This is a genomic window from Nitrospirota bacterium (assembly GCA_030684575.1).
In the GTDB taxonomy this organism is placed as follows: domain Bacteria; phylum Nitrospirota; class Nitrospiria; order Nitrospirales; family Nitrospiraceae; genus Palsa-1315.
On sequence record JAUXVD010000021.1, the window covers coordinates 172131 to 228341 of the forward strand.

Consider the following 56211-nt stretch of genomic DNA (forward strand, 5'->3'; position numbering starts at 1 on the left):
GGACGAGAAGACCGTCGCGTATATCCAAGACCGTCCATTGGCTCCGAAGAGCATGCTGTTCGACCGGGCGGTACAAGCCTGGCAACACTTCAAGACCGATGCGGGCGCAGCATACGATGTGACCGTCACGATGAACGCCGAGGACATCGCGCCGCAAGTCAGCTGGGGCACCAGCCCCGGGATGGTCACCGGCATCGATCAACGGGTACCAGACCCACGGACGATCACCGATATCAACCAGCGTCAGTCGACTGAGCGGGCGTTGGAATACATGGGCCTCATCCCGAACATGCCCATTACCGACATCAAGATCGATACCGTCTTCATCGGGTCCTGCACCAACTCGCGCATCGAAGACCTCCGCCTTGCGGCCCAATTGGCCAGAGGCAAGAGCGTCGCCACGGGAGTCCGGGCAATGGTCGTGCCTGGCTCGGGCCTCGTGAAGCAGCAGGCCGAACAGGAAGGACTCGACCGCCTGTTCAAGGACGCAGGCTTCGAGTGGCGGGAAGCCGGCTGCAGTATGTGCCTGGCGATGAATGCCGACGTGCTTCAGCCGGGAGAGCGCTGCGCTTCGACCAGCAATCGAAATTTCGAAGGACGCCAGGGAGCTGGCGGTCGCACCCATCTCGTTTCTCCGGCCATGGCCGTCGCGGCCGCCGTCGAGGGACATTTCGTTGATATCAGAACCTGGAAATAGAGGACCTATGCAAGCCTTTACCACCCTGACCGGTCTGGTCGCACCGCTGGACCGCGTCAATGTCGATACCGATCAAATCATCCCGAAGCAGTTTCTGAAGACGATCAAGCGGACCGGGCTCCGCGAAGGCCTCTTCTACGATTGGCGGAAGCGGAAGGACGGGTCGCAGGATCCCGCATTCTTTTTGAATCAGCCGCGCTTCCAGGGCGCCACGATCCTCCTCACGCGCGATAATTTCGGCTGCGGGTCGTCGCGTGAACATGCCCCCTGGGCGCTCCTCGATCAGGGATTCCGTTGCGTCATCGCTTCGAGCTTTGCCGACATCTTCTACAATAACTGCTTCCAGAACGGCATTCTGCCCATCGAGTTGAAAGCCGACGAGGTCCTCGCCATGATGAAGGACGTCCTCTCGACGCCGGGGTACCAACTGACGGTGGACCTGGGAAATCAGACGGTCACGACCCCGAACGGCACCAGCTGCCGCTTCGACATCGATCCGTTCAGAAAAGATTGCCTGTATCGCGGCCTCGACGCCATCGGCTTGACCTTGCAGCATGAACCGGCTATCGCTGCCTACGAAGCTCGACGGAAGACCGAGGCGCCCTGGTTATTCGCCGACCTTCGTTCGTGAACTGAGAAGATTGCCACATGAATCTCTGGCGCCCGAAACTCATACTGATGATGTTCCTGTTTCTGGGGGCGGCCTATCTGCTCGCGGCCTTCAACTACAGCTATTCCGACGGGAACCGAGCCGGCTACATTCAGAAATTTTCCCACAAGGGCTGGGTCTGCAAGACCCATGAAGGGGAGTTGGCCATGACCACGGTGCCTGGCGTGGCCCCGATATTGTGGAACTTTTCAGTCTGGGATGAGAAGGTGGCGGCACAACTCGCGCAGATGATGGGAAAACGATTGATCCTGCACTACAAAGAATATCGCTACATCCCCACGACCTGCTTCGGCGAAACCGCCTATTTCGTCGATCGCGTGGAGCTGCAAGAGTAACGTTTGTTCGCACGCCTCATATCCATCGCTTCTTTCTGAAGGCCACCAGCATGCCCACCCCCACCAGAGCCATGACGCCCAATACGGCTGGATAGCCCCACTCCGACCTCAATTCCGGCATATGCTCGAAATTCATGCCGTAGATACTGGCGATAAAACTCAAGGGCATGAAGATGGTCGTGATGACCGTGAGCACACGCATCACGGCATTCAACCGATAGCTGACGCTGGAGAGATAGATGTCCAGACTCGCGGAGACCATTTCGCGAAGTGTTTCGATCGTATCGATAATCTGCACGACATGGTCATACACGTCCCGTATGAAGACCTTGGTGCCCTGCTCCAGAAACGGGCATTCCGACCGGGAGAGATTATTCATGACATCGCGGAGCGGCCATACGGCGCGGCGGAGAAAGAGCAGTTGCCGTTTCAACGCATGGATTTCCCGCAACGTTTCCGGTGTTGGGTCCGTCACGACGATGTGCTGTAAGGACTCGATCTTCTCACCGACCGCTTCCAGCACCGCAAAATACTGGTCGACGATGGCGTCGATGAGCGCGTAGAGCAAATAGTCCGCCCCCGCCTGCCGGAGCCGCCCCTTGCCGGCACGGAGCCGTTCCCTGACCGAGTGAAAGACATCGGGTCCGCTTTCCTGGAAGGACAGCACAAAATTTCGGCCCAGCACGAGACTCACTTGCTCGACCAGCACATCCTGACGATCATTGAGCGACAACATCTTCAGCACCACGAAAAAGTGCTGGTCGTAGTCATCGAATTTCGGCCGTTGATCGGTATTGGCAATATCTTCGAGAAGCAAGGAATGGAGCTGAAACTGTTTCCCGAACGATTCCAGGATCTCCATCTTGTGGACGCCCACGACATCCACCCAGGTGACGGACGCATCGGTCGGCGGCGCAAGCCCGTCGAGCGGCGGGTCTTGGCGTTCGTCACAGCGAGTACCGGCGTAATTGAAGGTCGCAATCGTGACCTTGCCTGTCTTGTTCTCGCCGATATGGACAAGGGTGCCAGGGGGAAGCCCCGTCTTTCTGGATCGTTTTGTCACTAACTTCATCGAGAGAGACCTCCCAAGACCCTCTGCTTGTACGATGGTTCGCTCTACGGGTCAAGGGGAGGGTCGGACGGGGCTCCGCGGACGGTCTTTCCCCTTTGCCGCTGCCGTGAGAACTGTTACTCTTTCCGCTCAACGTTACGAGGCCTGGAACATGGAACAAGAATTAGCCCTATTGGTCGAAGCGGTCCGGAAAGCCGGCGCGAAAGTCCGTGAATTGGTTAAGGATGGATTCGAGGTCCAAACGAAGCCGGACCGTTCGCCGGTTACGACGGTAGACCATGAGGTCAACCGCATCCTGCACGAAATGCAACGCCGTGAGTTTCCACAGGATGGATGGCTCTCGGAAGAATCCCCCGACGATCCGGCACGCCTCACGCATCAACGCGTCTGGATTGTGGACCCCATCGACGGCACCAAAGCGCTGATCAATCGGCTGCCGGAGTTTACCATTTCTGCCGCGCTGATCGAACGCGGCATCCCGATCGTCGGCGTGATCTTGAATCCCTCGACCGACGAGCTCTTCACCGCGGTGCGCGGGGGCGGTCTGTATCTGAACGGCTCACGCGTCACCCTCTCGCCTCCTCGTGATTTCAATGCGGTCATCATGATCAGCGGGAAAGATTTCGGGACCGACCGATGGTCGGCACTCGGCGACACGACTCGATGCCGTCCTATCTACTCCATCGCCAATGCCATGGCCTTAGTGGCGGCCGGTCGCGTGCGGGCCGCGTTTACGGTCGAGCCCATGAACGAATGGGACCTCGCGGCCGGAGTCCTGCTGATTGAAGAGAGCGGCGGCACCGTCAGCGATGCGGCAGGAAATCCTTTGATGTTCAATCAGCCAAAACCAACCCTTCGTGGCGTCATCGCTGTAACGGCTGCGGCCGATGAGGGTCTGCGCGCCATGCTCCAAACCCAGGCTGACCAGGCCCGGTCTCAACCTGAGAATAAGCGAACCGCTCCATGACCATCGCTCTGCTGGGAACCGGACTATTAGGTCGAGCCATCGCCGAACGACTCCAGTCCGTCGGCCATTCCGTCACGGTCTACAATCGAACCGAAAGCAAAGCGCGCCCTCTCCAGGACTGCGGCATCACCGTGGTCACGAGACCAGAACAGGCCGTCTCCCAAGCCGACTCTGTCATTCTCATGCTGGCCGATATGGCGGCAATCCGTGCCGTCCTCCTGACACCAGCCTCATTGGCAGCACTCCGCGGCAAAACCGTCATCCAGATGGGAACCATTGCGCAGGAAGAAAGCTTGATCGTGCAGGCCGAGGTCGAACAAGCCGGCGGATGGTATTGCGAAGCGCCGGTGCTGGGAAGTCTTACCGAGGCGAAATCCGGAACGCTCTTCGTGATGGTCGGCGGAACCGAAGATCAGTTTGCCCAATGGCTTCCGCTGTTTCGTGATCTGAGTCGAGAGCCTCGCTTGGTCGGCCCTGTCGGGCAGGCCGCAACCCTGAAGCTCGCGCTCAATCAGTTGATCGCGGCGGAAATAGCGGCCTTCGCCCTGAGCCTTGGACTCGTCCAACGGGCCGGTATTCCCGTGGACACCTTCATGGCGATCTTGCGGGAGAGCGCCCTGTTCGCTCCAACCTTCGAGAAGAAACTACCACGACTCCTGTCGCGGGACTATCAGCACCCAAACTTTTCCACGCGCCATCTCATGAAGGATGTGGAACTCTTCCTGAAGGAAGCCGCTGGTTACGGTTTAATCACGAGTGGTGCGGAAGGAATCAAGCCGGTGCTGGAGCAGACGATTGCGCTGGGACTAGGCGAAGCCGATTACGCATCGATCTATGAAACGGTCAACCCAAAAACATAGCAGGAGGCTGAAGCAGTCCGCCTACGGCCTTCCTCTTACTGGTGAGGTGAGGAGTCTCGATGTTTTCTTACGGTGCCGGTGGCGTATCGCTCAGGCTTGCCTGCGAGTCCTTTTTGGTGAGATGGAACGTCCCGCCCTTTTGAGTCGGCGCACGATCTGTGCCGATTCGGCTATACCACCAGTTGCCCTCGCCTTCTGAAAAATCAGGCGAAAACTCCACGGTAAATCCACCATCCCGGTCATTCTCCTTCTGAAACCACATGCCATGCCAGGTATGACCGACGAGCGTCAGGGTCTCGAATCGCCCATCCTTCCAGTCATAGCGACCATTGCCCTGCTCATCCAATATCAACCGGACAATCGCTCCGTCGACATATTCCCATTCACCGGCAAGGACCTGGCGGTCTTCGGACTGATCGGACGTCGATGGAGAAAGAAAATCCGACACAACAGCCCGATGCACCATCGGCTTGTCACATCCAGACGCGAGTAATGTGCAGGCGAGCAAGAGAGGGGCTGCGATGTATCGCGAAAGCATATGGTCCTTTCAATGAATGAGGCCTGTTCCTACTTACCACTTGAGGACGAGACAGACAAGCCGTCAGGCAAAATGGGTGCGCAGGAACAATCCTGAAGGCTGTTCCTATCCGAGTTGCGCGAGCCGCCTGCACGCGTCATCAATATCGGCATCGATTTTTGCATAGCTGAATCGAATAAACCGACTCCCTTCAGTTCCTGAAAAGAAGGCTTCTCCTGGCACACCAGCCAGGCCGATCCTGTCCAACAGATGCATCGCCCGGTCCTTACCGGTGTTACCTGGCAGACGAGACGCATCGGCCAACACATAGTACGCGCCCTGCGGAATTGAGGGCGTCAGACCGGCCTTGGCCAAGGCTTGGCAGAAACGATCTCGTTTTCGTTGATAGTCGCGTGCCTGATCGCGATAGAACGAGTCAGGAAGTTCCTGGATGCCGACCGCAACTCCCGCCTGCAACGGTGTCGGGGCGCAGACGTATAACAAATCGTTCATGGCTCCGATGGCCTGAGCCCATCGCGCTGCCGCGACGCTGTACCCAATGCGCCAGCCGGTGATGCTGAACGTTTTGGAGTATCCGCCAATGGTAATCGTCCGGTCGGCCATGCCCGGTAATGTGGCAAGGCTCACATGGGCACGATCGTCATACAAAAAGTACTCGTAGATTTCGTCGGTGAACACGAACAGGTCGTGCTGTTGAACAATCGCGGCAATGTTCTCCATTTCTTGCCGGCTGAACACTTTGCCGGAAGGATTGCCGGGCGAGTTCACGATGATCGCTTTGGTGCGGGGCGTGATCGCACGCTCGACCTCAGCTACGGAAAACGTCCAGTCGGGCGCTTGCATCTTGACCAGCACTGGAACGGCCTCAACCGCCAGCAACGCACTGATATGATACTGATAGTAGGGTTCGAACAGGACGACTTCGTCGCCTGGGTTGAGCAACGCCAAGCAGGCAGAATGAAACGCCCCTGTGGCTCCCGCGCTGACCGTAATGTCCGTTTCCGGATCGGCTACGATGCCGTTGTACTGCGCCAGCTTCCTGGCGAGCGCCTGTCGCAATTCGGGCAAACCGTCGAATCGCGAATACACATTCTTCCCTCGTTCCAGGGCCTGCGCTGCAGCTCGAATCACCACCGGTGGAGCCGGCGTGTCGCAGACTCCCTGTGCCATATTCAGACCTTTTGCCTGCACGCAGGCTTGGGTCATCGCTCGAATTTCTGAATGGGCTAATATTGCCATCCGCTGGTTGATCTGCCGTCTCATCATGGCATTGCTCCTCGTTCAAAGAATCTCACTTGTCGCAGAGCGGTTCCAGGCAGGTCAAGCGCCTTTTCTTTGCAGCAGGCAAAATAGCCGAGACGGGGATACGACCGAAAATCGAATGTATCGGGTACTCATGGCAGCAATGGGATATCCTACGTTCATGGTGCGGCCCCCCTTCCGAGTTACTCCACTTGAGGAATGCAGGTCGACAACGAATCCGGTAGAGTTGTTTCATCGTCGAAGCAACAAAGTTACCACTGATCGAAAGAAAGGAGGTGTTCCGTGGCCACGCAAGACCCCAGATCTGGACGAGCGGTACTCTCCGATCACGAAGCCGCAATGGCGGAACGCCGAGGCCGCCGTCTTAACCTGAGTTGCCGCCTGTTCTTTTTCGGAGAAGATGACTTTGAAGGGGAAGCGACGATCCTCGATCTCTCCACCGGAGGCTGCCAGGCGACCTCACTGACCGAAGTGCAGGTTGGCACGACGCTCCGCCTGTCCCTCTTCCTGCAAGATCAGGAATGGCCTGTGCGCATCGATGAAGCCCTGGTCCGGTGGGTAAAGGGGACGGCCTTCGGTCTCGAATTTACAGAAATCCGATCGGCCCAACGAGAGCGCATCCGTGCCTTGATCATGAAAGCCAAGCTCTAACAGGCCGCTAGCCCAGGGCATCTATCTGCAGTAACGACCCCCTCTTTCCTCGCCGTAATCAGGACGCCTCCCCCTTACCTTATCGCTCTTCGTCACAACCTCATCATTGCGCACAAGATCCGTGACTCCTGAATCGCCGGTCACGCAGAACGACCAATGAGAAAATGCACGTTCGACCGGGTTCGAGTTCTCCCTTATTTCTTTTCATTCTTGGGAGGAGGCGACGGGTGAGACCGGAACATCTCGTAGTAACGCAGCACCTTCCTCACATAGGTACGGGTTTCTCGAATGCGAGGAATTTTGCGTTCTTTCACGCGATGAACCCCGGCGTTATAGGCCGCCAAGGCCAGTGGAAGATCGCCCTGGTAGAGATTCAGCAGATGCCGCAATTGTTTCGCGCCTCCGCGGATGTTCTGCAACGAGTCATAACGATCGCTCACACGTAACGTGACTGCGGTGTCCGGAGTCAGCTGCATCAAACCGACCGCGCCTTTGCGAGACACGGCATGCTGATTAAAATCGGATTCGGTCTTGATCACCGCGCGCAGCAGAGCCGGATCGAGACGATATTTCTTGGCGTACCATGCGATAGCCCGGCTGATTTCTTGCTTTGAATATCGCTGGTGGGCGCTGTCGTAGTCCGGTCGCGTCGGGGCGGGAACCGCAACGATCAGCAGACACAGCAGCGTCAGCGTGCAGAAGGCACGTAGCAGGTGTGAACAGAGCCGTCCGCTCCTGGTTCGAGTGATCGCCATAGCGTGGAATGATATTCCTATGCACAAAATAGCCTTCATCACGGTCAGGAAGGTCTCAAGATCCATGCCTCAGCCGCCCTTCACTAACCTATGGATCGCACAGGGGAATCGATGGCTATGCCGCCATACGCACGATGCCGTGAAGTGCACAGAATGGACGTTTGAGAACTGTTGGCTCAGCCCCAAGTTGGCACAGTTCTTCAACAGAGAAGATTACTTGGGAAATTGTGTCGGGAGAATCAGAAAGAATTACGAGGGATGCTCAAAAAGTTCGTCTGGCAAGGCTGCAGCGAGTGAGCGACTGAACAATGCGCGGAGACGTGACTATCGCTTTTCGTTCACTGTTCATCACTCATCGTTTAGCGGTTCCTGCCCAGTGGCCTGTTTCAGCGCCCAGCTAGAGGAGCTCGCCGATCAGCCTTACCGCCTCTTCCGGCGAGGCAGCGGCATGAACGAGATCGGGCGAGAGACTCTTGAACAGGCTCACGCCAGCCTTATCTGCACCTAACAGAATCACTATCTTCTTAGCCTTCAGCGCCAATGCCACTTCCGAAACCGTACCAGTCCCACCGAGTCCGCAGGCCACAATGATGTCGCTGGACATCACATTCACGTTGTTGCGCGCCTGGCCCAGATCCGTGACAATGGCCACGTCCACATATCGGGACACCGACGCCTTGTCGTCCGGAAGAATTCCGATCGTCAAACTGCCGGGCACCGACTTGGCGCCCTCGCTCGCCGCGTCCATCACGCCGCTTGCGCGCCCCCCGGTCAGCACGACCCATCCTTGACGGGCAATCAGCTCACCCAAACTTTTCGCATCGGCTAGCGCTCTGGAACCGGCCTTGGCCGGACCCATCACACCGACCACTGGCTTTCTCGTCGATCGTCGAATCGGACGTTTCACGAACCGCACCTCACGGGTAATGGTACTGGCACAGGTTGCCGAAATGAAAAATATACACCGGTGGGGCAGGATTTGTCGCGCGACACTCGTGAAGGGTCAGGACGATACGATGAACCGGACGTGAAGCTCTGTACCTCGACTCACGTTATGGTTTCCCCCACAATTCCTCGAGCCGCTGGGCACGACCACAACTGTATTTATAGAATTTGTAGCGAACGGGGTTTTTCTTGTAGAAGTCCTGATGGTATTCCTCGGCGGCATAAAATGGAGCGGCAGGCACGATTTGCGTGACGATCGCTTCTTTGAACCGTTTCGATTGCTCGATGGCTTGTTTGGAGTTGTCTGCCACGCGCTTTTCTTCGTCGGTCTGATAGAAAATAATCGCACGATATTGTGAGCCATGGTCACAGAACTGCGCGTTCGCGGCGAAAGGGTCGACGTTGCGCCAGAATGCCTCCAGCAGCTTCTGATAGCTCACCTTCGCCGGGTCATAGAGCACCTCGACCGATTCCGCATGTCCCGTTCGTCCAGCGGACACGTCTTCATAACTCGGATTGGCGACGGTCCCTCCCATATATCCAGACGCCGCAGAGAGCACGCCATCAACCTTTTCAAAGGCTTCTTCCATGCACCAGAAACAGCCGCCGGCAAAGTAGGCCTTGCCAAGTGGCGCATCCGCTACGGCCTGGCCTGTCGGCTGCAGGGTCCAGGCTCCGATGAAAAGAATGACGACAGTCAGAAACGATACCGCAGTATGTTTGTTCATAAGACAGTCCTCCCTACAGAGTCAGTCGACTAGCTGTATGAATCCTTACACCCTCGTGCGAGTCTCGCGAGACAAGCGGGACAGATGACGGTTTGAGGTTTTCTGAACTTCGGATCGCGCCAATCGCTCACTTCTTGCTTGTCTCGCTGACCCTTCACATCCGAGATGCAGCCGGCATAAAGTCGGCATGGGCCCAAGCCTTCTTGAAGCGTTCTTCCGTCTCAGCCGCCTGATCGCCTTTATGTTGGGCCTTGAGGCTCTGGATCAATCCGATCAGCGCCCACCCGTTGTCCGGATGTCGCAGAAGATCTGCACGATACACCGCTTCGGCTTCGGCCGGGCGGGCGGCGCGCAACAATACCGTTCCAAGATAATGCCGCACGGGCAATGGCCAAATCGACGGCTCCGAGTAGGGAAGCGCCTCCTCCATTTTGATGGCATCTTCGAACAGCCGGATCGCGTCCCCATAATGTTGGCGGTGCGCCGCAAGCTCACCCGCTAGCACTCGTTCGGCAATCTTGAGCAGCGTCTGCTCGGTCCTGCCTTCTACCGTGCGATCCCGACGCATCTGCTTCGTGAGACCGGCGAGCGCAACATGTGTGCCCTCAGCCCCGGGGATCCTGCCGGTCGCGACATGGGCGAGCCCTCTTCCCAGCCGCCACATCCCTTCCATCAATCGTAATCCCTTGGGTGGCGGAGGTTCCCTGAGCAACTCCTCCCACCGGCCGAACCGGATCATCGAGAAGATCGGTGTGGGAAGGTAGAGCTCCTTCCACCGGTCTTTGCGCGCTTCCTCCGCTGTGATCGTAGCCGTCAATTCTCTGGCAATTTTCATGGCTTCGGCATTCCGCCCCTCCATGGCCAAGGAAGCCCAGAGAAAATGGAGATTGTGGGTGTAATACCCGTCCGCATAGTCGCCGCTCAGATGCTGGCTCGCCAAGTACTGTTGATCGATGTGGGCGGCCTGCCGATTCTGTTCCGCTGCTTCGTGATATTTCCCAACCCGCATGTAAATATGGGCGGGCATATGCACGAGATGGCCGGCTCCAGGCATCAGACCGGGCAGCCGCTCCGCACAAGGCAAGGCTCGTTCCGGTTGCAACGAGGCCTCAACCGCATGCAGGTAATAGTGACAGGCCCCCGGATGCTCGGGGTTCCGTGCAAGTACGGACTCGAGTGTCGAGACGATCTCGTCGGTGTCAGGCTGCGGTCGCCCATCCTGCTTCCACAAGTCCCAGGGCCGCAAATCCATCAAGGCTTCGGCGAACAACGTCGCCGCATCGGCATCTTCGGGGAATCGCAGCGACATCGATCGCATCGCCTTCGCATAGGCTTCGTCGAGGCCCTTGCGCTTGATCCCTTTTCGTCCGACATACCGCGTGACCAAGGCCTCGATGTAGGCCCGCTCCCCTGGAGTGGCGCGATCCGCCAGCCGTTGAGCCTTCTGGACCATCTCGATAGCCCAATGTTCGTCCTTCTTCTCCATCGCACCATTGATGTTGGGCCCGAGCGCCAGCGCGATGCCCCAATAGGCCATGGCCGCCTGCGGATCGAGCCGGGCCGCGGCTTCAAACGACCGGATCGCCTCTTCATGGTTGAAGGCATAGACGAGCCGGAGCCCCTGATCGAAATACCGCTGGGCCTGTTCCGAGGTGGTGGTGATGGGATGGTGGAGGGAACCCAGATTGTCGAAGAGCGGCACCGCGGCGGTCTGACCGGCAAGAACCGATTCCACTGGCACACAGAGCGCCAACCACAACGTCATTCCGACCATCACGCGTGTCGCCACCATCCGACCTCCCCATAAACACCTGATCGCCCGTTGCTCAATCCACATCCCCTATCGACTTGGTCTCCTGTCATCGTTCATCGTGATCTCTATTTCGAATGAGGACCGCACGTCCTCCTTCATCCACGAAGGCTTCGACTCGATCCCCGACATGGGCCGGTCGATCGATGCGCGTATTCTCGTCATGCGCGAGACGGAGTTCAGTCCCGCCGACCTCCTGAAGCACATAGGCCCCACCCTCGATCTTCGTCACCTGCCCTTTGAGAGAAGAGGCATTTTCAGGAATGGCAGTCCGCATCTCACTCCCCGGTTGGACTCCCAGCGTGCCCTGCACGATCCCTCGTCCAAGATCCTCTTGCTTCGAGGGTCCCGCGATGTCGCAGCCGGCCCCGAGCAGGCTCGCTCCCAGCACCGTGATGAAGCACCACCTTGTGATACACATCATGTCCTCCTCCTCTGTTGTTGCCCTTGCTCCCCCGCTTGTTCAAGGTATCTTCGACCAGTTGCCCCCATAACGGCGGACGTACGTCAGAATCGGGTGACGCTGGAAAAGTTGAAATCTCGAAGCCTCATCGACGGCACCAGGAGTTTGCCGGTTTCTGACGTGATCGCTTCAGCCGGGTTGGTAAAGGCCTCAACTCGATTGAACACGTGCAGCGGGCTCTCATGAAATCGAAAGTTCTTCACGGCCGACAGGATCTGGCCATTTTCAACGAGGAACGTGCCGTCCCTCGTCATACCGGTCAGGGTGAGATCGGTCGGGTTGACCATCCTGATGTACCAGAAGTTGGTCACGAGGATGGCGCGCTCCGTCTGCTTGATCAATTCTTGTAACGTCGGCAAGGACGATCCAGCTCCGGAGAGGCAGGGCGCATCAAGCGTCGGGATTGAATCGATGCCTCGCGCCTTCGCCGTGAAACGATCGTACGACAACTGTGTCAGCACCCCCTCCGTCATCCAGTCGGATGCCACTGTCGGCAACCCGTCCGAGGTGAACCCGATGCCCAGGAGATCCTCATGATCCGAAAGATTGCGGAGCGATAGTCTCAGGTCGACGATCGGTTGGCCCAGTTTTCCCGACAAGGCGCTCGTGCCTTTTTCGTAGGCCTTCGCATTGAGCGTCCAGAAGAGCGCGGACCAGAGCCCCGCGACGGCCGCCGGCTCCAGAATCACGGGGTAGCGCCCTGGCGGCAACTCACGCACCTCCAGGCCTCGTTTGGCTTTATTGATCGCGGTGAGGGTCCGCTCCTGTACTTTCAGATGATCGATGGATCGATGGGCCGCGGCGCCCCAGCCGGTGGCCTCACCGGCCTGAACGGTGAGGCTGAATCGAGCGTCGGTCCGTTCTTCATGAGCGAAGAGACCCGTACTGGCGGCCACGCCGACCGTCGCCATCGACGAGGACAGGGTCCCGGCTGCGCCGAGACTTTCCATCCGGCATTGCCCGATCGCCTCATTGGTATATTCCATCCGCCGTGCCGGACCGGCCAACGCTGTTTCGACACGCGTCGTCGGGGGCGTCGAATATTGCTGTGGCTCCACCGGCGGGAGGTATTCCGGATCTTCCGGCGACAGTTGCGCAATCTCCGTAGCCCTGGTCACGACCTCTTGCACCGAACCAGCCGTAAAGTCCGTCGTGCTGGCGGTGCCGTGCCGCCGCCCGAATGCCACCGTCACGCTCAACGACCCGCGCCTCGTATCGACGTTCTGGACGATCTGATTATTCGCGAACCGCGTCGTCCCGCTCTGCTGATCGTGCAACGACACCAACGTGTGGTCGCCGGTTGAATGTTGTAAGACCAGCTCCGAGAGAAACCGGAACTCGCTCCGGCTCGTCAGCTTCGGCCAAGCCTTGTGGTCTGTCGTACTCATGATCCCGCTTGCCCTCCGATGACCTGCACGTTGCGGAATCGTGCGTGAGAGGCCGGATGGCTCATCCAGCCGGACTGGCCGGGCTGACCCTTGCCACACGTGATGAACCCGTACCGCCGGCGGTGCGACCGGTCGGCGACCCCGTCGCAACTGCCCCAGAACTCCGGCGTGATCCCATGGTAAATGACATCGCGAACCATATGAGTCCGCTTCCCGTTTTCAATCAGCCAAAAGGCATCGCCGCCGAATTGGAAATTATAGCGTCGTTGATCGATGCTGAAGGATCCGTGGCCTTCGATATAGATACCCCTTTTCACATCGGCCAGCAGCTCATCGAGGGTGGCATCGCCTGGCTCCAGGCCGATGTTGGCGATGCGAACGATCGGCACGCTGCCCCAACTGTCCGCCCGATTGGACCCGCGCGAGCGCGTCTCGCCGATCATCGGCGCCACTTCGCGGTTCGTGCAGTAGCCGACGAAAATGCCGTTGCGCACAATGTCCCATTGCTGGCAGGCCACACCATCGTCGTCGTACCCGGTCGCGGCAAGGGTCTCCGGTTCGCAGTTATCGGCCACAAGATTCACGGGCGGAGAACCGTATCGAAAGGTTCCTCGCTTCTCGGTCGTGAGAAAGCTGGTGCCGGCATAGTTGGCCTCGTAGCCGAGCGCACGGTCGAGCTCGCTCGGATGACCACAGGATTCATGCATGGTGAGCGAGAGGTGCTCAGGATCAAGGACGAGATCGTAGAGGCCCGGCTCGGTGGTAGGCGCCTTTACTTTTTCGACGGCTTGAGACGCGATGCGCGGAGCCTCGGCGAGGAAATTGGCGTCTTCGATCAATTCATAACCCATCCGAAGATGCGGCGTATTGAAACTCCGCGATGCGAACCGCCCGTCATGAATCGCCGTCGCATCGTACTCGCCGCTCACGGCCAGGAGGTCGAACTCCAGACGCGAGCCTTCGGTCGAGACAAAGAGCTTGCGGTCCCGGCGAGCCCACAGACTCGCGCTGCTCCGTACGACACCGGCCTGCCGATGGACATATTCCATCGTCTCGAGCAGCAATGCAGTTTTCTGTTCAAGCGAGACGGCAAAGGGATCGATCCGCCTGGCCGTCACAATACGGTCTCGATGGACCGGCTCATCGGCAAGCGTCACCTTGTCGATCGCCATCGACGCAGAGCCTTTGGCGATCTCGATCGCCAGATCAGCCACACGAGGGGCTTCTTCCAGCGACAGGACCGAACTGGCCGCAAAGCCCCAGGCCCCGTGATAGAGGACGCGGATCCCGAACCCTCTATCCTGCATATCCCGAATGGAGTCGATGCGCCGGTCTTCGCCACGAATGGTCTGGGTTGTGCTGTCGAGGATGCGAATATCGCCGTACTCGGCTCCGGAAGCCACCACGCGTTTAAGTACCAGTTCGGCGAGTTCGTCTTGATGAAGCATGGGCATGGCAGCTGTATCCTGACAGAGGCACCGGAGCCGTTCAACTCAGGGCGCCACCGGGCTTGGCTTTCACGATGTCATCCCCTACGATGTCGCCTCATGATCTCTCCCGGGCAGACGCCACGACAGCGCATCATCGAACTGATCACCGGTACCAGACTGTCATCATACCAGCTGGCCCAGATGCTGGGCATCCCGGAACGCCAAATCGAGGAACATCTCCCTCACGTCGTGAAAACGGTGGCTCGAGATCCGTCGCGCCGATTCATCCTCGAACCCTCCGTCTGCCCCGATTGCGAGTTCATCTTTCGCGATCGACGAAAACTGAACAGGCCGAGCCGTTGCCCTACATGCCGCAGCGAAGGCATTACCGCTCCTCGATATGGGATTGAGCCGATCTAGGCTGTTCGCATAGCCCTGTCGCTTCTCACATTTCCTGGATGCCTTGCCCTCCTCATCTAGAATGGTCTGATTCACTTAGCGCCCACTACCATTCTCTTCCCTCCGTCATCTCGACCATGCCTGTCTGAATCTCTTCGAGTTCTGGGAAAAACGCCACGAGGCGACAGGTGGGCAGGTGCAGCTGGATTGGAACAAGTTGTACGGGATCTCGTATCATGTAGAAAAGGACCGCGGAACGCCCCTGGTGGCAGAAGCGGTTGGAGTAACCGGAGGTCCTATGACACGATCCCTCGCCATGCTACTGTTCGCCTGCCTGCTGGCCGTCTCTGCCTGTAACGGGGACAAGCCCAAGGAATTGCTCGAGACCGCAGAGTTTGAGGAGCGGCAGATGAACCTGCCCCACGCGAAGCAATTGTACGAAGATGTGATTCGGCTCTACCCGACCAGCAAAGAAGCCGACCAGGCCCGGGCGCGCCTAGCCACTCTTACCCCCGCTCAATAGGCTGGCGTTTTGGCCACCAGGGAATGAAAGCATTCGTCGTTTGCTGATAGATGCGATAGTCCTCGCCACGGCTTGCCAGCGCCTGCGCTTCCGCCAGAGGAATTCCCGTCACTTTGACTAACGCCCATCCCATCGCGATCGGGCCAATCCAAGTGAGCAGCCAGCCCGGTGTCCCGATGGCCATGACGACGTAGGCCCACCAATGGAGCCATTCGAAAAAATAATTTGGATGGCGCGAGTAATACCACAGTCCGTCGCGACAGACGCGATCGCGATTCCAAGATTTGGAACGAAACTGCGCAAGTTGCCAATCGGCCATCGCTTCACCGGCGATCGCGACCATCCAGATCAGCAATCCAGCCAGTTCGATCAGCGCGAACGGAGGCCGTGGGTTTTGGATCAGCACCAGAAAGGGGAGAGAAAGGCCCGCCACGGCCAGCGCTTGCAGGTGAAAGTAGCCGAACATCTTGAGCCGCTCGAACGAGCCCCATTGTTCGCGCAGACGGCGATACCGAGCATCCTCCTGTTTGCCGATCACACGGTTGAGGAGGATGTAGAATCCCAGCCGGCCCGCATAGAGCAGGACCAACATGGCCACGAGGACTTTCCGCTCGGTCTCGCCGGTGGCCTGGGTCGCATACCAGAGGACGGTGGCGATCAGGCCTGCACAGAATCCCACGTCTGCAATCGAGGCATTGCATATCCAGAGCTGAAGCAGCCACAGCCCTGCCATGATGACGCCCATAGCCACATACGCCGTGACGACAAGGGACAGAGGGTCCGATCCCATTATCGCATCCTCCCATATTCCCGATATTGCGCGGCACGTTTCACGTTGTACGCCTCACGAAGTTTGATCGGGATAGTCCCACAGATCCGCGCCCATAGTGGTCCGTCCCGCAAGCCAGGCGCGAAAGCCGGACAAGGGGAACGAAAGACGCCCTTGAAGCTTGCCACAGTTCATCGACAAATCGGGAGGCCTTGGTGCGCCAACATAGTCCCTCACGGAGCCAGGCCTGATCAGACCAGCCAGCTCCGGATACCAGGGAATGAGCGCTTGCCCGATCTCCCAGCGCGACAGCCGTTCCGCTCCTCCAAGGTGATAGAGGCCCGGCCGATCCTGGCCGATCAACTCCCACAGGGCTCGCGCCGTCATACCAGCCGGTAGCGGACAACGGAACTCATCGGTGAATAGAGTGAGTGATGTTCCCGCCCTCACCGCGTTCCGCATATCCTCGACAAAACTACGATCGCCGGTCGGCGACGTGCCGGCGTTCAGCCCCACACGAATCACACTATGCCGTGGGTTCTGCAGCACGAGGCGTTCGGCTTCTGCTTTGGTCTCTCCATACACGTTGAGCGGATTCACCGGATCCGTTTCGACGTACCAGTCCTTGGCGCCATCGAAGACTTGATCGCTGGAGAAGAAGAGAAAAGGAATCCCGGCCGCAAGTTCGGCAAGGAGCGACGTGGCCTCCACGTTGATGCGTCGAGCCTGAGATGGGTTCTGCTGGCAAGGTCCGGTCCGGCTCTGCGCCGCACAATGGATGACGACATGGGGATGGAGGTCGCGCCAGAGACGGCGTAGGACCCCCGCATCGGTCAGATCGACGTCCTGTCTGGTGAGACCCCGCACCTCCCACTGCGGCGCCCAGCGAGGCGCCGTCGTGAGGAGATAGTGGCCAATGAGCCCTGCCGCACCGGTAATGAGGGCGAGCGGTGCCATAAGGAAATATGCTGGTTAGCGCGTCAGCTTGCGGTAGCGAATGCGATGGGGCTGATCGGCCTCCTTGCCCATACGCTTCTTCCGATCCGCGTCATACTCGCTGTAGTTCCCTTCGAACCAGACCACCTTGCTGTCGCCTTCGAACGCCATAATATGGGTCGCGACCCGGTCCAGGAACCAACGGTCGTGACTGCTGATGACGGCGCAGCCGGCGAAACTTTCCAATCCTTCTTCCAGCGCACGCAAGGTGTTGATATCGAGATCGTTGGTCGGCTCGTCGAGGATGATGAGGTTCGCTCCCTCTTTCAGCATCCGGGCCAGGTGCACCCGGTTGCGTTCGCCGCCGGAAATATCCTTCACCTTCTTTTGTTGATCGGTGCCGGCAAAGTTGAACCGGGCGCAGTAGGCCCTGGCGTTGACTTCGGCCTTGCCGAGCATGATGGTATCGTGGCCCTCGGAGATGATGTCGTAGACGGATTTTTCCGGATCGAGGCTGCGATCCTGGTCCACGTAGCCCAGCTTGACCGTCTCGCCGATCTTGATCGTGCCGGTATCCGGCTTCTCTTTCCCGATGATCATGCGGAACATCGTCGTCTTGCCGGCTCCGTTCGGACCGATCACGCCGACAATTCCGCCCTTGGGGAGACTGAAGTTCACATTGTCATAGAGGACCTTGTCCCCGTAGGCTTTGCCGACACCTTGGGCTTCGACGACCACATCGCCCAGCCGCGGGCCCGGTGGAATGTAGATTTCCAGATCGGCCGCCTGCTCTTCCTGTTTCTGATTGACCAATTCTTCATAGCGGTTGAGCCGCGCTTTGCCCTTCGACTGACGGCCTTTCGGCGACATACGGATCCATTCCAACTCATGTTCCAACGACTTGCGGCGCTTCGATTCGGTTTTTTCTTCTTTTTCCAGCCGCACCTGCTTCTGTTCCAACCAGGAGGTATAGTTTCCCTGGAACGGAATGCCATGGCCGCGATCGAGTTCGAGGATCCAGCCGGCCACGTTGTCGAGGAAGTAGCGATCGTGCGTCACGGCGATGACCGTACCTTTATATTGCTGCAGATGCTGTTCGAGCCATTGCACGGACTCGGCATCCAAATGGTTGGTCGGTTCGTCGAGCAGGAGGATATCCGGCTCCTGAATCATCAAACGGCAGAGGGCCACCCGTCGTTTCTCGCCGCCCGAAAGCACGCCGATCTTCGCATCCGCCGGTGGGCAACGCAGCGCGTCCATGGCCACTTCCAGGACATTATCTAACTCCCATCCGTCTGCCGCTTCGATTTTTTCCTGGAGCTGCGCCTGCTTTTCCAGCAGTTTTTCCATCTCATCGGGCGTGGCCTCGCCCATCTTGTTGCTGACCGCGTCATACTCGCGCAACATGGCCACGAGCTCTTTCTTTCCTTCTTCGACAACCTCTTTCACCGTCTTCTCCGGATCGAGCTGCGGTTCCTGTTCCAGCAGACCGACGCTGTAGCCCTTCGAGCGGGTGATCTCCCCGGTATAGTTCTGGTCGGTTCCGGCAATGATCCTGAGCAGCGAACTCTTGCCCGATCCGTTGAGGCCCAACACGCCGATCTTCGCGCCGTAGTAAAACCCCAAATAGATCTCGCGCAATACCTGCTTCTTCGGCGGATAGATCTTGCCGACATTGACGAGTGAGAAAATGACTTGTTTATCGTTTGTGGTCGCCATGCATTCCCCTACCTAGTAATGAACTGGTGAGTTGAAAAGAACCATCGTGCGGGATGCTCACAGGAACCTGTGCCAGCACCGACTACAGCGAATGCAAGACTTGGTGCCCTGCCTGTGCTTGAACGGCCAAGCCGGCAAGACCGGCCCTGACCTCCGACGCGTTGCGTACGGGGTTGGCAAAGGCCACCCGCCCACCCTGCATGCGGCCTGGCGTGGTGAGCCGAAGGTGAAAGCCCAACCGGTCCAATGCCGTCACTGTCGCCTGCTGCGCCTCGGCATTGCCGAATACGCGGGCCAGGAGCAGTAACGTCTCCGCCTGCTCGGTGTTAAATTCACGAATGAGGCTCGAGGCCTCATCCGCGAGCGGGTCCACGGCCGCTCCCGCGTAATCGTCCGGCATGACCCAACCCATCGATCCAAAGCCGCCGACGAAATAGATATCCGCCAATGCCATGCGGAAAAAACTAAAGTCCTCGAAGTCTACCCAGTAGGAGGCATTGGTATGGCGTGCCAGGTAGAGCTCGCGAACCTTAACCGCTTCCTCTCTCGGCACCCTGGTCGCCGACCCCATCAAGGTCACCCTGGCCGCACCCTGCGGATCGCTGCGGCTCTCTGGCGGTGTCACGAGCAGGCTGGCCCGTGGATCGCCCAACAGATTTTGCGTATGCATCGCCATCGTGCTGATCAAAAAGACCGGTTGCCCCTTGTCGTCCAACCCGTAGGGCATCACCGATCCGAAGGGCCAGCCAGGCTGCTTGCGCGAGAGCGTCGAGAGACTACCCGATGACTGTAAGTACACCAGCGTCTTGGCCCGCTCGGCATGGGACGGTTCAGGAACCTCAGGACCCTCTGAATCAGGCCCGCTGCTATGTTGTCGTGATGAAGACATGTCTAATCTCTTACTCCCTGCAATGGACCGGGTGACACCTTACCCTGGATCTGTCGAACATTTCCACTGAGGACGGGGTGTGCCGGAGGGGTCAGCTGGACGTAGACCGACAGGCTCGACACCGGCGTCGAGGAAGGCGAAGAACTGATCCGAAGGCCATTCATGCCTACGAGCTGCCGCGACTCTCTCAGTCATCGTCAGCCATATTTGAGAGCGGCTACATTCCAATTTCTTGCGAGACACGGACTTCCGTTTCGTCGTCGATTTCCTCCAGACAACTGAAGCAGGTAAAGGGAAACCTGTCGACAGGGATCGCACAGGATTCGCCGATGGACGAATCGTCTATCGCCTGTCCACCGCATTCTCGATGAATTAAGACAAGCATATGGCTCCCTTCACGCTATGTTGCACCCACGACAAGACGTCGAAACAGATCCAGATGCTCCGGACTACTCAAGCGATGGTCGCCCGGAACGAGATGGAGGTCGATCGGAAACGAAGGAGCGAGGCCTCGTAACTGCTCGGCGAACTGACTGCTGCCTTGCGGCAGAATCACATGGTCTTGCTGGCCATGGAGAATGGCCGTACTCACTGGCCGCAGCCGGTCGAAACTCCTGCCCCAATAGGCCTTGCTCTCTTCCACCCACTTCCAGGCGAGAGGATAGTCCCGATGGGCCGGCTCGTCGTCCCAAGGCATCCAACCGGCGGTATGCCAGTCATGGCATCGCTCTGGTGCAATCGATTGCGCCCGCAGGCCCATCATGTTGAACGCCGGTGCGATGAGCAACAACCGCTCGATGCCAGCACATTCCTGCGCCATGAGCCAGGCGATCCAGCCTCCGAGTGAATTGCCAACGATGGTGATCGGCGGTCCGCCCTTGAGCATATTCAGAACGAGCCGCGCATCGGCGATCCAGTCCGAGAGCGTGTAGTCGATGAACCGTCCTTCCGAATCGCCAAAGCCTCGCACATCGTAGCAACAGAACCCCCAGCCTTGTTCTGCACACCATTGCGCGAGTGCTTTGCTCTTATTGCCCCACCGTTTCGAGAGGAAGCCGGTGATGAACAGAATCTGGCGATCCTTCCCCATCGAGCGATCCCCTCGGATCAACTTGCCATCGGCGCCTGCGAGTTCGAACGAAAGCAGGCTACTCATGGATGAGTAACCGCCTTCGTAATGAACGTCCCTAGTCGCTGCAGGACCGCTCTCGGAATCTCGTGCCCACCGCGGAAACTATGCCAGTCAACCGCAAGCCCCCCGTGAGTCAATGCGTCCCGCAGTTTTTCTGCCCCCGCGTAGGGCAGGATCTCATCCTGCGTCCCGTGGCTTTGAAAGACCGGCAGGCCTTTACGCTTGTGGAGTAAGAGGCCCCATTCCTGTGCGGCGAGGAGCGTACCGGACATTTGAATCAACCCGGCATAGGGCTGCGTGGTCCTAAGCATCAGATCGCAGGCCAACATGGCGCCCTGGGAGAATCCCCCCAGGATGGTCTTGCCCGGCTCCGCGCCGAATTTCTGTTCGATTTCTTTCAGGAAGGTCAGCATCGTCTCGCGCACCGTGGCCAGGCCCTTGGGAATGTCTTGCGAGAGGTCGCGTACCCGGCCGGCCGCACGATCCTGCGCAATACGCGCCATATCGATCAGCCACCAGGCCCGCGCATCGTTCGGCCCAAAACTTAACGAGAGCGGACCTTCGGGAAAGAGGAACCTCGTGCCGGCCGGCACGCTCAAGACATCGGCCAGCGAGACGAGATCGTCCCCCGGCGCGCCGAAGCCATGCAGGAGCAGGACGAGCGGACCGCGCCCCCCGCCCTTGCCATCTATGCCGCCCGTGATCCGTGTCCGCAACCCGCCGATTTGTTCTTCGCGCATAAATATCCCGTTATTTCATGTACAAATATTGCAGCAAGGCGACGATGCCATAGAGCGACGACTCGATCACCGGCTGTTGATAGAGGGGTACGAAGGCCCCCTGTTCGTTCTCTTCCACTTCGTCGATCACATACTGGATCTGCTTCACGCGAACATCGTGATCTTTGCCGGATCCCAACGCCTGGACCATCTGGCGGCTGAGCCCTGCCAGCATGGCGGCTTTCGCCTTGCTGGCCGACTGGTACAGCAAGTAGGCACCCATCAGCGCCAGCACGACGTTCAAGGACCAGGACAGGATCAACAGGAGAGGATAGTTCCAGATATCGAAGTAGTCGTTCCGCGCGGCGATCATGACCAACAAGGCGATAAACGGATAACGAATCATGCGGTTGACCACTGCGGTCCGCTGCGCGATCAGATCGACGACGGCCAAGTATTTTAGCTTTTCAAATTCGGCTTTCTGGGTCTGGCCCAGACCATATTCCCGGAGATATTCTTCTTGGACCTGATCGGACCAGCCGCCGGTCGAGGCGGTTACCCAACCGATCCACCGCCGGCACAGCATGACCGCATCGAACACCGCCAGATTGAGCAACACGACGAAACCGGCGCTGCTCAGCGCCATGATCCAATCGATGCCGCAACTCAGCCGGCCGCGGCAGGGATGAATCATTTCCTCGCTCAAGACCCAATGCTGCAAGGGCCACATGACCGAGAGATACACCAGAAACAGGAGGATGGTCCGCAGCACTCGCTGCGACGGGATGCCGGCCTCGCGATACCAGGACCAGGCTTGATCCACCGTCGTCGCCGTCCTGGTCGCAGCCGGATGGTAGACCCGCTGCAAGTTGGTCCAGAAGGTCCGGGGTGACAATCGGCAGCGGCCCGACTCATCCTGAAATAAAAAATCCTCGCTGATCGCGTCGCTGTTCTTGTCTAGATCGCGGAGACCCTTCCCCAGCATGACCAGACAGAGGAGCACGACGAAGAGGCGGAGGAATTCGCTCGGCCAGACGCTGACCCCGGCGGTCCAGGAGAAGGGCTCTCCTTCGTCATGATTGGCTAACAGCGCTTCGGCCCCGCCGAAGGCGACGAAGGCCGAGAACGACGCCACCGCGACGAGGGCCGTGGCCGTCAGCAGACGAGGATGCCGTACGACCCACAGCCAGAGCCGTTCATTGCTCCAGGCGATGACCATGGCGACCAACAACGCCACGACCAACGCCGCCGCAACCGCGGTGTTATCGAATCCGACTCCCTGCTTCAAGGCTCCCAGTTCGTCTGTATGAGCCAGATCCTGCCTGAGAGGGTGGATTGTCCTGATCCCCTCCCGATCTACCGGGCTTATGTCCACCGCCCCGCCGCGACTCACTTCAAAGATCCTGGGGTGAGATCCTGCATCGTAGATGCGGTCGTCCGGCGTCAAGTCGACATGGTACCCCGTCGTGCAGGGTGCGGTCGTGGACGGCTGATGGCCGGCCGGTGCACAAGCGACAAACTGCACCGCTTGCAGGGCGGCCAGGTAGGCCGATGTTTGATAGCTGCTCCGGAACGGAGGCACGTCGCGTTGGAATCCTCCCTCCAATTGCAACCCGAACGGAGAGGCGATCACCATATTGCGTGTCGATTTGTATTCGCTCGAATGGAGGTGGCGCGCATCGAGATCGACGGTAAAAAAGATCGCATGGGGGAACGAGGGCCTGAGGGCCTTGATGATGAGCAGGGCGTCGTAGGGGTCCGTGCCCAGGATGCCGATGGCGCGCGCGCCTTCCCCCTCCTCGTAAATACGCGCGACCAGGGCCCGCACGTAGTCGAGCTGGCTCGTTCCTTCCGGACGGTCCCGCTGATCGTCTTTCAAAACCGTCTTGTCCGCGCGAGCGATTTTCCCCTTCTCTTCGCCCGGCACTTCCCCATCGAGGCCGCCGAGGTAGCTATACCGAAAGACGTTGAGCGTGAGCGACTCGTAGTCGGCGGGACGTTGAATCTGCAAATCGATGGCCTGCGACAGGGTCTGACACCATTTCTTGATGTCCACCGGAACCTGAATCTGTCTCAAATCGGCTTCCGGAAACGTCGCCACCTTCGCACAGGCTGCGGCGCGGAACTCGATGGGCAGAGTCCGCCCGTAAAACGAATCCCATTCCCCGATGAGGATCACCGCGTCCCAGCCGAGCCTTACTTGACGCCGCTCCAATTCCTCAACCAGCGCGCCGAATAGCTGATCGTCCGAGCCGACATCGTAGACGAGGCGAACGTTGGCAAGCGCCAGTCGGCGGTGAAACTCCTGCTCGCACACCTCATAAGTCTTACACGCGGTGCCTTGGCCGCCTTCTGTCTTGAGTCCGTAGGCGAGTAGGCCCTTCATCGCGCTCGTCCAAGGCGAATAGAGCTCGATCGCGCCGTCGACATTCGGCCAGACGCCGATTCCCTCGTGCGGTTCGCCATACAGGTCCCCGGCTTCCTGCAAGAAGCTGCGAAATTCCGACGAACTGCGCGGGCCCATGATTTTGAACGTGACCGCCTGTTGTACCGCCGGATTCAGACGGACTAATTGTCTCTTGTCGTCGGTCAGGAGACAGTCATGTTTCTGTTTCGCCTCTTGGCAGACCAGGGCTTGGGACAGAGAGGTCAGGGTCGCCAAGAATCCACGATTGATAGCCTCTTCCGGCAACCAGACGACCAGAACTGCGGAGGCACGCGAGGCCTCTTCTCCGCAGACGCGTGTCTTCCTTAGGCGATACCATTCATAGGGCAGAGCCGGCGCGGCTCCTTGCGGCTCCCATTCCACGAAGGAGAGATGGCCCTCGTCCTCCGGCACATAACAACCGACGCCCAGTGCGGTGCCGATGGCATAACGATCGCGGATGCGCGACTCGGTGCCTTCGACGTAGGGCCCCCCGCTCGTGGTGACCAGGAGCACGGTAATGCGCTGCCCGTTCCTGGTCCGTTCGGCAATTGTCTGTCTCAGCGCGCCAAGCCGTTGCGAGAGGGTGGATTCCGTTCCGGCCGACTTGCCGGTCGGTCCCGTTCCGCGCAGGCCCCGTTGCACGGCTGCCACCGGATCTTCCCACAAACGCGCACGGACCAACTGTTCACCGGTCGTCGGGTTCATCTCCAGCCCCGTACCGACCGGCCGCGAGCTGCGCAGAGGCTCTTTCACCAGCAACACCCCGGCAATGGCCAGCACGAGCGTGAGGGCTCCCGCCACCGCTAGTTTCGAATCGCCACGCCCTTTAGCCATACACAAGTCCGTTGTCTGTGATGCGCTGCGTGAAAGAGCAGCCTATACAATTTCGCGAGACGGTCCTACGAACTACAACTCACCGAGAGATGTTTGCCCCAATTGGGAGGCGCCGCCGCGTAGGCCTCCATGCCAGGCTGATCATGATAGGGATTCTGCAACAGGATGAGCAGCCGGTCGATTTCAGAAAAGTCCTTCTGCTGCGCCTTCTCGATAGCGGTCTGGGCCAGATAGTTGCGGAGTATGTACTTGGGATTGACGCGGTGCATCCGGACGAGACGATCCTCGTCCCGACTCCCCTCTTCACGCAACCGGTCCTTGTACCGACTCGCCCATTGGTCGAAGGCGGCTCGATCCAGAAAGAAGTCACGAAGCGGCTCGTTCAACGAGGCGACTCCGCTCTGAAAGGAACCCAGCGTTCGAAACACGTTTGTGTAATCGACATGGTGCAGGTGCATGAGGGCCAGGAGGTCCTGGATCAACGAGGCATCCTCTTCCTTCGTCTCGATGAGCCCGAACTTGGCTCGCATCAGCTCCATGTAGCGGCCTTCGCAGAGAGGAGTATACCGATCCAGCGACGCTTTCAGGTCTTCCTTCTCCGCCAACGGGAGGAGCGCCTGCGCCAGACAACTCAGATTCCAGAGCCCGATATAGGGCTGTTGATTGAAGGCGTAGCGGCCGTTGTGGTCGGAATGGTTGCAGATGAAACCGGGGTCGTAGTCGTCGAGAAAGCCGAAGGGGCCATAGTCGAGCGTGAGACCCAGGATCGACATGTTGTCCGTATTCATGACCCCATGCGCCCAACCGACGGCCTGCCATTGCGCGATCAGCCTCGCCGTGCGCTCCACCAGTTCGGCAAAGAAACGGGCATACTTGTCGGTCGCCGCCGCGAGATGCGGATAATGCGTCGCGATCACATAGTCGGCCAGCAGCCTGAGCTGTTCATGTTGCTTTCGATAGTAGAGGATCTCGAACGAGCCGAATCGCACATGCGAAGGCGCCATACGAAGGACGATCGCGCCGGTCTCGACCTGTTCACGGTAGACCTTGTGGTCGCTGCCCACGATGCACAGCGCCCTCGTCGTGGGAATCCCCAAGCCATGCATCGCTTCGCTGCAGAGATATTCGCGGATGGTGGATCGCAACACGGCGCGCCCGTCGCCGTCGCGTGAAAAGGGCGTGGGGCCTGCGCCTTTGAGCTGCAAGTCCCATCGTTCACCTCGCCCGTTCTGAACCTCGCCCAGAAGAATGGCGCGCCCGTCGCCGAGCTGCGGCACATAGACTCCGAATTGATGGCCGGAATAGAGCATCGCTAACGGTTCCATCCCCGGAACCAGCATGCTCCCGCCAAACACGCCGGCAAATTCAGGCCGCTTCGCTTGCTCCGGGTCGAGATCGATCAACTCAGCCGCCGCTCGATTAAAACTGATGAGGTACGGCGGTTCCGAAAACGGCGTGGGGTTCAGCTTGGCGTAAAATGCCTCGGGCAGGCGGGCATAGGTATTATCGAACGACAATGTTTCCAACTGGTGTCTGATCATGGGTGGAGCATGGCAGGACTCGCTCGATATTTTCAAGCGAGGATAGGTCTCATCCAACAGAGAGGCGAATTGCTCGGAGTCGACGTCGAAGATCGACGCCTCGCCGGGATCGGTCTGTGTCAGGAGAGTGGAATCGACTCGCGAATCGGAGCCGGTGATAAATGGCGCGCGAGGAGCCTGGTTTTCAGACAGCCTGGTGACGAGTTGTTCCATCGTGCGGAACCCCTATCGATGGCCGTTCTGGACCTCGCGATCCACCGTAAACACAAAGACCCGTTCACTCAGCTGCACGTCGATGTCGGTAAAGAGCGCGAGTGTGTTGGCGCCGATGATCTCGCTCACTTGCTCACAGAGTTTGTCGCGGCCCTGCGCGACTAAATTCTCCCGCAATCGCCTCACCATATCGATGCCTTCCACCGTCTTGGCCAACTGCCGTTCGGCCGGCGTCAGCACCCCCTTGAGCCGGACCACGACCAGATCCCGCACGATGAATGCGCGCACCTCATCGGGGCCGCGTCCCATGAACTCCTGCTCGAACTGGATAACGGCGTTGCGAATCGCGTTTTCCACGTCATGCCCTCTTCTGATTCACGCTAGGGTCGCCCCTCGACGGTATTTACCGGCCGAGATGTTCCAAGTCCCGATCCACCGTGAACACGAAGACTTTCTCGCCGAGCTGGGCATCGATATCGGTAAAGATGGCCAGCACCTTGGCCCCCACTATTTTGCCCACCTGTTCGAGGAGCTGATCGCGGCCCTGGGCAATGAGGGCCTGTCGGATTCGTTTGACCATCTCCACGCCTTCGGCGGTCTTGGCCAATTGTCGCTCAGCCGGTGTCAGGACGCCTTTGAGTCGAACGGCGACGAGATCCCTCACGACGAACGCCTTCACTTCCTCCGGACCCCGCCCCATAAACTCTTGTTCAAATTTGATAATCGCCGTGCGAATCGCCGATTCGATTTCGCCTTTGGTCAGTCCTCTGTTCATCGCACGCCCCTTCCAACCAGATCCTAGATTGTAGCAGCCAAGTATAGAAGTCCCCCTTCAAAGGTCACAAGGGTAAAGCTGCGCCTCGTTGAGCCAACAGACATGATGCGTGGGTTCGAAGGCCTAAGCCGCTCAAGGAACATACCCGACAGCTTCACTTCTCCGAAACAGATCCTTGACATAGTGATTCGGTCTTCACTTCATCTGATGGCCTGCCCTGTCCGCCTCGCTCACAAAACAGGCAGGAAAAACAGACTCGGCCGGTCAGCGCCGCCCTTGTCTTCCGGAACCTGTTTGTCTAAAATGAGCCCCCTCACGCCGGTGAAGAGGAGTATAGGATGAAGGGTTTACGGTTCGAGCGTATCGGGACAAATCGTTACTATAATGTGGTGTTCCACATGGGGAGCAGCTACGTCCCCGTCAGTGACGAGACCGTGGAAGAGCTCAAGGCCCAGAGCCTCCTCCCCGTTGAACGGTTCCTCGACATCTTGGTCGACCGCGTGGGCTACTCCTCCTACCTCAAACATCAAATCCGCGCAGAGCTCAAATCGTCCGGCGATCCGGTGACGCAGATTACGGTTCTTCAAGGCGCCATCCGCGAATTGTAATCGGTTGCTGAAACAGGCGCCCAACTTCGTTCTCGTCTCGAAAAATCCTCAACGTACCCCTGAGGGTACGTCTCCGGTATTTTCTCGCCTGCGGCCTCGTTGACCACCTGTTTGAGCAACCGCACACTAACCGATAGTTCTTTGCGGCCTTGTTGGTGGAAATTTTGAGCCGCCGAACAAATCTCCGAAAGAGACGCCCGCCTTAGCTCAGATAGAGGCAGACCAACCAGACTTATTTCGGATTATTGATGTAGGTGTAGCCTAGCCGTTGCATGCAGTTCTTTTCGATGATCGGTCCCTTGAAGGGCTCATCGCTCTTGTTGCGTTGTGAGTCCAAATAGGCGGTTTTCTCGCAATGGGCAAAATCGTCCTGGGTTTCCAGATCCGTTCGCCCGGCCTGCTCCCAATGGCCCGAAGGGGCCGTGGCACAACCTGACAACATTCCAATCAGCATCGCGACATACATTGTCTTCATCATGCCTCCTCTTGTTGCGTTGTTATGACCAATGGGAGCCTCTGGGAATCATGCGCACTACTCTATCCCCACTAGGGATAGGGCGCAACTCCCGGCACCTGCATACCTTGATGCCAAGATGCGAACAGGGCATGATACGCGCCGGTGAGTGAACCGGGAGCTGACGATGAAACATCCTCTATTTTTGGTGTTGTTGCTGGTGGGATTGCTGGGGCCGTTCACCTCGGCATTCGGCGGCCCGCTTCGTGACCGGATCGAGGAACGACTTGAAAGCCGGCGCGCGGCTGCACAGGCCGAGGATACCAGAGAGCTAGACCTTGGCGAGCAATCGGCGACCGGCATGCGCCTCCCGGCTGACGCGCGGATCGAGCGCGACCTGCCCTATGGCACCGATCCGCAACAACGTCTGGATCTGTATATTCCCGCCCAGGCCAAGGCTGCGCCGATCATCTTCATGGTGCATGGCGGTGCCTGGATGATCGGCGACAAAGCAACGTCTGGCTTCGTCTCGAACAAGGTCGCGCATTGGCTGCCCAAGGGCTACATCCTCGTATCGTCGAACTACCGCATGTCCAAACGGCCCAACCCCCTCGAACAGGCTGACGACATCGCCCAAGCCCTGGCCTTCGTGCAGACCAAGGCCCCCTCCTGGGGAGGCGACCCAGCCAGGGTATTGTTATTGGGACATTCCGCCGGAGCGCATCTGGTCTCCCTGCTGGCTGCAGACCCTCGCATCGTGACCAGTAAAGGCGGCATACCCTGGCTCGGCACCATCGCACTCGACAGTGCCGCCTTCGACCTCGTCGAGCTCATGCAGCGAAAGCATCATGGATTTTATGATCGTGTGTTCGGCAAGGATAAAGCGTTTTGGACTGAGACATCACCCTACCACCGGCTGACTGTGGCCCCTGCGCCGATGTTGCTGGTCTGCTCGACCAAACGCAGCGATGCCTGTCCGCCAGCTCAAACATTTGCATCCAAAGCGACCGAACTAGGCGGGAAGATCACCGTGCTGCCGGTGGATATGAAACACGGCGAGCTGAATAAAGAGCTGGGTCTGCCCAGCGACTACACCAGAACTATCGAAAGTTTCATGCGTACACTCGACCTACCTTGATCAGCTGCCGAAAATTCACCATTCCCACCCTCCCAACCCCAGCGCGCCAAGACGCACTACTTCTATACCTCACTACCTTTACCCCTATTGCACTCATCGCAGAGTGTTCGGAGATTGTCGAGCAGTGTCTTGCCGCCCTGAAAAAACGGATTTATGTGGTCGATGTGCAATGAAATACCGACATGAGTAGCAGGACTTCGCCCACACAGAACACATTTATACCTGTCTCGGGTTAGAACACGATACCGAAGTTTCATCGGTATGTTTCGTTTTTCTTCGACTTGAATCTCGGACATGACTTTGGGCTTATGGGGTCTGTCTGCCTGTGTTTCTGACTCAGGTTTCATCCCTTCATTCTGGCGCGACACATTTTCGATGAATGCAGCGCAAGCATTAACCCAACCATTGAATCTTGTTTTATACGTCGTGTATGAATGTTTGGCCTCAACATTCTCCCACTCATCCTTGGATGGGCGATGTCCAAGTAGCCGCCAGACTCGGCCCAATTCTTCGAAGAGCTGCTCATTTGAAATTTGGGAACGGTCTTTCTTTATTTTCTTTAGGTTGAGACCAGCTGCATCAAGCGCCGCTTGCCACGCTCCAAAACGAGATATAACTACGCTGCCTTTACATTCGGTTGCCTTTTCATCGAACTCTCGCCGAGAAAAATGTCTATTGCCGTAAAGGTTGGCAACCCGACGTAGCTCGGTGATGATTTTCTCCGTCGGGTATTGATTGGCTCGGGGCCTTTCAAGCGTGTATCGCATTTCTCTTGTAGGCACAAAGGGCCTGAAGCTCCTTCTTCGACTGCGAGCATGGGGAAATGCTGCTCGGTCCCGCAGGCTGCTCAAAAAGGCCGTTCAGCAAGGCCGCAGCGAGTGAAGACCGGAGGCGTACCCATTAGGGTACGTTGAGGATCTGAACGACGCGAGAACGATGCTGACGGACTTTTTCAGCAGCCTGCTGCTAGTCGGCCATTTGGCCTTCCTGGAACAGCTGATTGAGAATCGCGTTTTTTCGTTCGGGATCTTTGTAGAATTTGAGCGCCTTGGCGAAATTGTCCAGCGCGCTCTCGCGCTTGCCCTTTTGGGAATAATATTCGGCGATGCCGTGGTAGGCCCGGGGGTCTTGGTCGTTGGCCTTGAGGGCGCGATTGAAGGCTTCGTAGGCGGCCTGCATATGTTGTCTGCCCAGCGCCATCCAGCCGATTGCCGCATGGGCCGGACCGAAGTTCGGATCGGCGACGAGGGCCGCGTCGTATTCTTTGAGTGCCAGATCCAGACGGCCCTTCGTTTCGTAATGGTTGCCCAGCGCGAAATGCACGGCTGCGTCATTGGGGTTCAGACGCAAGGCTTCTTTGTAGGACTGCAAGGCCGGCTCAAACTTGCCCTGCTCGGCGAGCGCGCAGGCGAGGTTGGCATGGGCCACCGCGTCGTTGGGATGGAGCTTGATCACTTCGCGATATTGAGGGATCGCCATCTCCAACCGGCCCTGTTCTTGATAGGCCACGCCCAGGTTGGTGCGCGCCGGCACATAGGAAGGATCCAGCCGCACGGCTTCGCGATATTCTTTGATAGCCATTTCGAGGTGGTCGGCCCGCTCATGAATCTGCGCGACAAAATAATGGGGATAGGCGGACTGTGGCGCGAGCTTGATCGATTCCTTATACGACGCGATCGACTGTTCGGATTGGCCTGACTGGGCCAGAAACAAACCCATCACGAGATGGGCGTTGGCCTGTTCCGACTGGCGCGCGACAAATCCTTCGATCCAGGCTTTGACCAGGGCGATGTCTTCCGGTTCTTGTAGGCATTTCTGGTGCGTTTCCCAGGCTTCGGCAAACTCCCCACGCAATAAATAGATCACGTTCAAGGCGAAATGGGGTCGCGGATCGCGCGTTGTGGCGGTGGCGGAATGGCGGGCCCAGGCCAATGCGGCGGACAGGGCCTGATCCCATTGGCCTTCGAGCAGGGTCGTTTCACATGATGTTTGGTAGTCGGTCATCAGGGTGATCGTCTGCCTTATCTGGTGAGGGTATCTTCAATATCCGGCGAGGTGGCCTGGATGCGATCCCCGAGTGCAGGATACCGCGCCGCGATTTTTTGTTTCATCAGCCAGGCGATGGTCCGGTACGACCAATGGCCCTTCACGCCGGATCGGAGCTTCGCGATATATTCGGCTTCAGCATAGTCCATCTTGAACAGGCACCGCACCTTGAAGCCGAACGGGGTGGCGTAGAGCGATCCCTCTGCGCTGGTCTTCTTGAGCTGCTCGATGTCCGAACGGACCGCATCCATCGCCTGGCGATATTCGTGATCCAATCCTGCCTGCACGAGCGGCGGCGGAACTTCATACCCATGCATGGTCGTGAAGTTCTGTTGGATCTGCTGGCAGCGCCGGTGCCGGTGCATGTCGCGCCAGCCGCCGATGTCCATCAGCACGTCGAACGTGAAGGCGTAACCGCTGCGGAATTCTTTGATGAGTTCGTCGTAGGGTCCTCGTGCACTCATCGCCACGTCGATCGTTTCCTGTTTCTGCTTCTCGGTCCAGCTACGGACGACCGCCAGGATGCTCCGATAGGGGGCATGCGACACACGGTAGAGCAAGGTGGTGACGATTTCGTCCAGGGGATCGTGGGACTCCACGAGTTCGACCGGCTCCTGCGCGCCCCAGGTCGATGGTTGATCCAATCCGGTCCCTTGGAGTGCCTCTTTCGCATAGCGGGCAAGGTCGAGGTAGACGGAGGCTTGATAGTCGTTCGGCTTGGCATGACGCGCCAGCGTCGGCGCCAGTGGTTCCTGTGCACCGGTCTGGCCGGACAACTCGCCCCACACATTCACGGGGGACCGCTGGCAGGCATCCTTGAGTTCGTCACCGATCGAACGCAATTCCGGCAGTTGCGACGACAAGAGTCTGGTGATTTGTTTTTCCAACGTTCTGATGCTGACGACTTGCCCGACGTTCGTCTTGGCCGCGAGGGGCAGGAGATACCGGGTCACGTCGAATGCGCGCGCGGCAATGGTCCGTTGGTAATCGGCTGGCTTCATCGACTCGGGGCGCGGCTCGCGCTCCGAAATAAATTGGGTCAAGGGTTGATGCAGGAGCCGATAGATCTCGGCGAGGCTACGGAGAATGCCATGGTAGGTGCCCTCCGTCTCGGACCCTCGGATGGAATCCGGCACGTACCATCCGCCGGACGCAAAGTTCTGATAGCGGCTCGATTTCGCCTGGCCGTCCCACAGAGGCTCGTCTTCGAGCCGGATCGCGGCGAGTTCGGAGATGTCCTCGAAGCAGATGATGACATGGCCCAAATCGGCGATCGAGGCATGGCCATAGTCGAAATAGAACTGGTCCCAGAATTTCTCAGAGGAATGGCCATGCACCCAACGGAGGCTGTCCTCGATGGTGTCGGACGAACGGCTATAACGGGCCAGCGCATAGGCGGACTTCTCCGGCGGCATGGGCGCCAGCGCGATGACTCGACGGGTCGGTTGATCGATGCTCATGAGACGTTCCCTGACACAAACATAGGCCGCGAACTATACGCCCGTGCGGCAGTCGGTGCAAGAAGGCGCGACGTCATTCGTGAAGCGTCTTTCGAGGTAAATCGTTTGCGCGGTCGATGGTCGCCGATTCAGACTCGGTTGACGCATGACGATTGACGTTTGATGCGCGCCCGGCTCGTTGACATGCCTAGAACCCGCCGTTATAGTCCCAAATCTTTCACGATAGTTGCTATCTATGGACACGATCAAGGGTATTAAGGGCGTCAAAGATATCCTTCCCGAGGAGACCCCCCGGTGGCGTTTCATCGAAGATGCCGCGCGGCGCTGGGCGCTGGCCTATGGATATCAAGAGATCCGGATCCCCATCTTCGAACTCACGGCGCTCTTCGCCCGCAGTATTGGCGCGGCCACGGACATCGTCGAAAAAGAGATGTATACCTTTCCTGACCGGGACGGGACGTCGCTAACATTGCGTCCGGAAGGCACAGCCGGAACGGTCCGCGCCTTCATCGAACATAATCGGGCGGCCGAGCCGCTTCCGCAAAAGTATTTTTATATCGGTCCGATGTTCCGCCATGAGCGACCCCAGGCAGGACGTCTCCGGCAGTTCCATCAATTCGGGGTGGAGTCGTTCGGCACAGCGGATCCTCGCGCCGATGTCGAGGCGATTGCGCTACTCTGGCGTTTGCTCTCGGATCTCGGCCTGCCGGACCTGACGTTGGAAATCAATAGTCTGGGAGGTACCGGCGACCGCGCCGCATACAAACCGATCTTGCTCGCCTTTCTCTCGCAGCACGAAGCCAGACTCTGTGCCAACTGCCGGCGCCGGATGGAGACAAACCCGTTACGCGTATTGGATTGCAAGATCCCGGACTGTCGAGCGGCGACTGAATCTGCGCCCAAGCTCACCGAACATCTTTCTCCAGAGGCCCGAGCCCATTTCGACCAGGTCCTGGCCGGTCTCACCGCCATCGGTGTGCCCTATCAATTGAATCCTCGTCTGGTACGGGGACTCGACTACTATTGTTTGACGAGTTTTGAAATTACTTCGACCCACTTAGGCGCTCAGAACGCGGTGGGTGCCGGAGGCCGCTACGATGGATTAGTGGAGACGTTAGGCGGTCCCTCTGTTCCCGCTATTGGGTTTGCGGTCGGGCTTGAGCGCGTATCGTTGATGCTTCCGGAGACTGCCTCGTCCTCGTTACATGAACTACTCTATTATGTCGCGGCTTTCGGTGAAGCGGGAACGAAGCTTGGCCTGGTGCTCCTGGACGAACTCCGTCGAATCGGACTGTCTGCTCAATGTGACTATCGTGCCGCTACCCTCAAAGCTCACCTTCGCCAAGCAGATCGATCGAAGTGCCGATATGCGATTCTCCTGGGCGACGATGAAGCCAGCCGCGGCGCGGTCATTCTCCGTAACCTTGAGACGAAGGCGCAAGAAGAACTTCCTCTCGCAGGCCTCGCCTCGCTCCTCCAATCCCGCAATCTTGCCGGATAGATATCCACATTTTCAGCCTTGACTTTGTGTGGAAAAACTCGTAGTCTCGCCCAGACGTTCATTCATAAGCAATTGATTGTATTGACCTCTTTAGTGGATTGCCATGGCGGATCGCAAACTGGGTCTCTTGTTATCCACAGCCCCTTCTCATCCTAGCGTTGAGACCGTCGTCCAACTGGCTCAGGCAGCTTTACGCCGGGGGGTCGAGGTCTATCTCTATCTCATCGATGAAGGGGTGAAGAGCGCGATCGATCCTCGTTATATCGGCTTGATCAATGCCGGGGTGAAGATGTCCGTCTGCGCCTATGGTTGCCAGCAACATGGCGTTCCCACGGCCTCGGTCGATTCGAGGGTCTCACTATCCGGGTTAGTCGTGTTGTCCGGAATTATCGATGGGTGCGATCGCTTTCTCGCATTTACGTAGCGGGTGTTTCTCACTGCCGTTGATGTTCTATGTCTAAACGAATCGCTGTCGTCATTTCAGAAGATCCTTGTGTGACCGCTCGTCCTGTTGAGGCCCTTCGTATTGCGTTGGGACTCTGTGCCGGAGATCATGAGACGACCGTCGTGCTCCTTGGGCAGGCTCCCAAGCTTCTGAGAGAGGATACAGATGAGATCATCGATGTCGATATCCTTGAAAAGTATCTTCCTTCGTTTAAACATCTCGCTGTCCCCTTTATCGTCGAGGCAGGGACGGCAATGGATACCTGGTCTGATAGTTTCTCCGTCACGACTCGTACAGCAGATGAAATTAGGCAGTTGATTCAAACCGTTGATAGAAGTCTCATTTTTTAGAGAATGTTGGTGTGTTATGGGTACGGCGCTCTATCTTCTTCGACAACAGCCAGCTGGTATCTCTGTATCGCTCTTTCACCCCAGCGATGCAGACATGGATATCCTGTTTGTCGAGCAGGCAATAACGACAGCCCCTTCTTCCGTGAAGGGATTGGCGGTATCAGTTGAGAAAGATGTTGTCGGCTCTTCATGTCCGACAATCACTTACGACGATCTTGTTGAGCGCATCTTCACATCGGAACATGTCATTGTGGTCTAGGTGGTGGTGCATTCTTCTCCGATGTTATGTGTGTCGTAATAAGAGTTCGTCGTAGGAGTAGGAGTAAGAGTAGGCTCTGTGGATATTGTGGACGGCGAGCAAGTTGTTGATTCGGTAGATTTTCTTGCGCGCGCTCTTTGTGGAGAGACTTGGGGATTGACTCTGAGTAACCCCTGCATGCACAGTCAGCAACCTGTGTCGACTTGAGTGCTCGCCTTTGGCTGGAATCGTCCGCGGGATGGAAAAATTCGAAACCTCGCAAGAAAACACTGCGAAGAACCAGGTTATCCACAGGTGTGAATAAGTCTGTGTATGAAGAATGATACAGAAACGATGACTCTGGTGAATGTATGGCAAGACGCCTTGGCTTGTATTCAAGGGAAAGTGCCAAAACAGGTCTACGATACCTGGTTTACGCCGATTCACCTCGAGCACATTGAAGACTCAACTGCGCAACTTGGCGTTCCCAATAAGTTTTTTGGTGATTGGCTGAGCCAGCACTATGGACCACTCCTGGCTGAGGCACTCTCGGCTGCCCGAGGCGGGGAAGAAACGGCGATCACCTTCTCCATCTTTCACAAACAGGTGGCAAAGCTGCCTGAAAATGGAACTACGCCGGCACCCACTCGTCAAAGTACCGCGACCAGGCCAAAGCGGGGGATCCAGCTTAACCCAAAATATACATTTAATAGTTTCGTCGTGGGTGCCGGGAACCAGTTTGCCCATGCCGCTTGTATGGCCGTCGCCGAACAGCCGGCCAAAGCCTACAATCCCTTGTTTATCTACGGCGATACCGGGCTGGGGAAAACCCACCTGTTGAATGCCATTGGAAACTATGTGGCGGAGCGGACCGATCTTCGCATTGCCTATTTGACGACCGAGCAGTTTACCAACGAGGTCATTAACTCCATTCGATACGACAAGATGATGGATCTGCGGAAGCGGTATCGTCACATCGATATGTTGATGATCGACGACATTCAATTCCTGGCGGGCAAGGAACGGACGCAGGAGGAATTCTTCCATACGTTCAATGCCCTCTACGAAGCGCACAAACAACTAGTTCTCTCAAGCGATCGTTTTCCGAAAGACATGCCAGATATCGAAGAACGGCTGCGGTCGCGCTTTGAATGGGGCCTGATCGCGGATCTTCAGCCGCCGGACGTGGAGACGCGTATTGCCATCTTGCGGAAGAAATCCGAGGACGATGGCGTGTCGTTGCCGGAAGATGTCGTACAGTTTCTCGCGACCACGATGAAGAGCAATATTCGTGAGCTGGAAGGTTCGCTGGTGCGCCTCGGCGCCTATGCGTCGCTCACCGGCCAAACGATTACGCTGGAGATGGCAAAGACCGTGCTCCGGGATCTGATCGGCACCAAGAAAAAGATCGTGTCGATGGACGATATTCAGGAAACAGTGGGCGCGCGCTTCCATGTGAAGATCTCCGACTTGAAGTCCCGTCGCCGGAGTAAAACGCTGGTCCATCCCAGGCAGATCGCCATGTATCTCTGTCGGGAACTCACGGACTCCTCCTATCCCGAGATCGGGCGGCAGTTCGGCGGCAAAGACCATACGACGATCATTCATGCCTGCAAACAGATCATTAAAGCCAAAGACCTCGACAGTACATTGAGCGCCACGTTGGACAGCTTGAAGGAACAGATTCTACGAGCATGAGCGGTTGGGTGAGGGAGAAGAGATTATGAAACTACGTATGGGACGAGTGGAACTCTTGACGGGCCTCCAGCGGGTTCAAGGTGTTGTCGAAAAGCGCAACACGATGCCGATCCTCTCGAACATTTTGATCGAGGCGAAGCAGGAGGGGGTGGAGATCGTCGCCACCGACCTCGAGATCGGCATGCGCGGGCTCTATAAAGCCACCGTCGAGAAGCCCGGAGGGGTCACGGTCTCCGCCCGGAAGCTCTATGAGATCATCAAGGAACTGAACGTCAACGATATCGATATCACCTCCGGTGACAATAACTGGACGACGATTCAGGCCGGCAAGAGCCAATTTAAGATTGTTGGTCTTCCCAGCACCGACTATCCCGCGTTGCCCACGATCGAACGGGAAGGGCTCATTCCCCTCGCCGGGGCCGGTTTCTTAGAGCTGATTCGCAAGACCCTCTTCGCGGCCGGCGACAATGACGCGCGGTACATCCTGAACGGGCTGTTGGTGACCCTCATCACGTCGGAGAAGAAAACGATCTTGCGTCTGGTCGGCACCGATGGACATCGGTTGGCGGTCGCCGAACAGGAAGTTGGCATGCCGGGGGCCAAGGGCGCTCCGCAAGAGATCAAAGCCATCATTCCGAAGAAAGCCGCGCATGAGATGCAGCGTCTTCTGGAAGAAGGCGGCGAAGGCGAGCCTTTGATCGGGTTCACCAAAAACCTCATGATCTTCCGGAAGAGCGGACTGCTGCTGACCTCGCGGCTGATGGAGGGGAATTACCCGAACTATCAGCAAGTGGTCCCAAAAGAGAGCGGCAGGAAGATCGGGGTCAACCGCAACGAGTTGGAAAGTGCGCTCCGGCGCGTCTCCGTCTTGTCGCGCGATAAGGCGAATGCGGTGAAGGTCTCGTTTGTCACCGGACAGATGACGCTGTTCTCCAGTAATCCAGATTTTGGAGAAGCGACCGAAGAGCTGGCGGCACAGTATGAGGGGGAAGCGTTGAACACGGGGTTCAATGCCCGCTACTTGTTGGATGTGCTCGGAGTCATGGACGGAGAGACGATTTCTCTGCAAATGGACAATCCGCTGAGCCCCTGTTTGATCCAGGAGTCAGACAGTCCCGGCTTCAAGTGCGTCGTGATGCCAATTAAAATTTGAGGCATGAGGCCAGGGGCATAAGGCTAGAGGAGAAAGTTTCTCTCAACCCCTTATCTCACGCCCCTCGCCTCACGCCTGTGAAACTAGGAGACTGATGGCCAGTAACGAGAACGAGACCACACCGAAATCCGAGAGTTACGGCGCGGACCAAATTAAAGTACTGGAAGGCCTGGATGCCGTGCGGAAGCGTCCGGCGATGTACATCGGCAGCACCGGTGCGGATGGCCTCCATCACCTCGTCTATGAAGTCGTCGACAACAGCGTCGATGAACATATGGCGGGATTCGGTGAGACGATCGAGGTGACGATCCATATCGATGGGAGCGTCACGGTCGTGGATAACGGCCGCGGCATTCCGACCGGGATGCATTCCACGCAAAAGAAGTCCGCAGCCGAAGTCGCGCTGACGGTGTTACATGCGGGCGGTAAATTCGAGCAAGGCGCCTACACGGTCTCCGGCGGGCTCCACGGCGTCGGGATTTCAGTGGTCAATGCCCTCTCTGAATGGCTGGAGTTGGAAATTTGGCAGGACGGCCAGGTGTTCGAGCAGCGCTATGAGCGAGGAAAACCGACCGCGCCGCTCAAGATGACGGGGAAAACGAAGCGCCGCGGCACGAAGGTCACCTACAAGTCCGACGGGCAGATATTCGAGGTGCTCGACCTCAGCTTCGACGTGCTGGCGCAGCGGCTGCGCGAACTCGCCTTCTTGAACAAGGGACTCGAGATCACGCTGAAGGATGGGCGGAAAGAGCCGATCAAAGAGCAAATCTTCAAGTATAAGGGCGGGATCGTCTCGTTCGTTGAACATCTGAACGAAGCGAAGATGCCGCTACATAAGCCGATCTACGTGCAGGTTGAGAAGCCGGAAATGGTGCTGGAGGTCGCGCTCCAATATAACGACAGCTACGCCGAGAACCTGTTTTCCTTTGCGAACAACATCAACACCAAGGAAGGCGGCACGCACTTGGTGGGCTTCAAGGCCGCGCTGACTCGCACGATCAATAGCTACGCGAGCGCCAACGACCTGCTCAAGAAAGATACCGAATCGCTGACCGGCGACGATGTCCGTGAAGGACTTACGGCCGTGGTCAGCGTCAAGGTCCGGAATCCGCAGTTCGAAGGCCAGACGAAATCCAAGTTGGGGAATAGTGAGGTGAAGGGCATCGTCGAGGCCGCGGTCAATGAAGCGCTCGGGAACTATTTTGAAGAGAATCCGACGGTGGCGCGCAAGGTCATCGGGAAAGCGATCGACGCGGCTCGTGCCCGTGAAGCGGCGCGCAAAGCGAAAGAACTCATCCGGCGCAAGAGTGCGTTGGATGGAGGTTCGCTGCCTGGAAAGCTGGCCGACTGTTCGGAGAAAGATCCGGCCTTGAGCGAGCTCTACATCGTCGAGGGAGATTCGGCCGGCGGTTCCGCGAAGCAGGGGCGCGACCGCAAGTTTCAGGCGATTCTGCCCCTCAAGGGTAAGATCCTCAACGTGGAGAAGGCGCGTTTCGACAAGATGCTCTCGAGCGACGAAATCCGGACGTTGATCATGGCGCTCGGCACCGGCATCGGTCGTAAGCGCGAAGAGAGTGAAAAGCCCGACAAAGATTCCTTCGATATCTCGAAGGCCCGGTACCATAAGATCATTCTCATGACCGACGCCGACGTCGACGGAAGCCACATCCGGACCCTGCTCCTGACGTTTTTCTTCCGGCAGATGCCGGAACTGCTCGAGCGAGGCTACATCTATATTGCGCAGCCGCCGCTCTTCAAAGTGAAGAAGGGCAAGACGGAGCGGTATCTCAAGGATGAACTGGCCTTGAACGAGCATTTGGCCGACATCGCCGTCGAGGATGTCGAAGTGTATGTGGAAGGGAGCCAAGGTTATGTCACGGGACGGCGGCTCCTGCCTATTCTCAAGAAGCTGATCGCCTTTGAGACCCTGCTGGGCCGGCTCAATAAGAAACCGCACGAGGCCAGTATGGTGCGGGCGTTTGTGGATGAACCGGGGCTGGATCGCGAGTTGCTCAAGAATCGCACGGCGCTCATGACCATTATCGCGAATGTGAAGAAAACGCTCCTGGTGGTCTACCCGAAGCTGACACCGGTGTTGGAGATCGTCGAGGACGAAGAACATCAATCGAACAAGATCACGTGCAAGCTGCTGGCCAACGGAGCCACTCATAGCTTCGATGTGACGCACGAGCTGGTCGGCTCCGCGGAATTCCGCGAGCTGCAGAAGCTCTCACCGTCGGCGATCGGCTTTGGCCGGGCGCCGTACAAGATCAAAACCGACGGGCAGGAACAGTTGCAGCCCGCGACGGTGGAGTTGGTGAAGGCGATCCTCGACAAGGGTAAACATGGGCTCAGCATCCAGCGCTACAAAGGTCTGGGCGAAATGAACCCGAACCAGCTCTGGGAAACGACGATGAACCCGGAAGTGCGGACGCTGTTGAAAGTTAAACTGGAAGATGTGCCGGGCGTCGACGAGATCTTCACGATTTTGATGGGCGATGAAGTCGAGCCCCGGCGAAACTTCATTCAGGCCCATGCGCTCGAGGTCAGAAATCTAGACATCTAAATTGGCTTGAGGCCAGCGGCAAGGGGCGAGAGATAGGGATCTGACCTCTCGCCTCGCACCACGCGCCTCTTGCCTTACAACGGAGTTGAGATGCCCCCTGATGAACGGTTAGGACAGATCGCCATTGAAGACGAGATGCGCTCGTCGTACCTGAGTTATGCGATGAGCGTCATCGTGGGCCGGGCGCTCCCCGACGTGCGCGACGGGCTCAAGCCGGTCCATCGCCGCATTCTCCATGGCATGAACGAAATGGGCCTGGCGTCGAACCGGGCCTATCGTAAGTCTGCCAAGATCGTCGGCGAAATCATGGGGAACTACCATCCCCACGGGGACAGTGCGATCTACGACACCCTCGTTCGCATGGCGCAACCCTTCAACATGCGGTACATGCTCGTGGACGGGCAGGGTAACTTTGGGTCGGTCGACGGCGATCCGCCGGCGGCCATGCGGTATACCGAAGCCCGCCTGACCAAGGTGGCCGAAGACATGCTCGCCGACATCGACAAGGATACGGTCGATTTCGGACCGAACTACGACGAGTCGCTGGTTGAACCGCTGGTCCTTCCTTCGAAAATCCCGAATCTTCTCGTCAACGGCGCCGGCGGCATTGCGGTGGGTTATTCCACCAACATTCCGACCCACAATGTCGGTGAAGTGATCGAAGCGCTGCTGCTGTTCTTGGAGAATCCTGAGATCACGATTCCTCAGCTCATGAAGAAGATTCCCGGTCCGGACTTCCCGACGGCCGGGTTTATCTACGGCACGGCCGGCATCAAGTCCGCCTACGAAAGCGGTCGGGGTCTGTTGACGCTGCGCGCAAAAGTGAAGGTCGAGACGGATGAACGCACGGATCGTGAACGGCTGATCGTCACGGAACTGCCCTATCAGGTCAATAAATCCAAGCTGATCGAAAAGATTGCCGAGTTGATCCGCGACGAACGGATCAAAGGGATTTCCGATCTGCGCGACGAGTCCGACCGGGACGGCATCCGCGTGGTCATCGAACTCAAGCGCGGAGAGATTCCGCTCATCACGTTGAACAATCTGTACAAGCTGACGCAACTTCAGACGACCTTCGGGGTCATCATGCTCGCGTTGGTCAATAACCGGCCCGAGGTCTTGAATCTCAAGCAGATCCTGCATCATTTCATCGAGCACCGGCGTGAAGTGGTGGTGCGTCGGACGGCCTTCGAGCTACGCAAGGCGGAAGAGCGGGCCCATATCCTCGAGGGCCTCAAGATTGCGCTCGACAACCTGGATGCGGTGATTGCCTTGATCCGACGGGCGTCATCGCCCGATGAAGCCCGCGTGGGCTTGATGCGTGAATTTACGCTGACCGAAATCCAGTCGAATGCAATCCTAGAGATGCGGCTCCAGCGTCTCACGCAATTGGAACGCAACAAGCTCATCGAAGAATATAAAGAAGTCTTGAAGCAGATCGAGCGACTCAAGTCGATCTTGAGCAGCGAAACGCTGGTGCGGACGATCATCAAGGATGAGCTCATCGAAGTGCGGGAAGCCTATAAGGACGAGCGCCGCACCCAGATCGTGAAAGAAGAAGCGGAGATCACCCTGGAAGACATGATCGCGAACGAAGAGGTGGTCGTCACGATCTCACATGCCGGCTATATCAAGCGTAATCCGGTCACCCTCTATCGTGCACAGCGGCGCGGCGGCAAGGGCAAAATCGGGATGGGGGTCAAGGAAGAGGACTTTGTCGTCACCCTGTTCACGGCCTCCACGCATGAGTCGCTCCTGTTCTTCACGGATGCCGGGAAGGTCTATTGGCTGAAAGTGCATGAGATTCCGGATGCAGGGCGGGCCGCGAAGGGCAAAGCCCTCGTGAACCTCTTGGCGCTGACCGGCGATGAGAAGGTGACGGCGACGGTGCCGGTCAAGGAGTTCCGCGACGACCGGTTCGTCGTCATGGCGACCAAGCAGGGCATCATCAAGAAGACGGAACTGGCGGCCTACGGGAATCCCCGCCTGGGTGGCATCATCGCGCTGTCGTTGGATAAGGGAGATCGCCTCATCAGTGTGCATGTCACCGACGGCCAACGGGAGATCTTGTTGGGTACGAAGAAGGGCATCACGATTCGATTCAAAGAAGACGACGTCCGTCCGATGGGACGCACGGCGCATGGCGTGCGCGGCATTGCGCTGGAGGAAGGCAACGAAGTCATCGGCATGGAAACCATCACGCCGGACTCCACCACCCAGATCCTCACGGTCACGGAGGGCGGTTACGGGAAGCGTACACCGGTGAATGAGTATCGCATCCAGGGACGCGGGGGGAAGGGCATCATCAGCGTAAAGACCAATGAGCGCAACGGACTGGCCGTCGGGTTCCTGCAAGTCCGGGATGGCGATGAAATCATGCTGATGGCCGCTCACGGCAAGGTGCTCCGGTGCAAGGTGGATGAGTTCCGCGAGATCGGCCGGAATACGCAGGGCGTTCGAATCCTCGATCTCGATGGTGAGGGCGACCGGGTTGTGGCGGTCGCGCGATTGGCGGAAGCGGTCGAAGTGCTGCCTGAAGAGGGTGGCGCGTAAAAGGTCGCGCGGCGATATCTTCTTTGTTATGCACGAACAGGATGTTTCTTCAACGACCCCTTCCGGACCTCAGCCGAAGAAGCCACTGGATACGGTCGTCAAGATGGCCCTGGGTGTGTTCGTCGGGTCGTTTGTCCTGATCTGGGGCGGGATGTATCTGAGCCGTCCCGATCGTTCGATCCCTCCTTTTAGCATCGGGTCGCAAGAAGAGACGTCCGTTGCGATTCATGTCCCCTCGTGGACGAGCGATCAGGAAATTGAAACGCTGATCGAGCGCTTCCGCAAAGTCGGCCGCGAATCGAGAAATTTCGGGTCACTCAAAGTGAGACCGACGACGCCGGACGATCCGACCAACCGCTACCGCCGACTCACCCTCTATGTGTTTTCCCTCGATGCCTGGGCTGATCCGATGATGCTGCACAAGTTTTTGACCGGTGAAGATCGTGATGTGCGTGACGGGTTTCGAAAATCCTTACGGGGGCTGTACCAGATTACTGAGTCGGACGAAGAAGGGCGGATCGGTCCCATGCTGGATGGTCCTGAGACTCCGGCGACGAAGGTCTATGCCCACCAGCTTTTCAAAGGTCCGCTCACCGTGCCGTTGGTCCAGGCGGTCGAGCCAGTGCCTGCGCCATGAGTTGTGCCAGGTGATTGCGGAGCTCCGGGTCTTGAATCGTGGTCACATGTTCCGAGATCTCTGCGAGTAACGCGTCACTCGGGGGGAGGGCCGGCGCGAGATGCACCTCGGGCAACGCAGCAGCACGGTTGGCTTTCGGCAACGATCCTACCCGCAAGACAATGTCCGTAATGAGTTCAGAACCAACGACTCTGTTAAGCTTTTCGATGAGCGTCGGTTTCAGGAACGTAAGTTGGTGCAGCCAGACGCTGTTGTGGACTAAGAGGTAGAGTTTCTTGTATCGAATCTGATCGGGCCAGGTATTCGAGGCCATGGGTTCCCCGACGATCGAGACCCAATTCCGCCGTAAGCGGCTTTCGAGCAGCATGGCGTCGAATCCAAGACGGCGAGCCAGTGCTTCGAGGACGCTGAATACTGAATCGTTGGAGCTGAGTCCGCCCATGGAGCCATCATAGCAAAATCGGTTGGGGCAATCAGTAGCCGGCTCCCGGTTATATTCGGATGGTCCTTTCCTGGTATTCTAGAGCGAATGTTGTCCGCACGTATATTGTGGCCATGAAAGTCTGACGACTGATGGGGAAAGAGAGAGAGAGCTTCGAACGGCCGGTGGTCACGAACCGTAAGGCGTACCACGACTACTTCATTGAAGAGAAGTTCGAGGCGGGTATCATGCTCCAGGGCACGGAGGTCAAGTCTCTCCGTGAGGGGCGCGTGAACCTGTCAGATAGTTATGCCAGCGTGAAAGAAGGACAGATCTTTCTTCACCATTGCCACATCAGTCCGTACAGCCACGGCAACCTTTCGAATCATGAACCGCTCCGTACCAGGAAACTCCTGCTCCATCGCAAGGAGATCAATAAACTCCTCGTCAAGACGCAGCAGCAGGGGCTGACGATCATCCCGCTCCGCATCTATTTCTCTAAGCGTGGCCTGGCCAAAGTCGAACTCGGCTTGGCGAAAGGCAAAAAACAGCATGACCGCCGGGAGTCCGACAAGACGCGTGAAGCCAGCCGTGAAGTGGAGCGGGCGATGAAAGGGTCGCGGCACGATTAATTCGCACCGGTCCGTTTCCTGCCATCTCGTCCGAACCGATTGATCCCACTCACATTTTTGCAAATAAACCAGGGAGTGAATTTTCTCTCTTGACATTGTCCTAGTTAGGACTAATATAATCGACATGTCGGACGGTGCAATGTTCGGCGATGGGACGGAGCGGTGAGGCCATTCAAGGGGGTGCGTGATGCGGCAATTATTTTACACAGACAATAACTGGGTAGGTCTTATTCTCCGTGTGACGCTCGGACTGGTGATATTCCCGCACGGAGCCCAGAAGTTGTTGGGTTGGTATGGCGGGTTCGGATTCGCCGGAACCATGGGATTCTTCACGGAGACCATGCATTTGCCCTGGATCGTTGCTTTTTTGGTGATCGTGGGAGAGTCCTTCGGCAGTATCGCTCTGTTGCTCGGGCTGTTGACGCGCTTCACGGCGGCAAGTTTCATCGTGATCATGCTTGGCGCCATCACCACCTCGCATCTCCCGAACGGCTTCTTCATGAATTGGTTCGGGAAACAGGCCGGCGAAGGATACGAGTACCATCTTCTGGTCATTGGGATCGCGGCGGCATTGCTGGTCACAGGCGCAGGCCGGTGGTCTGCGGACCGTATCATGACTGAGAAGTTATAACGGTTGCCGGGTAAAGGAGGCTCCACCATGTTCGTTGTTGTCGGTGCCACCGGGAATACGGGATCAGCGGTTGTCGAGACCTTGCTCAATCGGAAGCAGCCGGTACGAATCGTGGTGCGCTCGCCTGAGAAGGCTGTGTCTTGGAGCGCGAAGGGGGTGGAGGTTGCGGTCGCCTCGTTGGAGGATGTGCCGGCGATGACGAAAGCCTTGGAAGGCGCGTCGGGTCTCTATCTGCTGGTTCCTCCAAACTATGGGGCAACGGCCTGGCTCTCTGAGCAACGGCAACGTATGGATCAGGCCGCACAAGCTGTGAAGGCCAGCGGGATCACGCACGTCGTCTTCTTGTCGTCAATCGGCGCCCACATGGCGAAAGGCACGGGGCCCATCCAGGCCGTTCGTTATGGCGAGCAGGCGCTCGGGGCTGTGACCAAGCATCTGACGACCCTGCGTCCCTGCTCTTTCATGGTGAACTGGGCACCGGGAATCGGCATGGCCAAGGGTCAAGGTATCCTGCCCACCTTTATTGCGCCGACGGCGAAGGTGCCGATGGTCTCGACCAAAGACATCGGTCGTGTGGGCGCGGAGCAGTTGATGGCAGGGGGAAAGGGCCGGCAGGTCATCGAACTGGCGGGGCCGGAAGAGTACAGCCCCAATGATGTAGCCGTCGCACTGGGGAAGATTCTTGGGAAACCAGTCTCGGTTCAGCATGCGCCGCTTAGCGCAGTGGTGCCGACGTTCACGTCGTTCGGCTTCTCCACGGAAGCGGCAACCTTATTCGAAGAGATGTACGCAGGATTCGCCAAGGGTGCGATCGGGTACGAACACCCTGAGCAGTTTGTGCGGGGCATGGTGACCCTTGCCGAAGCGTTGCGAGGGATGGCGTAAGATAAGGAGGATATTATGACCACAGATACGACAACTGCCAAAAATGTGCTCGGCGTCTATCAGTCCGGATCAGCGCATATGGTCGGTGACGGCTTTCCGGTGCGTAATATGATTCCAGGCATGGGTACAGATGAGCAATTTTCTCCGTTCTTGCTCCTGGACTACATGGGGCCGAAGCAGTTTCCTCCGACCGACCGGCTACTCGGTGTGGGGGAACATCCACACCGGGGATTTGAGACGGTCACGATCATGTATCACGGCAAGGTTGCACATCGTGACTCGACCGGGAGCGGAGGGGTCATTGGCCCTGGCGATGTCCAATGGATGACCGCCGCCTCCGGCATCGTGCATGAGGAACTGCACGAGCAAGGCTTTGCCGCACAGGGAGGGATGCTGGAAGGTATTCAGCTATGGGTCAATTTGCCGAAGGCACACAAGATGTCGACGCCGCGGTATCAGACGCTGGTGAAGGATGACATTCCGACGGTGGAGCTTGGTGGAGGAGCGGGCCGGCTTCGCGTCATCGCCGGGGAGTTTCGCGGCGTCAAGGGTCCGGCCAGGACCTTCAGCCCTGTCTATCTGTACGATCTTCGTCTGACGGCAGGACACCACACCGAGCTCACGCTGCCAGAGGGATTCAACACGTCGGTGTTCGTGCTCAGCGGGCAAATCGTGATCAACGGGTCGCACAGGGCCAAGGATGCGGAGATTGCCCTGTTCGGAGACAGAGGCGAGCGAGTGGTGCTTGAAGCGACGGAGGATGCCACCTTGCTTGTGCTTAGCGGAGAGCCGATCCGGGAGCCGATCGCGCGCTATGGTCCGTTCGTCATGAATACTCAGGACGAGCTGGTCCAGGCTATGAACGATTACAAGGCCGGGAGGATGGGACATCTATCATGACCGATCGGGCGCTCACGATCGACATTTACTCCGACGTCGTCTGTCCCTGGTGTTTCATCGGGAAACGGCGGCTTGAACGGGCGTTGGATCAACTGAATGGCGCCGCACCGGCGAACATCACCTGGCGGCCCTTTCAGTTGAATCCGACGATGCCGGAGGGGGGTCTCGAACGCAGAGCCTATCTCGAAGCAAAGTTCGGTAGCTTGGATGCGTTTCGGCAGATGGAAGAGCATGTCCTCGCGGCAGGCGCTGAGGAGCATATTGCCTTTGCGTTCGAAAACATTGCGCGGACGCCCAATACCTTTCTGGCTCATCGGCTGATTTGGTATGCCGGGCAGCAGGGCCGACAGGACGCCGTAGTCGAATCGCTCTTCCGAGGCTATTTTGAGGAGGGTGCTGATATCGGCTCTATCCCTGTGCTCGTGGAATTGGGGGAGCGAGTGGGACTGGATGCGGGAAGCTTTCTCCGAAGTGATGAGGGAGTCTCGAAGGTGAAAGAGGAAGCAGCAGCGGGTCACAGACTCGGGATTCGCGCGGTCCCCTATTTCCTGCTGAACGGGACCTATGCGCTATCCGGCGCGCAGCCGACTGAGACGTTTGTGTCGGCGCTCAAAGCGGCTGGATCAGGAGCCTGACATGCAGAGATGGCACCCTCACCTGGTCGTAGTGCTGAGCCTGCTTATCGGCGCCACGACGATGTACGGCCAACCCATGAATAAGCAGGATACTCAGGAATTCATTCGCGCGGCGGACCGCAATGACACCGAAACGATAGATCGGTTGCTGAGGGAAGGCGTCTCGATCGATGTGAGGGATGGGCGGGGGCGAACGGCGTTGCTCGCCGCCACCAGCCGGAACCATGTGGAGAGTGCCAAGTTGCTGATCGCGGCCGGAGCCGATGTTAACGCGCAGGACAGCAAGCAGGATAGCCCCCTGCTCTTGTCCGGCGCGAGCGGCTTTGTCGAAATTCTCACGCTTGCAGTACAGGCTAAGCCGAATTTCAAACGGTATAACCGCTTTGGCGGTACGGCTCTGATTCCGGCATGTGAGCGTGGACATGTCGAGGCGGTCAAAGTCCTGCTCAAGACGGATATCGACATCGACCACGTCAATAAGTTGGGTTGGACGGCGCTCCTGGAAGCGATTATTCTGAGCGATGGCGGGCCGCGACACCAAGAGATCGTGAGAATGCTCGTAGCGGCCGGCGCGAAGGTGAATATTCCGGATCAAGACCATGTCACAGCGCTTCAACATGCCCGCCAGAAAGGCTATCGAGAGATCGTGGGTACGTTGGAAGCAGCGGGAGCTCGATAAGGGTTATGTGTGGGTGAGGAAATTTCATTTAGCCAAGGAGGAGTCGATGAAATATAAGCGTCTGCATCAGTGCCATGTACAGATGTACGCCCAGGGGTTGATCATGATCACGGCCTGTGTATTCGGATTATCCCCTGTCCTTGTCGCGGCGGAAGAATTGCCGCGAGAGGCGGTATTGCCGGCCGCTCTTGCTGTGACGGCGGTAAAGGCCGCCGTGGATCACTGTGCCAAAGACGGCTATCGGGTCAGCGCGGCGGTGGTCGATCGGGCAGGTCTATTGAGAGCGTTTCTACGAACCGATGGTGCCGGGCCCCATACCGTCGAGAGCAGCGAGAAGAAAGCCTATACGTCGGCGAGTATGCGAGGACCAACCGGCAATGTCGCCGAACTTATTGCCAAAACCCCGGCGGTTCAGGGGCTTCAGCAGATGAACGACAGAATCCTGTTTCTGGCCGGAGGTCTCCCGATCGAGATCGCGGGTGAAGTTGTCGGTGGAATCGGGGTCGGCGGGGCGCCGGGAGGCCATTTAGACGCGGCTTGTGCGCAAGCAGGTCTGGACAGCATCGGTGCCGCGCCGAAACTTCCAGCAACAAAATAACGACCCACGCTGAGGGTGGGACCGTCAACATTCCCGGTAAGTCGTAGGGTCGGGGGCTGAGCAGAGTCGGCACGTGACGGGAAGAGAAAGGCAGGTACGTGATGGCCGTTCAGGTCTATGGCTGTAACCATATTGTCATCGAAGTGACCGACGCCAAGAAGGCGGTGAAGTTCTATGCCGATGTCTTTGGATTGACGATGCTCACCGGTGGCGAAGGCGCCGCCTGGTGCAAGCTGGGCGAGCATCAATTCATGGCGATCTTTGAAGTAGAGACATTGCAACCGGATCGGGTGAAACATTTCGGTTTGATGGTCCGGGATGCCACGCAGATTAAAGAAGTCCGGCGCAAGTTGATGAGCAAATACAAGCTGGCGATGCGGCCGGGCTTTCGGTGCGACTTCCGCGATCCCTGGGGTAACCGTATCCAGGTCGGAGATCTCAGCGACGAATCTCTGGTCTGGCTCCTCCCCTATCAGGAAGTGCAGAAAGCCGGGATTACATTCAGGAGCAAACCTCGAACGAAGAAACGGTCATGAGTCAGACGAATCGATAACGGACGAACGGCACGATCGCCGACGAGCGCAACTCCTACGATACGGGCTCGAAGAAGTTACAATGAGAGACCCGGGAGATAACGGACCCATGGCGAACCAAGATTATTCGGCGGCGCAACTCGATCAGCTGTCTCGAGCCCTTCTGCTGCTGCACAAGACGCTATTGGATGGAGAGCGGGTGGCTTATGAGCGGGTGCATGGCCGGATCGCGTCAAACGGAGAATTTCTTCAGCTCCTGCTTGGACATGCCTGGTTCGCCTGGCTCCGTCAGCTCTCGCAATCGATGGCGCAACTTGACGAACTTGCTGGGTCGAAAGAGCCGGTAGCCCCCGGGACTATTCATGAACGGATCGCGTCGATGCGCGCCCTCTTGACGCCGTCGGAAACGGGCGAAGGATTCGGTCGGCATTATTACGACGCGATGCAGCGCGATCCGGACGTGGTCCTCGCGCATGCGGCCATCAAGGAGTTGTTACGATGAAAGCCCATTATCTCGGCCATGTGGTGTTCTATGTGAAAGAGCTTGCACGGTCCCTGGCGTTCTATCGGGACCTGCTCGGCTTCGAAGAAGTGGGTCGGGTCTTTAATGGAGCAGCAGCGGCGCTCACCTCCGGACGCACACATCACGAGCTGCTGTTGATCCAGGTCGGCGATGCGCCGGGGCCTCCGTCCGGAAGCCGTCGGGGGCTCTATCATATCGGCATCAAAGTTGGTGACAGCCTCGACGAGTTGCGCGAGGCGAAGCAGGAATTAGAACGGGCCGGCGTGACGATCGACGGGATGAGCGACCATACGGTGAGCCAGAGCCTCTATCTGCGCGATCCGGACGGGAACGAAGTGGAACTATACGTGGATGCCGATGAGTCGGTGTGGAAGAACAATCCGGCGGCCGTTGTGGCGCCGATCAAGCCGTTACAATTATAACCTAAGCAGGAGGAGTGAATATGGACAAGCCAATGATTGCAGCCAAACAGCCGGCCGTGTTGTCGTTGGATCCCGGCACCTACTATTGGTGTCAATGCGGTCGTTCCAAGACCCAACCCTTTTGCGACGGATCCCATACGGGCACCGAGTTTACACCGGTGGAGTTTACGACGACGGAGAAGAAGCAGGTTGCGCTCTGTCAGTGCAAGCAGACGAAGACCCCGCCGTTCTGCGACGGGACGCATAAATCGCTGTGATCGCTCAGGCCTGACAGGTCGGCGATGCGAGATTGCCCTGGGAGTGTCTTATGCCGGACGAACAATGGATGGAGCTCGGACAGGTTGACGAGCTGAAGATGAAAACGGTGCAGGAAGTCATGTGCGGTACGACGCCGATCGCCCTCACGTACAAGGACGGGTCGTTTGCCGCGGTTTCCGGCGTCTGTAATCATGTCGGTGGTCCGCTCGGTGGAGGGACCCTCGACGGCGAGTACCTGGTCTGTCCCTGGCATTACTGGAAGTTTCATCACCAAACCGGTCAAGGGGAACCGGGATATGAGCAGGATCAGGTCCCTGCCTATGCCACCAAGGTGGATCAGGGACGGCTCTATATCGACCTCTCGTCGGCGACGAAACGAAAGAAGCAGAAGCACCAGCCCCACCCGCTTGCCCGCCCGGTGGTGCGTCAGCCAGGGCCGATTCGCGTCGTGGGGATCGCGACGACGGCCATGACCCTGGAGCATCCACGGTACAGCACCTCCGATGCGATGCTGGAGGTGGCGTTGGACCATGCGCGGACCATGCTCGGGCTGGAGACGCAATGTATCAAGCTTCGCGAGCTGAACTTTCGCTCCTGCGAGGGCTTCTATTCCAAATCGGCTGAGGCCTGCACCTGGCCCTGCTCGATTACACAGATGGATCCGACCGACCAGATGGATCGGGTGTACGAGGCCATCGTCCATTGGGCCGATGTGATTCTCATTTCAACCCCGATTCGCTGGGGCAACGCCAGTAGCCTGTACTTCAAGATGGTCGAGCGGATGAACTGCATCCAAAATCAGGAGACCATCGCGAATAAACATTTGCTCAAAAACAAAGTGGCAGCATTTATCATCATGGGTGGCCAGGACAATGTCCAAGGCGTCGCCGGGCAACTCATGACATTTTTCGCCGAAGTTGGCTGCCAGTTTCCGCAGTTCCCGTTCATCGCCCATTCCCGGGGTTGGAGTGCCGAGGACATGGAGCGGAATGTCAAAGAGGTGCAGAACAGCCAGGAGCTTCGGAAAGGGGCGCAAGAACTCGTAGTGCGCGCTGCGGACATGGCGAAGCTCATGGTCGGCGGTGAGCTTCCTGAGCATCCGCTCGCCCGTGGCGGACGCAAGGCGCATCAACTGGATCGTGAGCCGACGGGGTAACAATCCTGAGACTCTCGCCTGGTATCGGGGTAGAGAAAGAGACCGGTAAAGAGGTACACTTGCGTTCTGCTTAATGGCCTAAACGGAAGGGTTATCGTGACGTTTTTACCGAGGCCGCTACATCTCGTATTGATATTTACGCTGCTGCCATTGGCTCTGTGGACTGGCTGTAAACAGGAAGCCGGTTCAATGCCGGCGCAACAACCGTCGCAGGTCGAAGTGATCACGGTGACTCGTCAGACGATCCCGGACGAACCGGAATTCATCGGACAAGCCGAGGCTTCGCGGCCGGTGGAGATTCGTTCGCAGGTGACCGGGCTCTTGAAGGCCCTGCTGTATCACGAAGGACGTGACGTCAAGAAGGGGGATCGCCTCTACCAGATCGATCCCGTGCCCTTCCAAGCCGCGGTGGCCATCGCCAAAGCCAAGATCGCCGAGGCTGAAGCGCGACTCGTGCAGGCGAAACAGGATCTCGCTCGTGTCAAACCGCTCCTGGCGGAGCAGGCGGTCAGCCAGAAAGACGTGGACGATGCCGTGGCTGGTAACCTGACCGCCAAGGCGCTGGTGCAGGGCGCGAAGGCCGAGTTGATCAAGGCGCAGTTCGATCTCGACAATACGCTCATCACCGCTCCTATCGCCGGTCTGATCGAACGGAGCCATTATTACGAAGGGCGCCTGGTCTCGGCGCAAACGGATTTACTGACGATCGTCTATCGCGTCGATCCCATGTATGTGGTGGTGAGTGTCCCGGAGACTTTCATTCTGAAACGGCGGCGGGACATCGAGTCAAAGAAAATTCACCATCCGGGGGTCTACCAACTCCGAGGCCAGCTCACGATGATGGATGGGACGGTCTATCCTCATGAAGGGGTCCTCGATCTCCTGGAGCCAGGTTTGCAAACGGAAACCGGTTCACGTCAAACCAGAATGACGTTTCCCAATCCGCAGCGTACCCTCCTGCCGGGGCAATTTGTGAAGGTGCGATTCACCGGCGACACGAAGACAGACGCGATCCTCATTCCTCAACGCGCCGTGTTGCAGGGTCCCCAGGGTCCCTTCGTCTATGTGGTCGGCCAGGACGAGAAGGTCCAGATTCGAGACGTCGCGGCGTCCGACTGGAAAGGGGACCAGTGGCTTATCGACAGCGGCCTCAATCAGGGCGATCGCGTCGTCGTGAACGGTCTGATGACGATCGGTCCCGGCGCGCCGGTGAAGGCCATTCCCTGGAGCGCAGGTGCGCCGGCCGCGGATCCAGGTCCCCTCACACCAAAACAAGGATAGCCTGTGACGTCTCACGTCTTCATCGACCGGCCGATTCTGGCCTCGGTGGTGTCCATCATCATTGTCGTGATGGGCCTGCTCGCGCTGCAGTTCCTGCCGGTGGCCCAGTTCCCTGAGATCACGCCGCCGGTCGTTCAGATTGACGCGGACTATCCCGGCGCCAGCGCCGAAGTTGCGGCCGAATCGGTCGCCAGGCCGATCGAGGTCACACTCCCCGGCATCGACAACCTCCTCTATTTCGACTCGACCAGCAGTAATGATGGACATGTGACCATCAAGCTGACGTTTGAGATCGGCACCGATCCGGACATCGCCCAGGTGCAAACCCAGAACCGTGAAAAGCTCGCGGAGCCGCAACTGCCGGCGGAAGTCATCCGGCAGGGTGTGTCGGTGAAGAAGGTGTCACCGGACCTCGTTGCGGTCATCGTGCTGAAGTCGACAGATCCTCGACACGATGCCATCTTTCTCTCTAACTACGCGACCCTCCGGCTGGTCGACGACCTGAAGCGGGTCAACGGCATCGGGGATGCGGTGGTGTTCGGTCAGCAAAATTACAGCATGCGGATCATTCTGAATCCACTGCACATGGCCAAGCTGGGCCTGATGCCGAACGACATCGCGGCGATCATCCGTGAGCAGAATCGCGATTATCCCTCCGGGACGATCGGGCGGGAGCCGGCGCCAAAGGGCACAGAGCTGACCATCCCGATCATCACGAAGGGCCGGCTGACCGATGTGAAGGACTTTGAGGAACTGATCGTACGCGCCCTGCCGGACGGCTCCCTCGTGCGCCTCAAGGACGTGGCGCGTATCGAGCTGGGCGCCCAGTCCTATGCCCTGGAAGGCCGATGGAACAGCACCCCCACGACTTTTATCCTGACGTTCCTGGCTCCCGGGGCGAATGCGCTCGATACGATCCGTCGCACACGCGCGCAGATGGATGAGCTGGCGAAAAACTTTCCCTCAGGCGTGTCCTACGACGTCCCCTATGACACGACGCGGTTTATCGAAGTGTCGATCACGGAAGTGATCAAGACCCTGGCCGAGGCCATGGTCCTGGTTGTGCTCGTCGTCTACATGTTTCTCCAAAGCTGGCGGGCCACCATCATCCCCACCGTGGCCGTGCCGGTCTCCTTGATCGGCACCTTCATCGGACTCTATGCGCTGGGGTTTTCGATCAACACCATCACGCTATTCGGGATGGTGCTCGCTATCGGGATCGTGGTGGACGATGCGATCGTGGTGGTGGAAAATGTTGAGCGCCACATGCGTGAATCGCGCCTGTCAGCCAAAGAGGCCGCCAAACGGGCGATGAGCGAAGTCACGTCGCCGATCATCGCCATCGTGTTGGTGTTGGTGGCGGTATTTGTGCCAGTCGGCTTCGTTGGGGGCATCACCGGAGCTCTGTACAAACAGTTTGCCGCCACGATTGCCATCTCGGTCACCGTGTCAGGGTTCGTCGCCCTCACCCTGAGCCCGGCGCTCTGTGCGATGGTCCTTGTCCCACAGCATGAACCGAGGGGCGGGTTCTGGGCCATCTTCGACCGGACGTTCGGTCGGACGCAGCGGGGTTATTCCAGGATTGTCGCGTCGTTTTTGGCGAGGCCCGTACTGGTCATGCTGGCCTTCGGGGTCCTTCTGGTCATTTCGACCGGGCTGTTCAAGGGGTTGCCGAAGAGCTTTCTCCCTGAAGAGGACCAGGGCTATTTCATCGTGGTGGCACAGCTCCCGGACGGCGCCTCGAAACAGCGGACCGACGCCGTGCTCGAACGGGTGGAGCGCTATTTTCAATCCAATCCGGCGGTCCATTCGACCGATGCCCTGTCCGGCCAAAACTTCGTCTTCGGCACCAGAGGGCCCAACTCGGCGACGATGTTCGTGCCGCTGGTCCTCTGGGATGAACGGCCTGAACCACAGAACCATGCGAAGGCGTTGGTCGGGGCGGCCTTTGGTGAGTTCGCAAAGATTCCTGAAGCGATGCTCCTGGCATTCAATGCGCCGGCGATTCGCGGCGTCGGGGCGGTCGGTGGATTCTCCGCGCAGTTGCAAGACCCCAGCAGCGGAGACTTTAAGAAGTTTGCGGCGGTTGCACAGCAGTTTGTCGAGCGGGCGCAGAAGGAGCCGGCCATTGGCCGGGTGGGGACGAATTTCCGTGTCTCTTCGCCACGGCTCTATGTCAATGTGAACCGGGAACGGGCGAAGGCCCTGGGGATACCGATTTCAGATATCTTCGATACCTTGCAGGCCTACTTCGGCAATTTCTATATCAACGACTTTATCAAGTTCGGTCGCGTGTACCATGTGCAGACTGAAGCTGAGGCGGAGTACCGGGCCACCCCCCAGGACATTTCGAAGATCTAT

At 58.0% G+C, this 56211-nt stretch carries 59 protein-coding genes (2 of these 59 running past the window's edge); 33 read left to right on the top strand and 26 right to left on the bottom strand.

The window, feature by feature from the left end:
- The 3 genes in view from leuC to Q8N00_16075 are tightly spaced (at most 17 nt apart) and all read left to right on the top strand, a layout consistent with a single transcriptional unit that may run on beyond the window.
- On the top strand, nt 1–697 hold the end of the coding sequence (leuC, locus tag Q8N00_16065) for a 3-isopropylmalate dehydratase large subunit (protein ID MDP2384307.1). The gene continues 707 nt to the left of window position 1, outside the view; only the last 697 of its 1404 coding nucleotides appear in the window; its start codon lies beyond the left edge, outside the window; its stop codon occupies nt 695–697.
- Nucleotides 698–704: 7 nt separating this feature from the next.
- Nucleotides 705–1328 (top strand): 3-isopropylmalate dehydratase small subunit, encoded by a 624-nt coding sequence (gene leuD / locus Q8N00_16070; protein ID MDP2384308.1) that lies wholly within the window; start codon nt 705–707, stop codon nt 1326–1328.
- A gap of 17 nt (nt 1329–1345) precedes the next feature.
- Entirely contained in the window at nt 1346–1702 is a 357-nt protein-coding gene (locus tag Q8N00_16075) for a hypothetical protein (protein ID MDP2384309.1), read from the top strand.
- A 16-nt stretch (nt 1703–1718) separates the two neighbouring features.
- On the opposite strand, the gene corA is transcribed toward Q8N00_16075, so the two are convergent.
- The gene (gene corA, locus Q8N00_16080) at nt 1719–2774 is read right to left on the bottom strand and encodes a magnesium/cobalt transporter CorA (protein MDP2384310.1); all 1056 of its coding nucleotides are present in this window, start codon (nt 2772–2774) and stop codon (nt 1719–1721) included.
- Nucleotides 2775–2925: 151 nt separating this feature from the next.
- Between corA and Q8N00_16085 the strand changes: the two genes are divergently transcribed.
- The gene (locus tag Q8N00_16085; GenBank protein MDP2384311.1) at nt 2926–3741 is read left to right on the top strand and encodes a 3'(2'),5'-bisphosphate nucleotidase CysQ; all 816 of its coding nucleotides are present in this window, start codon (nt 2926–2928) and stop codon (nt 3739–3741) included.
- Nucleotides 3738–4601, top strand: a complete 864-nt coding sequence (locus Q8N00_16090; GenBank protein ID MDP2384312.1) for an NAD(P)-dependent oxidoreductase — start codon at nt 3738–3740, stop codon at nt 4599–4601. The genes Q8N00_16085 and Q8N00_16090 overlap by 4 nt, the downstream gene beginning before the upstream one ends.
- Before the next feature lie 67 nt (nt 4602–4668).
- Here Q8N00_16090 and Q8N00_16095 read toward each other — a convergent pair whose 3' ends face one another.
- Both Q8N00_16095 and Q8N00_16100 read right to left on the bottom strand, forming a co-directional pair.
- On the bottom strand, nt 4669–5139 hold the full coding sequence (locus Q8N00_16095; GenBank protein MDP2384313.1) for a hypothetical protein: 471 nt from the start codon (nt 5137–5139) through the stop codon (nt 4669–4671).
- Nucleotides 5140–5244: 105 nt separating this feature from the next.
- Nucleotides 5245–6402, bottom strand: a complete 1158-nt coding sequence (locus Q8N00_16100; protein MDP2384314.1) for a pyridoxal phosphate-dependent aminotransferase — start codon at nt 6400–6402, stop codon at nt 5245–5247.
- A 282-nt stretch (nt 6403–6684) separates the two neighbouring features.
- Here Q8N00_16100 and Q8N00_16105 point away from each other — a divergent pair, with 282 nt between their 5' ends.
- Nucleotides 6685–7053 carry a PilZ domain-containing protein gene (locus Q8N00_16105; GenBank protein MDP2384315.1) on the top strand — a complete coding sequence of 123 codons (369 nt, stop codon included), beginning with the start codon at nt 6685–6687 and terminating at the stop codon, nt 7051–7053.
- A gap of 194 nt (nt 7054–7247) precedes the next feature.
- On the opposite strand, the gene Q8N00_16110 is transcribed toward Q8N00_16105, so the two are convergent.
- The 7 genes from Q8N00_16110 to Q8N00_16140 all read right to left on the bottom strand — a co-directional run bounded on the left by Q8N00_16110 (nt 7248) and on the right by Q8N00_16140 (nt 14596).
- A complete protein-coding gene (locus tag Q8N00_16110) occupies nt 7248–7808 on the bottom strand; it encodes a lytic transglycosylase domain-containing protein (GenBank protein ID MDP2384316.1) in 561 nt (186 codons plus the stop codon).
- Nucleotides 7809–8205: 397 nt separating this feature from the next.
- Entirely contained in the window at nt 8206–8715 is a 510-nt protein-coding gene (locus Q8N00_16115; protein MDP2384317.1) for a cytochrome, read from the bottom strand.
- A gap of 145 nt (nt 8716–8860) precedes the next feature.
- Nucleotides 8861–9481 (bottom strand): peptide-methionine (S)-S-oxide reductase MsrA, encoded by a 621-nt coding sequence (msrA, locus tag Q8N00_16120; protein ID MDP2384318.1) that lies wholly within the window; start codon nt 9479–9481, stop codon nt 8861–8863.
- Nucleotides 9482–9635: 154 nt separating this feature from the next.
- Nucleotides 9636–11273, bottom strand: a complete 1638-nt coding sequence (locus Q8N00_16125) for a hypothetical protein (GenBank protein ID MDP2384319.1) — start codon at nt 11271–11273, stop codon at nt 9636–9638.
- Between the two features lie 67 nt (nt 11274–11340).
- Complete coding sequence (locus Q8N00_16130; GenBank protein MDP2384320.1) at nt 11341–11715, bottom strand: hypothetical protein; 375 nt, start codon at nt 11713–11715, stop codon at nt 11341–11343.
- Between the two features lie 83 nt (nt 11716–11798).
- A complete protein-coding gene (locus Q8N00_16135) occupies nt 11799–13142 on the bottom strand; it encodes a TldD/PmbA family protein (GenBank protein ID MDP2384321.1) in 1344 nt (447 codons plus the stop codon).
- On the bottom strand, nt 13139–14596 hold the full coding sequence (locus Q8N00_16140) for a TldD/PmbA family protein (GenBank protein MDP2384322.1): 1458 nt from the start codon (nt 14594–14596) through the stop codon (nt 13139–13141). The genes Q8N00_16135 and Q8N00_16140 overlap by 4 nt, the downstream gene beginning before the upstream one ends.
- Before the next feature lie 93 nt (nt 14597–14689).
- Between Q8N00_16140 and Q8N00_16145 the strand changes: the two genes are divergently transcribed.
- The gene (locus tag Q8N00_16145; GenBank protein ID MDP2384323.1) at nt 14690–14992 is read left to right on the top strand and encodes a transcriptional regulator; all 303 of its coding nucleotides are present in this window, start codon (nt 14690–14692) and stop codon (nt 14990–14992) included.
- Nucleotides 14993–15269: 277 nt separating this feature from the next.
- Entirely contained in the window at nt 15270–15494 is a 225-nt protein-coding gene (locus tag Q8N00_16150) for a hypothetical protein (protein ID MDP2384324.1), read from the top strand.
- Here Q8N00_16150 and Q8N00_16155 read toward each other — a convergent pair.
- The 11 genes from Q8N00_16155 to Q8N00_16205 form a co-directional block, all read right to left on the bottom strand.
- Entirely contained in the window at nt 15478–16284 is an 807-nt protein-coding gene (locus tag Q8N00_16155) for a DUF1295 domain-containing protein (GenBank protein MDP2384325.1), read from the bottom strand. The genes Q8N00_16150 and Q8N00_16155 overlap by 17 nt on opposite strands.
- Before the next feature lie 54 nt (nt 16285–16338).
- Nucleotides 16339–17220, bottom strand: a complete 882-nt coding sequence (locus Q8N00_16160) for an SDR family oxidoreductase (GenBank protein MDP2384326.1) — start codon at nt 17218–17220, stop codon at nt 16339–16341.
- Between the two features lie 15 nt (nt 17221–17235).
- A complete protein-coding gene (gene ettA, locus Q8N00_16165; GenBank protein MDP2384327.1) occupies nt 17236–18918 on the bottom strand; it encodes an energy-dependent translational throttle protein EttA in 1683 nt (560 codons plus the stop codon).
- Between the two features lie 82 nt (nt 18919–19000).
- Nucleotides 19001–19807, bottom strand: a complete 807-nt coding sequence (locus tag Q8N00_16170) for a DUF2470 domain-containing protein (GenBank protein MDP2384328.1) — start codon at nt 19805–19807, stop codon at nt 19001–19003.
- A gap of 217 nt (nt 19808–20024) precedes the next feature.
- A complete protein-coding gene (locus Q8N00_16175) occupies nt 20025–20192 on the bottom strand; it encodes a hypothetical protein (GenBank protein MDP2384329.1) in 168 nt (55 codons plus the stop codon).
- Between the two features lie 15 nt (nt 20193–20207).
- Complete coding sequence (locus Q8N00_16180) at nt 20208–20963, bottom strand: alpha/beta fold hydrolase (protein MDP2384330.1); 756 nt, start codon at nt 20961–20963, stop codon at nt 20208–20210.
- Nucleotides 20960–21679 (bottom strand): hypothetical protein, encoded by a 720-nt coding sequence (locus tag Q8N00_16185; GenBank protein MDP2384331.1) that lies wholly within the window; start codon nt 21677–21679, stop codon nt 20960–20962. Before Q8N00_16185 ends, Q8N00_16180 begins: the two co-directional genes overlap by 4 nt.
- A gap of 10 nt (nt 21680–21689) precedes the next feature.
- Nucleotides 21690–24920, bottom strand: a complete 3231-nt coding sequence (locus tag Q8N00_16190) for a hypothetical protein (protein ID MDP2384332.1) — start codon at nt 24918–24920, stop codon at nt 21690–21692.
- A 65-nt stretch (nt 24921–24985) separates the two neighbouring features.
- A complete protein-coding gene (locus Q8N00_16195; protein ID MDP2384333.1) occupies nt 24986–26461 on the bottom strand; it encodes a YdiU family protein in 1476 nt (491 codons plus the stop codon).
- A gap of 225 nt (nt 26462–26686) precedes the next feature.
- Nucleotides 26687–27031: a DUF2294 domain-containing protein gene (locus Q8N00_16200; GenBank protein MDP2384334.1), complete on the bottom strand. Its 345-nt coding sequence runs from the start codon at nt 27029–27031 to the stop codon at nt 26687–26689.
- Nucleotides 27032–27077: 46 nt separating this feature from the next.
- Nucleotides 27078–27449, bottom strand: coding sequence for a DUF2294 domain-containing protein (locus Q8N00_16205; protein MDP2384335.1), 372 nt, complete (start codon nt 27447–27449; stop codon nt 27078–27080).
- A 338-nt stretch (nt 27450–27787) separates the two neighbouring features.
- Here Q8N00_16205 and Q8N00_16210 point away from each other — a divergent pair, with 338 nt between their 5' ends.
- A complete protein-coding gene (locus Q8N00_16210; protein ID MDP2384336.1) occupies nt 27788–28057 on the top strand; it encodes a hypothetical protein in 270 nt (89 codons plus the stop codon).
- A gap of 232 nt (nt 28058–28289) precedes the next feature.
- Here the strand turns inward: Q8N00_16210 and Q8N00_16215 are convergent, their stop codons facing one another.
- Nucleotides 28290–28535, bottom strand: coding sequence for a hypothetical protein (locus Q8N00_16215; protein MDP2384337.1), 246 nt, complete (start codon nt 28533–28535; stop codon nt 28290–28292).
- 163 nt (nt 28536–28698) lie between these two features.
- On the opposite strand from Q8N00_16215, the gene Q8N00_16220 reads away from it, so the two are divergent.
- Entirely contained in the window at nt 28699–29649 is a 951-nt protein-coding gene (locus Q8N00_16220; GenBank protein ID MDP2384338.1) for an alpha/beta hydrolase, read from the top strand.
- 62 nt (nt 29650–29711) lie between these two features.
- Here the strand turns inward: Q8N00_16220 and Q8N00_16225 are convergent, their stop codons facing one another.
- From Q8N00_16225 to Q8N00_16235, 3 genes are all read right to left on the bottom strand, one after another.
- Nucleotides 29712–30431, bottom strand: a complete 720-nt coding sequence (locus tag Q8N00_16225) for an HNH endonuclease (protein MDP2384339.1) — start codon at nt 30429–30431, stop codon at nt 29712–29714.
- Nucleotides 30432–30615: 184 nt separating this feature from the next.
- Nucleotides 30616–31653, bottom strand: coding sequence for a tetratricopeptide repeat protein (locus Q8N00_16230; GenBank protein ID MDP2384340.1), 1038 nt, complete (start codon nt 31651–31653; stop codon nt 30616–30618).
- Nucleotides 31654–31670: 17 nt separating this feature from the next.
- Nucleotides 31671–33155, bottom strand: coding sequence for an FAD-dependent thymidylate synthase (locus tag Q8N00_16235; GenBank protein MDP2384341.1), 1485 nt, complete (start codon nt 33153–33155; stop codon nt 31671–31673).
- 235 nt (nt 33156–33390) lie between these two features.
- Between Q8N00_16235 and hisS the strand changes: the two genes are divergently transcribed.
- The 9 genes from hisS (at nt 33391) to Q8N00_16280 (ending at nt 44296) form a co-directional block, all read left to right on the top strand.
- Nucleotides 33391–34656, top strand: a complete 1266-nt coding sequence (gene hisS / locus Q8N00_16240) for a histidine--tRNA ligase (protein MDP2384342.1) — start codon at nt 33391–33393, stop codon at nt 34654–34656.
- A gap of 103 nt (nt 34657–34759) precedes the next feature.
- Nucleotides 34760–35080, top strand: a complete 321-nt coding sequence (locus tag Q8N00_16245) for a DsrE family protein (protein MDP2384343.1) — start codon at nt 34760–34762, stop codon at nt 35078–35080.
- Nucleotides 35081–35109: 29 nt separating this feature from the next.
- Nucleotides 35110–35451 carry a hypothetical protein gene (locus Q8N00_16250; GenBank protein MDP2384344.1) on the top strand — a complete coding sequence of 114 codons (342 nt, stop codon included), beginning with the start codon at nt 35110–35112 and terminating at the stop codon, nt 35449–35451.
- Nucleotides 35452–35467: 16 nt separating this feature from the next.
- Nucleotides 35468–35710, top strand: a complete 243-nt coding sequence (locus tag Q8N00_16255; GenBank protein ID MDP2384345.1) for a hypothetical protein — start codon at nt 35468–35470, stop codon at nt 35708–35710.
- Between the two features lie 312 nt (nt 35711–36022).
- Complete coding sequence (gene dnaA / locus Q8N00_16260) at nt 36023–37387, top strand: chromosomal replication initiator protein DnaA (protein ID MDP2384346.1); 1365 nt, start codon at nt 36023–36025, stop codon at nt 37385–37387.
- A 25-nt stretch (nt 37388–37412) separates the two neighbouring features.
- Nucleotides 37413–38540 carry a DNA polymerase III subunit beta gene (gene dnaN, locus Q8N00_16265; protein ID MDP2384347.1) on the top strand — a complete coding sequence of 376 codons (1128 nt, stop codon included), beginning with the start codon at nt 37413–37415 and terminating at the stop codon, nt 38538–38540.
- 94 nt (nt 38541–38634) lie between these two features.
- Nucleotides 38635–41106, top strand: coding sequence for a DNA topoisomerase (ATP-hydrolyzing) subunit B (gyrB, locus tag Q8N00_16270; GenBank protein ID MDP2384348.1), 2472 nt, complete (start codon nt 38635–38637; stop codon nt 41104–41106).
- A gap of 90 nt (nt 41107–41196) precedes the next feature.
- Entirely contained in the window at nt 41197–43659 is a 2463-nt protein-coding gene (gene gyrA, locus Q8N00_16275; GenBank protein ID MDP2384349.1) for a DNA gyrase subunit A, read from the top strand.
- Between the two features lie 28 nt (nt 43660–43687).
- Nucleotides 43688–44296, top strand: coding sequence for a hypothetical protein (locus Q8N00_16280; GenBank protein MDP2384350.1), 609 nt, complete (start codon nt 43688–43690; stop codon nt 44294–44296).
- On the opposite strand, the gene Q8N00_16285 is transcribed toward Q8N00_16280, so the two are convergent.
- Entirely contained in the window at nt 44250–44738 is a 489-nt protein-coding gene (locus Q8N00_16285) for a DUF721 domain-containing protein (GenBank protein ID MDP2384351.1), read from the bottom strand. The genes Q8N00_16280 and Q8N00_16285 overlap by 47 nt on opposite strands.
- A 131-nt stretch (nt 44739–44869) precedes the next feature.
- Here Q8N00_16285 and smpB point away from each other — a divergent pair, with 131 nt between their 5' ends.
- The 14 genes from smpB to Q8N00_16355 form a co-directional block, all read left to right on the top strand.
- Complete coding sequence (smpB, locus tag Q8N00_16290; protein ID MDP2384352.1) at nt 44870–45349, top strand: SsrA-binding protein SmpB; 480 nt, start codon at nt 44870–44872, stop codon at nt 45347–45349.
- A gap of 187 nt (nt 45350–45536) precedes the next feature.
- Nucleotides 45537–45980, top strand: coding sequence for a DoxX family protein (locus Q8N00_16295; protein ID MDP2384353.1), 444 nt, complete (start codon nt 45537–45539; stop codon nt 45978–45980).
- Between the two features lie 27 nt (nt 45981–46007).
- A complete protein-coding gene (locus Q8N00_16300) occupies nt 46008–46865 on the top strand; it encodes an NAD(P)H-binding protein (GenBank protein MDP2384354.1) in 858 nt (285 codons plus the stop codon).
- A gap of 15 nt (nt 46866–46880) precedes the next feature.
- Complete coding sequence (locus Q8N00_16305) at nt 46881–47765, top strand: pirin family protein (protein ID MDP2384355.1); 885 nt, start codon at nt 46881–46883, stop codon at nt 47763–47765.
- Complete coding sequence (locus Q8N00_16310; protein MDP2384356.1) at nt 47762–48400, top strand: DsbA family oxidoreductase; 639 nt, start codon at nt 47762–47764, stop codon at nt 48398–48400. Before Q8N00_16305 ends, Q8N00_16310 begins: the two co-directional genes overlap by 4 nt.
- A gap of 1 nt (nt 48401) precedes the next feature.
- Nucleotides 48402–49079, top strand: coding sequence for an ankyrin repeat domain-containing protein (locus Q8N00_16315; protein ID MDP2384357.1), 678 nt, complete (start codon nt 48402–48404; stop codon nt 49077–49079).
- A gap of 103 nt (nt 49080–49182) precedes the next feature.
- Complete coding sequence (locus Q8N00_16320; protein MDP2384358.1) at nt 49183–49677, top strand: heme-binding protein; 495 nt, start codon at nt 49183–49185, stop codon at nt 49675–49677.
- 101 nt (nt 49678–49778) lie between these two features.
- On the top strand, nt 49779–50213 hold the full coding sequence (locus Q8N00_16325; GenBank protein ID MDP2384359.1) for a VOC family protein: 435 nt from the start codon (nt 49779–49781) through the stop codon (nt 50211–50213).
- A gap of 106 nt (nt 50214–50319) precedes the next feature.
- Nucleotides 50320–50712: a hypothetical protein gene (locus tag Q8N00_16330; GenBank protein MDP2384360.1), complete on the top strand. Its 393-nt coding sequence runs from the start codon at nt 50320–50322 to the stop codon at nt 50710–50712.
- Nucleotides 50709–51155 (top strand): VOC family protein, encoded by a 447-nt coding sequence (locus tag Q8N00_16335; protein MDP2384361.1) that lies wholly within the window; start codon nt 50709–50711, stop codon nt 51153–51155. The genes Q8N00_16330 and Q8N00_16335 overlap by 4 nt, the downstream gene beginning before the upstream one ends.
- 20 nt (nt 51156–51175) lie before the next feature.
- The gene (locus Q8N00_16340; GenBank protein MDP2384362.1) at nt 51176–51412 is read left to right on the top strand and encodes a CDGSH iron-sulfur domain-containing protein; all 237 of its coding nucleotides are present in this window, start codon (nt 51176–51178) and stop codon (nt 51410–51412) included.
- Nucleotides 51413–51462: 50 nt separating this feature from the next.
- Entirely contained in the window at nt 51463–52569 is a 1107-nt protein-coding gene (locus Q8N00_16345) for an NAD(P)H-dependent oxidoreductase (protein MDP2384363.1), read from the top strand.
- A 189-nt stretch (nt 52570–52758) separates the two neighbouring features.
- Nucleotides 52759–53850: an efflux RND transporter periplasmic adaptor subunit gene (locus Q8N00_16350; GenBank protein ID MDP2384364.1), complete on the top strand. Its 1092-nt coding sequence runs from the start codon at nt 52759–52761 to the stop codon at nt 53848–53850.
- A 3-nt stretch (nt 53851–53853) separates the two neighbouring features.
- On the top strand, nt 53854–56211 hold the 5' portion of the coding sequence (locus Q8N00_16355) for a multidrug efflux RND transporter permease subunit (protein ID MDP2384365.1). It continues 813 nt past the right edge of the window; only the first 2358 of its 3171 coding nucleotides appear in the window; it begins with the start codon at nt 53854–53856; its stop codon lies beyond the right edge, outside the window.

Bases quoted from the DNA above. Each gene is read 5' to 3' on its own strand.
- leuD (MDP2384308.1), top strand. From the start codon at position 705: ATGCAAGCCTTTACCACCCTGACCGGTCTGGTCGCACCGCTGGACCGC.
- Q8N00_16075 (MDP2384309.1), top strand. From the start codon at position 1,346: ATGAATCTCTGGCGCCCGAAACTCATACTGATGATGTTCCTGTTTCTG.
- corA (MDP2384310.1), bottom strand. From the start codon at position 2,774: ATGAAGTTAGTGACAAAACGATCCAGAAAGACGGGGCTTCCCCCTGGC.
- Q8N00_16085 (MDP2384311.1), top strand. From the start codon at position 2,926: ATGGAACAAGAATTAGCCCTATTGGTCGAAGCGGTCCGGAAAGCCGGC.
- Q8N00_16090 (MDP2384312.1), top strand. From the start codon at position 3,738: ATGACCATCGCTCTGCTGGGAACCGGACTATTAGGTCGAGCCATCGCC.
- Q8N00_16095 (MDP2384313.1), bottom strand. From the start codon at position 5,139: ATGCTTTCGCGATACATCGCAGCCCCTCTCTTGCTCGCCTGCACATTA.
- Q8N00_16100 (MDP2384314.1), bottom strand. From the start codon at position 6,402: ATGAGACGGCAGATCAACCAGCGGATGGCAATATTAGCCCATTCAGAA.
- Q8N00_16110 (MDP2384316.1), bottom strand. From the start codon at position 7,808: ATGGCGATCACTCGAACCAGGAGCGGACGGCTCTGTTCACACCTGCTA.
- msrA (MDP2384318.1), bottom strand. From the start codon at position 9,481: ATGAACAAACATACTGCGGTATCGTTTCTGACTGTCGTCATTCTTTTC.
- Q8N00_16125 (MDP2384319.1), bottom strand. From the start codon at position 11,273: ATGGTGGCGACACGCGTGATGGTCGGAATGACGTTGTGGTTGGCGCTC.
- Q8N00_16130 (MDP2384320.1), bottom strand. From the start codon at position 11,715: ATGATGTGTATCACAAGGTGGTGCTTCATCACGGTGCTGGGAGCGAGC.
- Q8N00_16135 (MDP2384321.1), bottom strand. From the start codon at position 13,142: ATGAGTACGACAGACCACAAGGCTTGGCCGAAGCTGACGAGCCGGAGC.
- Q8N00_16140 (MDP2384322.1), bottom strand. From the start codon at position 14,596: ATGCCCATGCTTCATCAAGACGAACTCGCCGAACTGGTACTTAAACGC.
- Q8N00_16145 (MDP2384323.1), top strand. From the start codon at position 14,690: ATGATCTCTCCCGGGCAGACGCCACGACAGCGCATCATCGAACTGATC.
- Q8N00_16150 (MDP2384324.1), top strand. From the start codon at position 15,270: ATGACACGATCCCTCGCCATGCTACTGTTCGCCTGCCTGCTGGCCGTC.
- Q8N00_16155 (MDP2384325.1), bottom strand. From the start codon at position 16,284: ATGGGATCGGACCCTCTGTCCCTTGTCGTCACGGCGTATGTGGCTATG.
- Q8N00_16160 (MDP2384326.1), bottom strand. From the start codon at position 17,220: ATGGCACCGCTCGCCCTCATTACCGGTGCGGCAGGGCTCATTGGCCAC.
- ettA (MDP2384327.1), bottom strand. From the start codon at position 18,918: ATGGCGACCACAAACGATAAACAAGTCATTTTCTCACTCGTCAATGTC.
- Q8N00_16170 (MDP2384328.1), bottom strand. From the start codon at position 19,807: ATGTCTTCATCACGACAACATAGCAGCGGGCCTGATTCAGAGGGTCCT.
- Q8N00_16175 (MDP2384329.1), bottom strand. From the start codon at position 20,192: ATGCTTGTCTTAATTCATCGAGAATGCGGTGGACAGGCGATAGACGAT.
- Q8N00_16180 (MDP2384330.1), bottom strand. From the start codon at position 20,963: ATGAGTAGCCTGCTTTCGTTCGAACTCGCAGGCGCCGATGGCAAGTTG.
- Q8N00_16185 (MDP2384331.1), bottom strand. From the start codon at position 21,679: ATGCGCGAAGAACAAATCGGCGGGTTGCGGACACGGATCACGGGCGGC.
- Q8N00_16190 (MDP2384332.1), bottom strand. From the start codon at position 24,920: ATGGCTAAAGGGCGTGGCGATTCGAAACTAGCGGTGGCGGGAGCCCTC.
- Q8N00_16195 (MDP2384333.1), bottom strand. From the start codon at position 26,461: ATGATCAGACACCAGTTGGAAACATTGTCGTTCGATAATACCTATGCC.
- Q8N00_16205 (MDP2384335.1), bottom strand. From the start codon at position 27,449: ATGAACAGAGGACTGACCAAAGGCGAAATCGAATCGGCGATTCGCACG.
- Q8N00_16210 (MDP2384336.1), top strand. From the start codon at position 27,788: ATGAAGGGTTTACGGTTCGAGCGTATCGGGACAAATCGTTACTATAAT.
- Q8N00_16215 (MDP2384337.1), bottom strand. From the start codon at position 28,535: ATGATGAAGACAATGTATGTCGCGATGCTGATTGGAATGTTGTCAGGT.
- Q8N00_16220 (MDP2384338.1), top strand. From the start codon at position 28,699: ATGAAACATCCTCTATTTTTGGTGTTGTTGCTGGTGGGATTGCTGGGG.
- Q8N00_16230 (MDP2384340.1), bottom strand. From the start codon at position 31,653: ATGACCGACTACCAAACATCATGTGAAACGACCCTGCTCGAAGGCCAA.
- Q8N00_16235 (MDP2384341.1), bottom strand. From the start codon at position 33,155: ATGAGCATCGATCAACCGACCCGTCGAGTCATCGCGCTGGCGCCCATG.
- hisS (MDP2384342.1), top strand. From the start codon at position 33,391: ATGGACACGATCAAGGGTATTAAGGGCGTCAAAGATATCCTTCCCGAG.
- Q8N00_16245 (MDP2384343.1), top strand. From the start codon at position 34,760: ATGGCGGATCGCAAACTGGGTCTCTTGTTATCCACAGCCCCTTCTCAT.
- Q8N00_16250 (MDP2384344.1), top strand. From the start codon at position 35,110: ATGTCTAAACGAATCGCTGTCGTCATTTCAGAAGATCCTTGTGTGACC.
- Q8N00_16255 (MDP2384345.1), top strand. From the start codon at position 35,468: ATGGGTACGGCGCTCTATCTTCTTCGACAACAGCCAGCTGGTATCTCT.
- dnaA (MDP2384346.1), top strand. From the start codon at position 36,023: ATGAAGAATGATACAGAAACGATGACTCTGGTGAATGTATGGCAAGAC.
- dnaN (MDP2384347.1), top strand. From the start codon at position 37,413: ATGAAACTACGTATGGGACGAGTGGAACTCTTGACGGGCCTCCAGCGG.
- gyrB (MDP2384348.1), top strand. From the start codon at position 38,635: ATGGCCAGTAACGAGAACGAGACCACACCGAAATCCGAGAGTTACGGC.
- gyrA (MDP2384349.1), top strand. From the start codon at position 41,197: ATGCCCCCTGATGAACGGTTAGGACAGATCGCCATTGAAGACGAGATG.
- Q8N00_16280 (MDP2384350.1), top strand. From the start codon at position 43,688: ATGCACGAACAGGATGTTTCTTCAACGACCCCTTCCGGACCTCAGCCG.
- Q8N00_16285 (MDP2384351.1), bottom strand. From the start codon at position 44,738: ATGGGCGGACTCAGCTCCAACGATTCAGTATTCAGCGTCCTCGAAGCA.
- smpB (MDP2384352.1), top strand. From the start codon at position 44,870: ATGGGGAAAGAGAGAGAGAGCTTCGAACGGCCGGTGGTCACGAACCGT.
- Q8N00_16295 (MDP2384353.1), top strand. From the start codon at position 45,537: ATGCGGCAATTATTTTACACAGACAATAACTGGGTAGGTCTTATTCTC.
- Q8N00_16300 (MDP2384354.1), top strand. From the start codon at position 46,008: ATGTTCGTTGTTGTCGGTGCCACCGGGAATACGGGATCAGCGGTTGTC.
- Q8N00_16305 (MDP2384355.1), top strand. From the start codon at position 46,881: ATGACCACAGATACGACAACTGCCAAAAATGTGCTCGGCGTCTATCAG.
- Q8N00_16310 (MDP2384356.1), top strand. From the start codon at position 47,762: ATGACCGATCGGGCGCTCACGATCGACATTTACTCCGACGTCGTCTGT.
- Q8N00_16315 (MDP2384357.1), top strand. From the start codon at position 48,402: ATGCAGAGATGGCACCCTCACCTGGTCGTAGTGCTGAGCCTGCTTATC.
- Q8N00_16320 (MDP2384358.1), top strand. From the start codon at position 49,183: ATGATCACGGCCTGTGTATTCGGATTATCCCCTGTCCTTGTCGCGGCG.
- Q8N00_16325 (MDP2384359.1), top strand. From the start codon at position 49,779: ATGGCCGTTCAGGTCTATGGCTGTAACCATATTGTCATCGAAGTGACC.
- Q8N00_16330 (MDP2384360.1), top strand. From the start codon at position 50,320: ATGGCGAACCAAGATTATTCGGCGGCGCAACTCGATCAGCTGTCTCGA.
- Q8N00_16335 (MDP2384361.1), top strand. From the start codon at position 50,709: ATGAAAGCCCATTATCTCGGCCATGTGGTGTTCTATGTGAAAGAGCTT.
- Q8N00_16340 (MDP2384362.1), top strand. From the start codon at position 51,176: ATGGACAAGCCAATGATTGCAGCCAAACAGCCGGCCGTGTTGTCGTTG.
- Q8N00_16345 (MDP2384363.1), top strand. From the start codon at position 51,463: ATGCCGGACGAACAATGGATGGAGCTCGGACAGGTTGACGAGCTGAAG.
- Q8N00_16350 (MDP2384364.1), top strand. From the start codon at position 52,759: ATGCCGGCGCAACAACCGTCGCAGGTCGAAGTGATCACGGTGACTCGT.